Origin of the sequence: Cohnella lubricantis (genome assembly GCF_014212015.1) — a bacterium.
Lineage (GTDB): Bacteria > Bacillota > Bacilli > Paenibacillales > Paenibacillaceae > Cohnella > Cohnella lubricantis.
The window spans coordinates 1-52,590 of record NZ_JACJVN010000031.1 but is presented as its reverse complement, the minus strand read 5'-3'; the positions used below and the strand labels follow the sequence as shown (position 1 = coordinate 52,590).

The following is a 52,590-nucleotide window of genomic DNA, read 5'->3' as shown; positions in this document are numbered from 1 at the left end:
GTGCGGCAGAAGCGGCTGCGCCGTATGCGAGGCGTGCGCCGCGCTCGGCCGCAGCCGCGAATGCGGGCTGCTCGTGCTCGGCCCCGAGCCGAGCGAGCAGCCGATGGCGCTGGCCCCGGGCGCGGCCATGGACCGCTGGGGGCTGAGCCCCGCGCAGCAGGACGCGTCGGCTGCCGCCGTCCGTTTCCTGCGCGAGAACGCGCTTCGCGCCGCCGAAGCCGCAACTGCTGCTGAACGCTCACGCCGTCCGGACGCCAGCCGCCGTCCGCATCGCTATACCGCCGAAGCCGCTATCTACCGTCCGCGCAGCCCCGCCGCCGCCGTCCGCCGCCGGCTTCTGTCGCTTGGCTCAACTGCCGTCCAGCGCATCTCCGGCCTCTCCGGCAACGACGCCTACAGCCATAGCTTCCTGCTCTGGGCCGTCACGGGCGCGGGCAAGACGGAGATGATCTTCCCGCTGCTGGACGCCGTGCTCCGCGGAGGCGGACGCGCGCTCGTGGCGACGCCGCGGCGCGACGTCGTGCTGGAGCTGGCGCCGCGGCTGGCGAAGGCGTTCCCCGACTATTCGCGCGCCGTCCTATACGGCGGCAGCGAGGACCGGTGGGCGAACGCCGACTTGACGCTCGCCACGACACACCAATTGATGCGGTTCCAAGGAGCGTTCGATCTGGTGCTGATCGACGAACTCGACGCTTTCCCCTATCACAACGATCCCTTGCTTCACCACGCCGCCGCCAAATCCCGCAAGCCCGCAGGCGCGGCGGTGCTGCTGAGCGCGACGCCGCCCGCGTCCATGCAGCGCGCGGTGAAGCGGGGGCGGCTCAGCTGCGCGCGAGTGCCCGTCCGCTACCACCGGCATCCGCTTCCGGTGCCTGGCCGCATCCCGCTGCCGCCCCTTCACCGCTGGGCCGGCCAGAGCAAGGGCAAGCTGCCGGCTGCGCTCGGCAAGCAACTTAAGCATTCTGCCGCACGCAATGCGCAGCTGTTCGTCTTCGTGCCCTATATCCGGCACGTCCAACCGCTCGTGGATCTGCTGCGGCGGGAAGCCGGCCGGCTCGGCCTGGATCCGGCTGCGATCGGCGGCACCTCGTCCACGGACCCGGACCGCGCGGCGAAGGTGGGCGCCTTCCGCCGGGCCGGCCTTCGCCTCCTCGTCACGACGACGATCCTGGAACGGGGCGTAACGATTCCTCGCAGCGACGTCTTCATCCTGGACGCTCACCACGCGATGTTCAACGAGGCCGCGCTCGTGCAGATGGCGGGCCGAGCCGGCCGCTCCGGCGACGACCCGAACGGGCGCGTATTCTTCTGCGCGGCCTACCGGACCTCATTCCAACGCGGAGCGGAGCGCCAGATTCGGATGATGAACCGAATCGCCCGCCGCAGAGGTTATCTGTTAACCGAGGGGGCGGCGCAATGACAGGGTGGCTGGAGCGCTTGCACGGCTGGCTGGCGGCGAGCGGCGGGAGCTGCCCGATGTGCGGGAGGGACAAGCGGGGGCCGGCCTCGGCTCCGATTCCCGTTCGGCACGCCGCGCCAAGGGAGGCGCTTCGCGAGCTGTGCGAAGGCTGCCTGCGGCGGATTCCGTGGATTGTCCGGAGCGTCTGCCCCGTCTGCGGCCGGCCGGAGAGATGCGGCGACTGCCTGCGCCGGAGGAGGCGTCACTTCGAGCATTGCCGGGGGGCGGTTCGCTACGACGATGCGATGAAGGAATGGCTCGGCCTCTACAAGTACCGCGGGCTGGAGAAGCTTGAGCCGTTCATGGCCGCGATGCTCGCATCGGCGGTGGAGCGGCTGCTTGAATCGCAGCCGTCTCGAGCGGCCGGAGGCGGCGCCTTCGATCTCGTGACGTCCGTGCCGCTGGCGGAGGGAAGGCTGGAGGACCGGGGGTTTAACCAAGCGGAGCGGATGGCGGTCTGGATCGCCCGCTGGTACGGCATGGCGTATAGGCCCATGCTTAGACGGGTGCGCAATTCCGGCAAGCAGAGTTTGATGGGCAGGCGGGATCGGATGGAGAACATGAAGGGCAACTTCGCAGCCTTGCATGCGGCGGGCGAGGGAGCGGGAAGGCGACCGGATGCGGAAGCCATATTCGCAACACGGCCGCTCCGGATTCTGTTGATCGACGACATCTATACGACGGGGAGTACGATGAACGAGTGCGCCTTCGCGCTGCGCGGTCAATGGCCGGGGTGCGAGGTGTACGGGGCGCTGTGGGCACGCTCCTGATGCCGGGAAATAAAGCTACCGCTCTCGCAGGAAATCTTGTACAATAAGCGGTAAGAGAAATTCATGTCGATAGGTGTCGAGATTGGAGGCTCCGATCATGGAAATAGCTAACTGTTCCCGCTGCGGCAAAGTTTTCGCCCGGAATTTCCGTGATATTTGCCAGAATTGTCATCAGGAGATTGAACAGGAATATACGGCTTGCGCGGATTGCCTGAGAGAGCATAGGGGCATGACGATTACCGAGCTGTCCGAAGCGACGGGCGTGACGGTGAAGCAGATCACCAAGTTCGTGAAGGAAGGGCGCATCTCGATGGTGGACGCTCCGAATTTAACGTATCCTTGCGAAGTGTGCGGCATGCCGATTCGGGAAGGAAGCATGTGCACGGGCTGCCGGGACCGATTGAAGGCGGACTTCAGCAGCGCCAGCGCCGATCTGGAATCGCGCAGTCATATGGCGAATGCCAATCGTACGTACAAGATTACAGATCGTTAATTAAGCGAGTTGCCCGTCTATTAACAAATAACAGCTTCCGGCCGATATTATCTTTATGGATATCGGCCTTTTTTTAATTATGGCGATATAGATGAGGTGAATCCCGGATGAAAATCAACGAGCCCAACCGGATCGGATCGATCTTGGCATACCAGAAGCAGCATGAGACGAAGGTGCAGAAGAGCGGCCAGCAGAAGCAGAGGGACGAAGTGCGGATATCGGCTCAGGCGCAGGAGATGCTGACGAACAGCCAGCAGACGGAAGGCTCTCGCTCGGAGAAGATTGAAGACTTGAAGCAAGCGGTGTCGACAGGCACGTACAAGGTGGATGCAGGGAAGCTTGCGGAGCGAATGCTGCCGTATCTCCTCTAGTTCGCCTTCAGCCATCTATAGGAATGAGGGATTGACTTGACCGTTAATCGGATCATCGAGACGCTTCGAAGCCAAGCCGGTCTGTACGAGCAATTGCTCGCCGCCGAACGGGAGAAGACGGAAGCGCTCATTCATAACAAGGTAGATCAGTTGAACGCCATCGTCCAGAAGGAGCGGAAGCTGGCGAAGCAGGCGGAAGAGCTGGAACAGCTTCGGATCGAAGAGACCCAGGGCTTCTTCGCCGCTCAGGGCTTGCACGGATTCGTCGGGCAAATGTCGGACTTGGCTCGCGCCGTCCATAACCCGGACGACAAGGGGGCGATTCTCTCGCTTCAGGATCGGCTGTCCGAGCTGTTGGGCGAATTGAAGCGGACGAACGAGCAGAATCAGCTGCTCACTCGCCAAGCGCTGGACTTCATCCGCTTCTCGGTTGATCTCATGGTCGAGAACCCGAACGAAGGCCTCGTCTACGAGCATCCGATGAATCAGTCGAACAAGCGCTATGGAAGCGGGCTATTCGATTCACGGATCTGATGCGCAGCAGCGCTTGTAAGGACAATCCAAGGAGGTCGTGCTCGCATGACATCAACTTTTCATAGTATCGAGACGTCCAAACGGAGCCTATTCGCCCAGCAGGCGGCGATGAACACGGCCGGGCACAACATCTCGAACGTCAATACGGAGGGCTACTCGAGACAGCGCGTGAACTTCACCGAGTCCAGGTCCATCGAAGCCTTCGGCATGACGCGGTCCACGGCTCCGGGACAGCTGGGCACCGGCGTTGAGTACTCGTCTATTACCCGGATTCGCACCGCGTTCCTCGACGACCAGTTCCGCGACCAGAACCAGGCGCTTGGCAATGTGGAAGTGCAGCAGGATACGCTTGATAAGCTGCAGCAGATATTCAACGAGCCGTCCGAGACGGGGCTTCGCGAATTGATCGACAACTTCTGGAGCTCCTGGTCGGATCTTAGCAACGATCCTGAGAATTTGTCGGGCCGCACGATCGTCGCTCAGAACGCCATCACCCTGGCGCAGACGATGAACCAGATGAGCGGATTGCTGAGCGGTCTGAGCTCCGATCTGACAACCAGCGTCAGCTTGGGCGCTAACGAGATCAATTCGTTCACATCAGCGATCGCAGAATTGAATTCGCAGATTCGCAAGGTGGAATCGAATGGCGACAATGCGAACGATCTGCGGGATCAGCGGGACTTGTACGTCGACAAGCTGTCCAAATTAGTCAACGTCACGGTGACGGATGGCGAGCAAGGCTACACCGTCATGATGGGCGGCACGGCGCTGGTGGACGGCGCGGCCGGCGGCGCGGCGACGCCGGTGACGGCGGAATCGCTGGAATCGGCTTATCAATCCGGCGATCTGAAGAACGGTTCCATGTATGGTGCGATTTATGCCCGTGACAATTACGTCGCGGATTACACGAAGCAGTTGGACACCATCGCGAATACGCTCGCGAACGGCGAAGTCGTCGTCAAGATTCCGAATGGATCGGTGCTGCCGGAAGGAACGGTGCTGGACGGCGTTACGTATAGCAATGCGAACGGCAACCGTACGATTAATGAAGAGTCGGGTTACCTGGAAGTTACGGTCAAGGGCTTGAATGGCCTGCATCAACTGGGCTACCTGCCGGGTTCATCGGGAACTCCGGCCGGCGAGTTCTTCGTTGCTTCGGACGGCGGTGATATTACGGCGGCGAACATTCAATTGAACCAGGATATCGTAGACAACCCGGGGCTGATCGCGACGTCGATGCGCGTAGAGGGTTCGCCGGAGACCGTCGTAAGCGGCAACAAATCGCTGGCGCTGCTGATGGCGGGGCTGAAGAGCAGCAAGTTCACGATGGCCGGCGATTCGAGCAATGCGGTGACGAGCGGCACGATGGACGATTACTTCCAATCGATGGTCGGCAAGCTCGGCGTTCAAGCGCAAGCGGCTCTTGTACAGACGACGAATCAGCAGCTGCTGGTTGACCAGGCCGATTCCAATCGCCAGTCCGTCAGCGGCGTGTCCCTCGACGAGGAGATGGCTGATCTGCTGAAGTTCCAGCACGCTTACAGCTCGGCTGCCCGCTTCATGACGACGATGGACCAGATCTTGGAGAAGCTGATTAACGGAACGGGCATGGTAGGGCGTTAAGAATAAGCGGCGTTAACTAAATCAAGATGGAGCGGGGTGCACGAGATGGCATTGCGCGTGACGCAAGGAATGATGCAGACCCAGATCTTGCGCAATATTAACAACAACCTGTTGTCGATCGACGAGAACCAGAACATGCTGTCGACGGGGCGCAAGATTAACAAGCCGTCCGATGATCCGATCGGGGCTACATACGCGATGCGTTATCGCAGCCAGTTGAACGTGACGGATCAATATGTCCGCAACATCAGCTCGGCGAAGACGAATCTGGATGCGACGGACTCGGCGCTCGAGTCGATCAACGAACTGCTGCAGCGGGCCAAGGAACTGACGACCCAGGGCGTCAACGGCACGAACCCGCAGACGGCGCTCAATGCAATTGCCGAGGAGCTTGGCCAAATTTATGATCAAGCGGTCAATTTGGGCAACACGCAGATTAACGGCAAATATATTTTCAACGGTCAGATGACGGAGACGCCGCCCTATACGCAAGAAGATGCTGCGACACAGTCGAGCGACGACCAGCACATTGAGATTCAGATCTATGATAACACCTCGGTTCCGGTGAATGTGACGGGGGTTGATGTGTTCGGAGAACCGGTCCCAGCCACTCCGGACTATCTGGATGATCTGGACAACCTGAACGGCGACAATATGTTTGCTGTGTTGAAGGGTCTGCAGAAGTCCTTCGAGGACGGTCAGACGGATACGGCGGCTAAGCTGATGGACAAGCTCACTTCGAGAATGGACGCGATATTGGAGGTCCGGTCGCAAGTCGGCGCGGTGACGAATCGCGTGGATCTGGTCAGCAGCCGCGTGGAAGATCTGAATATGAGCTTCACGAGCATGCTGTCCAGCACCGAGGACGCAGACATTGCGGAGTTAGCTGTCAATCTTCAGAATGGGCAGAATGTCTATCAAGCTTCCCTGTCCGTAGGCGCGAAGCTGATGCAGAAGAGTCTTGTTGATTATTTGGGTTAAGAATGGTGTGACTGATTCGCCGGGAGGGAGGGCTTGATCATGAATCTGCAGCGGCTGTCTATCCATCAGACGTTCGGACAGATCGGCATGAAGGCAGAGCCGGGCAGCCAATCGATCCGTTCGCCGCGAGGCGATCAGTCGATTCGGCAGCAGCCGGCGGATCTGCAGATCAAGTCTCCGCCCGGCCGGCTGGCGATCGATTCGGCGGCCGCGTGGGATGCGCTGGGCAAAGGCGGCAACTTGGCCTGGAGCAGCCGAATCTACAGCCAGAGCAAGAATATACTGCTGCAGGGGATAGCCAAGACGGCTCAGGATGGAGAACGGATGGGGGATCTGCTAAGTCCCGGCAATCCGTTCGCCCAGATTGCGCGAAGCGACGCGCTGGCCGATCGGCCCTCCGTGTCATACACGGGGGCTGCCGGCTATATGAACGTGAAGGTAAGCTATGCGCCGCAGGACGCGTCTGTTCAAGTCACGCCGCATAAGGCCGAGATTAGCTATACGCCGCGCAAGCCGGAAGTTCAATATCATCCGGGCTCCGTCGATATCTATTCGCGGCAGCGCAACTCCATTGATATACACGTCAGCGAGTACGATCTGTACTCGTAATCTTAATCGTTAGCAAGCATCCCAAGCGCCAGCGCCGCATCGGGGTGCTTTTTTCCACCAGAAGGGGGATCTTTGTTTATGTTCGAGAAGTTGCACAACCGCGTGTTCGGCTTCAAGGGAAGCCTGCTTGGATTTGATGCTTACGATGAGTTTCGATTCACGGTGGCGGAGGAGAATCCGTCGTTCGGCTACTTGGAGAGCGTGGAGGATCCGAATACCGGCTTCATCGTGACGTCGCCGTTCCGCTTCTTCCCGGCTTATGAGTTCGCGATTGACGAGAAGGACAAGGCGGAGCTGGAGATCAAGGAGCCGGAGGAAGTGCTGGTGCTGTCCATTATCAACGTTAAGAACCCCTTCTTGGAGTCAACCGTTAATTTGATGGCGCCGTTAATTATTAACGTAACCAATCATCAAGGACGTCAAATTATTCTGACGTCTCCTTACGCTTATGGCACCAAGGAGAGGCTGTTCAAGCCCGCTCCGAAGGAAAGCGGGGAAGACGCATGCTGATTCTGACGCGGAAGATCGGGCAGTCCATCATGCTGGGCAATGACGTCGAGATCGTCGTCTCCGCCATTGACGGCGACCAAGTGAAGATAGGCATTCAAGCGCCGAAGGAACTGAAGATTCTCCGCAAGGAAGTGTATGAGGAAGTGCGGGAGAGCAACCGTGAAGCCGCCGCTCCGAAAGCAAGCCTGCAGCAGTTGAAGGATTTGCCTGAGTGAGAGAGGGAAGCACAACAAACTTTTTTGCCAAAAAATACGAATCCGCTCTAAAGTGCGTTAGCAATCTGCCGATATATTCTTTGAGGACATGCGTCCTTATCCACACGGAAGTGGATATATGACCATTCAGGGAGGAAACAAGCAATGATTATCAATCACAATCTGAACGCAATGAATGCTCACCGCAACCTTGTGTTCAACAACACGCAACAAGGCAAGTCCAGCGAGAAGCTGTCTTCCGGCTACCGCATCAACCGCGCAGCTGACGACGCTGCCGGCCTCTCGATCTCCGAGAAGATGCGCGCGCAGATCAAGTCCCTCAACCAAGCATCGCGCAACGCGCAAGACGGCGTATCGCTCGTGCAAACGGCTGAAGGCGCGATGAACGAAGTATCCGACATGCTGGGCCGCATGAAGGAACTGGCAACGCAAGCTTCCAACGGAACGTACAACGCTTCCGACTTGGTTGCTATGGACAAGGAGTACCAAGCTCTGAAGGGCGCGATCGACAGCATCGCCACCAACACCAAGTTCAACGGCGTTACGCTGCTGAGCGGCGGCAGCGCTGTTACGATCCAAACAGGCGACACGGCTGCGATGACCGTTACCGTAACGCTGGCTGACGCGAACATCTCGACGCTGACGAGCGGCCTTACGACTTCGTTGAGCGCTTCCACCGCTTCCGGCGAGCTTGCTGCGATCGACACCGCGATCAACACGGTCAACAATGCGCGTTCCGCACTGGGCGCAACGCAGAACCGCCTGGAGCATACGTACAACAACTTGGGCACGACGTCCGAGAACCTGCAGGCTGCAGAGTCCCGTATCCGCGATACGGATATGGCTTCCGAGATGATGAGCTACACCAAGTTCAACATCCTGCAGCAAGCTTCGACGGCTATGCTCGCGCAAGCGAACCAAGCGCCTCAAGGCGTACTGCAATTGCTGCAATAATAGTATCGGCCCATATTGGACGAGAGAAGCCCGCAAGGGCTTCTTTCGTTATATCAGGGCGTGTTCGGCACGCCGATATCCGGAGGAACTATGACCATATCCGTCTGTATGATTGTTCGCAATGAATCCGCCCAGCTTCCCCATGCGCTCAGGTCCATCCCTCCCGAGTATGAGAAGATTGTCGTCGATACGGGATCGACGGATGACACGGTTCGGGTAGCCGAATCGCTAGGCGCGAAGGTCCATCATTGGGCATGGCAGGATGACTTCGCCGCCGCCCGCAATGAGTCGATCGCCCATGCGACTGGCGAGTATGTTCTAATTCTGGATGCTGACGAAGAGCTTGCCGAGGATGCTCCGGCACAGATAGAAGCGTTCGTTCGCGAGCATCCGGGCGAGCCGGCGGTCGTATCGATCTGGAATCAGATCGACGGCGAAGTGCATCGGACGCAGATGGTCCGCCTGTTCCCCAATTCGCCTTCGTTCCGTTATCAAGGGATCGTCCATGAACAGCTTTTCGAGAATGCAGAGCCTGTTCATGCTGTGCCGAGCGATATTAGCATTAAGCATATCGGTTATGAGAAGTCGGTGTATGAAGCGCAGAAGAAGGAAGAACGGTATTTGAAGCTGTACGGCAAGCAGTTAACGCTTGAGCCGAATAACGGATATTTGCGGTATCAGATCGGGAAACTGCATTACTCGCTCCAACGCTACGCAGAAGCTTGCGAGTCCTTCCGCTTGTGCGTGGGGCTGCAAGAGGAAGATCGCTTGTATTATGCGCCAATGCTTGTTATGTATGGCTATGCGCTTAAGAATTTGAATCGCAGCGCGGAAGCCGAGGCGCTGTTAACCCCTTACTTGTCGCGATACCCTTCGTTCCCGGACTTGCCCTTCCTATTGGGGCTGCTCGCCATGGATACGATGAAGGTACAGGATATTGAGCGCTACTTCTTACAGGCTCTCGAGATCGGAGAGACATCGAACTATGCGACCGTAGCAGGGGTCGGTTCCTTCAAAGCAGCTTATAACGTCGGCCTATTCTACGAGTTGACGGGACAGATCGAGAAGGCGCGAACCGCCTACGAGATTGCCTCAACCTATCAGTATGAGCCAGCGATAAATAGATTACGGCAATTGCCGAGGTAGCCCTTTAGAAAACGGCGGCCCATGACGATATATATAGTAATAGAATCCTCTTGTTGGGAGGTTGAATAATGGTCACTCGTATTACGGGAATTAACTCCGGCATGGATATCGAAGGATTGGTCACGCAGCTGATGAATGCGGAGAGAATCCCTCTAGATAAGATGAAGCAGAACAAGCAGACGCTTACGTGGAAGTCGGATGCTTATCGAGAGATCAACAAGCAGCTAGCTACCTTTAATACGGCCTTGAATAACTTGCGCTTCTCCTCCAAGTGGCAGACGACGAAGGCTACTTCGTCCGATACGAGCGTTGCGACCGTCACGGCCGGGTCGGGCGCGAGCGCGTCTTCGCATAGCCTCGTCGTGAATAGCCTCGCTACGGGAGCCGCATTAAAGGGCAAGACGGTGTCCGGATCGACGGGGCCAATGACGGGCGCTGCCGCGCCTGCCTCGCTGCAGATCACCAATTCGAACAATGCGTTGGACGTAACGTTTAACGGGTCGCGGAAGACGATCACATTGACGCCGGGTACTTATAGCAATGCCGATGAACTGGCGGCAGAGCTGCAGAGCCAGTTGGATGCTCAATTCGGCAGCGGTCAACTGAAGGCATCGGTCTCGGCGGACGGCAAGATCGGACTCCAGCCGCTGGGGACGACGAGCAGCTTCACGGAATTAAAGGTGAATAGCAACGGAGACGGGCTTGCGAACCTGGGCTTCTCCGATGGACAATCGTTCGCTATTACTCCGCTTACGGCTGCTAATGCGCCTGATTTAAGTATAACAAGTGCAAACAACCAATTCTCGGTGACGCTGGATGGTTCCACGAAGACGATCACGATTCCGGCTAAGGATACTCCGTATACGGCGAACGATTTGAAGGATGCGCTGCAGAGTCAGTTGGATGCCGCATTTGGTTATGGCAAGGTTACGGCAGGCGTTGCAGACGGGAAGCTCACGCTGCGGCCGGAAGGTTCACTGGACAGCCTGCCACAGCTCTCGGTCAACGCGTATGGTTCAAGCAGCGGACTGCAGGCTCTCGGTTTCACGCCGGGCCAATCGTTCAAGGTGAGCACGAGCTCGAAGATCGGCGATATCGCGGGCCAATTCGACATTCCGCTCTCGGCCGGCGGATCGTTCAAGGTGAATGGAATTGACTTCTCCTACACGGCAGAGGACACCTTGACATCGATCATGAGTAAGGTCAACTCATCCGCTGCAGGCGTGAGAATGACGTATGATTCCGTGACCGACAGCTTCGCTATCGCTTCGAAGTCGACAGGCGCAGCGTCTAAGGTGGAAGTATCCGGGGATCTGATGAAGGCATTAGGGTTCGGAAGCTCCAATTCGTCGGCGAGCGGCACGGATGCAGAGGTCGTCATCGACGGCACCGTATCCCATCGAAGCTCCAATTCCTTCACGGTCGACGATATATCCTATACACTATTGGGCGCCGATCCGAACAAGACGGTGACGGTGAACTCGACGCAGGACACGGACGCCATCTACAATTCCATTAAGAGCTTCGTAGATGCTTATAACGCAGCGCAGACTCTTATTAAGAAGCGCTTGAACGAGACGGTGGACAAGAATTATCCTCCGTTGAAGGACGACGAGCGGAAGGAAATGTCGGATGATGAGATTAAACTGTGGGAAGACAAGGCTAAGCTGGGCGTCCTGCATAACGATAGCGTGCTTCGATCGATCAGCAGTACGCTTCGGCAATTGACCAGCGCAACGGTCGACACGCTCCCAACCGATTATAATTCGTTGTTCAAGATCGGAATTACGACAACCGCTTACTCTTCTGCAGGGTATGACGTTACCACATCGAGCAATCTGCAGATCGACGAGGACAAGCTTCGCGCGGCGATCCAGAAGGATCCGGAGAGTGTCATTCGATTGTTCGCCAATCAGCCTGGGGACAGCGCTGCGGCCAAGACGGGTATCGCGCAGCAGATGTATAATCAGGTGAATACCTCGATCACTCAACTGGTTACGAAGGCCGGCGGTTTATCTACAGCTCAGGATGCCGTTACGAGTACGCTTGGCAAGCAATTGCACGATTTGGAGAACGATATCGACGAATTCCAGGATAAGTTGGATACGAAGGAAGACAACTATTACAAGCGGTTCTCGGCTCTGGAGCAAGCGGTCGCGAAGGGCAATAGCACGCTCGGATGGTTGCAATCCGCATTCGGAGGATAAGGAGGATCGGGCATGGATGTGTCGTTCAATACAGCTTCATCCGCTCCCGTGAGGAAGTTAAGCAATGAGGATGCAAGCAATCGAGACAATCACGACACGCCAGCCGTTTCACTAACACAACCAGACCTGCTAGAGAAGAGAAGAAACGAGCTAAGCGTATCCGAGGAAGCGCTGGTCAAGACTCTGCAGAGAGCTCAGAAGATGGTAGAGGGCGCTCCGCGCAAGTTCGATTACGAGATTTACCATGACCGTGTGGTCGTGAAAGTGATTAATTCCGAGACGGATGAAGTCATCCGGGAGATTCCGCCGGAGAAATTCATCGATCTGGTCGATAAGCTAGTGGAGCTCAGCGGAATGATCATTGATGAAAAGAGGTAACAAAAGATGAACGGTCAAGCACAACAAGCGTACCTTCAAATGCAAGTGAAGACCGCATCCCCCGGCGAATTGACGCTCATGCTCTACAACGGATGCATTCGATTCATGAAGCAGGCGCAGCATTGCATTGAGACGAGGGATTATGCAGGGAAGAACCAATATATTCAGAAGGCGCAGAACATCATAGAGGAGCTTCTGATTACGCTTGATCCGCAGTATGAGATCTCGGCTAACCTAGCTGATCTATACCGATTCATGCAGTCGCAGCTCGTTGAAGCTAACATCAGACTTCAGGTCGATAGTTTGCAATCCTGTATTAATCTGATGACCGAATTGAAGGACACTTGGGCGGAAGCGGTGAAGCTCGCGCGTGCCAACGCGCCGGTTCAGGAGCAAGCATGAACCGGGATCAATTGCTAGCCGAGTTCCTAAGCCTGTCCAAGCAGGTGTCGAGCCTGGACTTTACTCTGGACGAGCATCTGGAAGAGCTGGAGCGAATCCAAGATCGTCAGGCCGAGCTTAGAAGGCAATATGAACAATTAGCCGCCCAAGAGCAAGAGCTGATTCCTTCGCAAGTGAGAGCTGTCGTTGAAGAGATCATCAGCTTAGAGTCGTTGAATGTCGATCGCATGATGACGTACAAGAGAGAGCTGGAACAGACCGGACGCGACATCCAGTCTGCGAAGCGCGTCAAGAGCCTCTATGAGAGTACTTATATACAAGGCTCCGGCTACTTCATTGATTCGCACAAATAACGAATAATGCCCCTTTGAGGGCTTATTTCTTTTTATATCCCATTTTCGAAGCAGGCAGGTGAACCGGAATGTTGCTCTCCCTATGCATGATCGTGAAGAACGAAGAGAAGGTGCTTGGACGCTGCCTCGACAGCGTGAAGGGCTTGGTGGATGAGATTATTGTCGTGGATACCGGCTCCGAGGATCGTACGAAGGACATTGCCCGACAATACACCCGGCATGTCTATGACTTTGAGTGGGTGAATGACTTCGCCGCAGCGCGCAACGAATCGCTGCGCCATGCGACGGGCCAGTGGATTCTGGTCATGGATGCGGATGAATATGCTGCTCCGGGCCAGCAGGAGACGCTAAGGAAGAAGCTTAGCGGCATTAAACCGAATCAACCGCTAGGCGTTCTCGTTAAAATCATGAATTTCCACGGCGCCAACGGCGAACACATACATGAGTCGAGCGGACCGCGTCTATTCACGAATCGGCAAGGCATTCGTTACAGGGAACCCATTCATGAACAGTTAACCTCTCCGAAGGGGGAGATTACCTATGTGGCCGATTCCTTCACGCTTGTCCATACGGGATATACAGTACAGGCGGTGGCCGAGAAGAATAAGGGCCAGCGGAACATGGTGATTCTTCAAAGCATGGAATCGGAGAGCAAGCTAAGAGATCCGTACTTCTGCTTTGTTCTTGGCAACGAGTATTACAATACCGGGGACTTGGAGCGAACTTACAGCTACTACAAGAAAGCTATGGAGCAAGTGGACCGGAGCGCGGCAGGCTGGTACGATCATCTCTTGAACAATATCAGTCAGACGGCTTTGAAGACCGGCCGCTTCCGGGAAGCCCATCAATATATCTCCGAAGGCAAGCAGTTATGGCCCGATCGTGTAGACTATCACTGCCTGGAAGGAACGCTGTATGAAGGCTTCGGATTCTACCAACGCGCCGAGCAGGCATTCCAGGAATGTCTGAGGATCGTGGACCGCAGCCAAGCGACCGGGAAGGCTTACTGGCTCATCGAAGAGAGCTATGGACAGCGAGTGCCTCGCGAGAAGCTGGCAGGCATCGCGAAGAAGCGCGGGGATCTGCAGCAGATGGTGTATCATCTGACGGCGCTTCTGAAGCTGGACCGACAGAGCTTCGCTTCGCTGCGCACATTGCTGAGAACATTGGCTGCTCATGATTCAACTGACAGCGTGCAAACCTTTATGAGTCGGATGTATCCGCTCTCCGATCCGAAGAATGCCTATATTATGCTGAGGGTTTCCCTTCTTGAAGGTCTGGGGGAATTAGCCGGCGTCTACTGGAACGCTTGCCAAGAGCATCGAGTGCCGCTTACATACGAGGATGAACTGGCGTTCTGCATATTACAGAAGAAGGAAGCGCAGCTGCTGAGCGATAAGCAGATCGAATCGCCATTAGCGTTGTTGGCCAGCTTCGTATATAGCGATTCTCGCTATGCGGCATTGGCGAGTGACCAGAACGGCTTGTTGGACAAGCTGATCCGACAGTTGTCGGAGTCCGGGGCAGAAGAGCAAGCCGCGTCGCGCTCGTCTGATGAATATGCGCTGCTGACCCAACTGATCGTTCAATTGCTTCAATACGGCTATTCCGGCGAATACGAACAGCTTGTGAATCGATTCGCTGATGAAGAACTGTTGCACCGATTGGCAGAGCAATTGAACGCGCTGGGGTATGAGAACATAGCCGTAGAACTGTACTCCATCCTGCTTGATAACAATTTGTTAAGGGGAGAGGGCTATAAGGAGCTCGGAAGCTATTGCTTCCTGAATGGCAACCCGCAGAAGGGGCTTCAGTTCATGGTAGAGGCTGTCCAATTGGCACCGTCGATCAAGATGCTCGGCCTTGTGCTCGAGAACAGTAAGGGGTTGGATACTTCTGAATTTATGCTTCAATTCTCGAAGTGGGTCAAACTAGATGAGATTCCAATGCACACAGTTGAACTGTTAACAAAATAGTATAGTGAACGAAAACTCCCCCTGTAGATAGGTGTATCGCAACCTGATTATAGCGGGGATTCTTTTATTGAGAAATGCAGGAAGTAAATCCCAAGGTGGAATTGAATATTAAGTTCCTGTCGGTTTAAGTCGATAAAAGTAGTATGATTGAATCATGAGAGACTGCGGATATCGCTATTTAGGAGGCGGACAATATTGTCGCAAGCCTTGCTAGAAGATATTGATCAAATAGTATCTGATAGCGCTATTCCCTGGGGAGAGTTATTCGGTAGATCTGTTCTTGTTACTGGAGCAACCGGGGCGGTAGGGGCTATCCTCGTCCAAGCGCTGTCTGCGGCTAATTTGAAGTATAAGCTGGATCTTCATATTTTGGCATTCGGACGGGATGAAGATAGAGCAAGTAAGGTTTTCGGGAAGGAAAAGTGTGTGAAGTTTATACGGCACGACATACGCACTCCTTTAATGGTGAACGGGCCTGTTGATTACATTTTTCATGCCGCGGCGGTGACGCGTTCTGTCGAGATGGCTGCAAATCCTGTTGGAGTAATAGAAACTGCGCTTAAGGGTACGGAGAATGTATTAGCGCTGGCGAAGGAAAAGAGTTGCAAGAGCGTAGTTTACTTGTCTTCAATGGAGGTTTACGGACTGACCGATCCTTCTCTTGAGAAGGTCACCGAGAATGATCTGGGGTATATCAATCTTCAAAACCCGAGAAGCAGCTACCCAGAGAGCAAGCGGATGTGCGAGTGTTTGTGCAACGGTTATTACTCCCAGTATGGTACGCCAATTAAGGTAGCCCGGCTTGCACAGACCTTCGGAGCGGGATTCCCAAGTAATGACTCTCGAATATTTGCGCAGCTGGCGCGAAGTTCCATAGAGGGTACAAATATTGTACTGCATACGGAAGGGAAATCTCGCGGCAATTACTGCTATATTAGTGACGCGATTCGCGGACTAATTCTCCTATTGCTTAAAGGTGCAGAAGGTGAGACGTACAATATTGTTAATCCAGAGACAAGCATGACCATCCGGGAGATGGCGGAACTGGTCGCTAGAGAAGTCAGCGGGGGAAGAGTGTCCGTTATTGTGGACAAGCCCAACGATTTAATTAAGCGTGGATACGCCCCTGATGTAACGATGAGATTGAGTGCTGAGAAGATCGAACGTCTTGGCTGGAAGCCCAAGTACACACTTGCAGAGATGTATCAGCGTATGATAGCGGATTGGCAAGAAGAGGTTCTAGATATGCAAGCGATTTGATGAGTTGAGGTGAGAAGCAAGGTGAGGAAATATCATCAGGGACAGGTACTGGAACTCATCAAGACGTTGGAGGAAGCGCATCGAGAACTCGTTCGCCTGCACTCTGAACAAGAGACGGGTATGTTCGTAGGGCTGTTGGCTGACTGTCAGGAATGTGCTGTACATATTGGCAACTACATAGAGGGCCTTGAAGGTGAAGGGACATCGACCGTCTCTAAGCTTGAAGAGTACTGCGAACTTCTATACTTCGCCAGCATAGAGGCCAACAACGGCGGCAACCTCGAAGACTTCTTCCTGCAATTGCAGAATCAGCTTGTTCGGATAGAAGACAGCGTTCACGCCGAACTAAGACAGAACAAGATAGAGATTGCCTTCTTTCCCTACAAGGCTAGCATGTGGGACAGTTGTGAATCTGTCTGGAAGGCTGCGATAGAAGATCCGCAATGCGATGCATATGTCGTGCCCATTCCATACTTCGACAGAAAGCAGGACGGTACGCTTGGACAAATGAATTATGAAGGTGATCAATACCCGGACTACGTGCCGGTTGTGGATTGGCGAGAATATAGTTTGGAGGAACGCCGTCCGGACATCATCGTGACGATAAACCCTTATGATGATAGAAATCTAGTGACGGTCGTGCATCCGGATTACTTCAGCCGGCGGCTTAAGGGATATACGGATTTATTGGTCTACATTCCATACTTCGTAAGCGTGGATGATGTGGCCGAACATTTCTGCACCAGTTCAGGGGTATTGCTAGCAGATCGGGTAATTGTGCAATCGGATCGAATTCGAGAGACATATATTCGCACGCTCAAGCAGTTCGAGCGAGAGAATCAATGCGTCGGGCGTTTCGGCAATGTGGAGGACAAGATCGTTGCACTCGGCTCGCCGAAGTTCGATAAGGTTATTCGCACAAAGCGGGAGGATTGCTACGTTCCTGATGCATGGCGACAATTAATTGAGAAGCCGGATGGCACAAGGAAAAAGGTTATTCTTTACAATACAACGATCTCCGCTCTGCTCGATGGGAACGAGAAGGTCTTGGATAAATTGCGTTACGTGTTCGAGAACTTTCGGAAGCGGGATGATGTCGTGCTGCTATGGCGACCGCATCCGCTTAATGAGTCGACATATCGTTCGATGCGCCCGCAATTGTTGGTAGATTATGAGCGAATCGTTGAACAGTACAAATGTGAACGAATCGGCATTTATGATGACACGGCGGATTTGCATCGGGCGATTGCGATTTCCGATGCATACTACGGTGATTGGGGATCACTGGTGGCCCTTTATTCATGTACTGGGAAGCCCGTCATGATTCAGGACTTATCGGTATTGTCGAGCCCCAAAGAGCAATTGCTTCCACACAACGTTCATGACGATGGTCAATATTTGTGGTTTTCTGTTCGCGATATTAACGGAGTGTTTAGAGCCAATAAGGAAACAATGACAGCGGAATATATGGCGGGCCTTAACGAAGCGCACCATGATCATCTTTTTTATGATGTTATCGAGGCTGAAGGTAAGCTTTATTTTGCACCGTTAAATTCGGACAATATCGTAGCCTATGATATGGCTTTGAACACAATAGAGAAGCAGGCTCTCCAGATTCGGGAGAGACCGGAATGGCTCAACCCCATTACGAGAGGTCACTTCAGGAAGGTTATCCAATATAAGCGCCAATTATTTTTTGTGGCGAACACATATCCTGCTATCTTGCGCTACGATCTGGAAAGCAGAGAGATGACGTATTACTCGGACTGGCTCGGCCACTTGGAAAGCACAGCGAAAAAGTCGTCCAATTATCAAAAATGGAATGAGACGGTGGATTTTGACTGTATTTTCGTTGCGGGAAAAAGCAATGTTGGCTCTGAAATTGTCCTAAATGTGGTTATGTCGAATGAGCTTATGTTCTTCGATATGGAAACCTTTACGCATCAGTTTTTCGAGATCGGCAGAGCGGACGAGAGATATTGGGGCGTTTGTTATGATGGCAGGCATTACTGGTTAGCATCAAGAACGGGCCATTATGTTGTGAAGTGGGAGCGGGAGTCCCAAACCTATGAAAGAATCGAGTTGCCCGATTATGTTAAAACCGGGCAATTTCATAATTTTCAAGCATTGGTTTATGCCGATGGTTATGTGTGGATGCTTCCCTTCTTGGCTAGTACTGCCCTTAAGATTGATATTCAAGATCATAGCATTCAGCAAGCCAATGAATTTATCTCTTCTACTCGGCAGGACCCTTATCTCAATGCAACGCAAAGAGAAGATGCGATTTATGCATTGACATTGACCGGCATTCACCAATGGAAGATCGGAGCAGAGCAAGGCGACTTCTTTTCTTTTGATGTGCCTGACCAAGGTCCGGATGAGTTCAAGAGGTTGAAGTCGACTAAGCTTCAAAGACATCCGGCGGAATGGAACAGTGTGATCGATGCCTTTTACTGGGATGTCCATACAGATCTCAATCTTTACCTGGATTATGTCCAACAGTTGGATGGCGTGCCATTCGCTAAGCCTCAGTCCGATAGGCAAATGCAGTTATGCAGTGCATTGTCCAATAATCTGAACGGTGCATCAGGACAAGCAATTCTCGAGTATTGCAAGCGAAGCATACATATTGCTGCCGGAGGTGTGCGATGAATACAGCTCTCATATTCGCGGGAGGCACGGGTCAACGCATGAACTCACGTGCGAAACCAAAACAGTTTCTAGAGCTTCATGGCAAGCCGATCATTATTTATACGCTTGAACATTTCGAAGAGCATCCGGAGATTGACAACATTGTTGTAGTATGTCTTGACGGTTGGATCGGCGAACTTGAGTCTTTGCTTCGTCGCTATGAAATTCGAAAAGTAAGCCAAGTGATACCTGGGGGCGATACGGGCCACGAGTCGATTTACAATGGATTGCAGGCAATGGAGGGGAACAGCCGAGCGGACGATATCGTGCTGATTCATGACGGTGTTCGTCCATTGATCACAGCTGAGTTGATATCCGCCAATATCCTGAAAGTGAAGGAATGCGGTACCGCGATAACAGTCGAGCCGGCCAAAGAGAGCATCTTATATAGCGAGAGCGGGGACTTGATCAATTCAGTCCCGAACCGCAGCCACATGTACGTGGCCAAGGCACCGCAGTCCTTCTATTACGCGATGATTTGGGAATGGTATCAGCGTGCGAGAAAGGAAGGTGTTCTCAGTATCGACTCTGCTCACTTGCTTAGTTTATACGGCGTGGAGATGCACACCGTCAAGAGCCCTTCCAACAATATTAAAATTACGTCCCCTGCCGATTACTATGTTTTAAGAGCACTGTACGAGGCGATGGAGAACCAGCAAATTATAGGGATATAAATATGAAAGTATAAAGCGAGATAGAATAGGAGATGTTGTAATGGCCCTTGAATATATCATCGTTCAAGCAGGCGGCAAAGGAACGCGTTTAGAGCATTTGACGACGAATAAGCCGAAGGCGCTCGTTCCCGTGGAAAATCTGCCGATGCTGTTCCACTTATTCCGTAAGTATCCCGACAAGCGCTTCGTTATTATTGCCGATTATAAAAAGGATGTTCTGCGTGAGTATTTGGAGGGCTTCGCGAATGTGAAATATCAAGTTGTGGACGCGTCTGGCACGGGAACTTGCGCAGGTATTAATCAGGCGCTTAAACTGATTCCGGATAGTCATTCGTTTATGCTGGTATGGTCGGATTTAATCCTCCCTAATGATTTTCAAGTACCCGAGGAAGATGATAACTACATTGGGATTTCGCAGACCTTCTCGTGCCGGTGGAGTTATGTGAATGAGAGCTTTATTGAGGAACGGTCCGTAGAGCACGGAGTAGCCGGTTTGTTCATTTTTCGGGACAAATCCTATCTCTCCGGCCTGCCGGAATCAGGCGAGTTGGTGCGTTGGATGCAGGGGCAAGGGATGCGTTTTGCAGAGCTCGGACTTGCGGGGACGAAAGAGTTCGGTTTGCTGTCGGAATATATGCAGCTCGGACAAGAGAAGTGTCGTCCGTTTAATCGGATGAGCTATGAGGGAGATGTCCTAATTAAGGAAGGTATCGACGATCAAGGGAAAAAATTGGCCAGGCTCGAGAAGAACTGGTATGAAGCAGCCATAACGAAGGGCGTTACCAATATACCGAAGATTTATGGCACCGATCCTCTTCGGATGGAGAAGGTGAAGGGAGCCAATATCTACGAATACGCCGATCTAACCCTTGGCGAGAAACGTGAAATTCTGCGCAAGTTAACGAGCACCTTAAAAAACTTGCATCAACTGGAGCGTGTTCCAGTCGACTCATTCAGCATTAAAGAAGCTTATTATGGCAAGACGATAGATAGACTAAGCAAGATCAGAGACTTGATTCCGTTCTCAGACAGAAGGACCATTATGGTGAATGGCAGAGAGTGCCGTAATGTTTTCTTTTATAAGCGAGAATTGGAACGTAAGTTAGATGAGTTGAAATGTGATCATTACGCCTTTATTCACGGTGATTGTACATTCTCAAATCTAATGCTGCGGGACGGCAAAGAACCGATCCTTATCGATCCGCGTGGATATTTTGGATACACCGAGCTTTATGGAGATCCCAACTATGATTGGGCGAAACTGTATTACTCCGTTGTCGGTAACTATGACCGATTCAATCTAAAGGACTTTCGGTTGAACATTGGAGATGACGGCATTACTCTTTCTATTCGATCGAATCAGTGGGAGGAACTGGAGAACGAGTTCTTTGCTTTGTCTAACACGGATCCGCAGACCATCAAGTTATTGCACGCCGTCATTTGGTTGTCGCTTACGACTTATGCTTGGCAGGACTACGATTCCATTTGCGGTGCGTTTTACAACGGACTCTATTACTTGGAGGAAGTGTTGTAATGGAACATTTCGAGAGAACGCTCAGAATTCTTAGTGATTCGATACGATCGATCCGTGAAGAAGAATTTAACGCATTGAAGCAAGATTGTGTCCGCACACTTAGGGCAGGCAACAAGATTGTCGCATCTGGTCTAGGGAAGAACGTACCTATTTGCGAGAAGTTCGTCGGCACGCTGAACTCTATCGGAATTCAGGCATCTTTCATGCACACCAACTCGGCCGTACACGGAGACCTGGGCATGGTTCGCGATGGCGATCTTGTAATTGTGTTAACGAAGAGCGGAGAAACCTCTGAGTCGGTGCATCTTGTGTCTCTATTAAAAAAGAGGAAATGCAAGATTTGGCTTCTCTCCTTCAATCGGGCCAGCACGTTGTACCATGAACTTCCAAACCATCTGATTGTAGAGCTTGAACATGAAGGCGACCAGTGGAACATTCTTCCTAATAATTCCACAATGCTGAATCTTATCGTATTGCAGGAGTTAGCGATGCAGATTGCCAAGGAGCAGGAAGTACCGCTTGATGCCCTGCGGCAAAATCACCCCGGCGGTGCGATCGGCGTAACATTGGGCAATGGGGTGAAGTAATGGACTCGCTTGTTCTATCCTCGCTTGGTCACACATGGATACTCGATTTGGATGGCACTATTGTAAGACATAACGGGCATAAGTTGGATGGGAATGATACGCCGCTTCCCGGCGCGCTGGAATTCTTAAAAAATATACCAGATGCCGATATGGTCGTGTTCATCACGTCTAGAACGACTGAATACAAGCAAGTAACTGAGCGGTTCTTAACGGAACAAGGAATACGATATGATCACATCATCTACAATGCACCATTTGGAGAACGGATACTGGTGAACGACAGGAAGCCGTCTGGGCTTGTAACTGCGCTTGCCGTCAATGTGCAGCGGGACCGGTTCGAGGGATTACATATTGAGATCGATGAGGGGCTGTAGCTTATGTTCTTAATATTAAATGAGATACGAGTTGCATACACAGGAAAGCGGCTGTGGGTACGATTGAAGAAAAAACACTCGGTTAATAAAGAGGACTGCTTAGTGCTAATGCCGCATGTTGATTCGGAGATCAATCTATCTACTGTAAAGCATTTGAAATCCTATTTGCGACGAAAAGCTATTAATAGAGCTCTTGTTGTTACTAACGACTTTAATGCCATCGCCTCATTAAAACAGCTTGAATCTGAAAATGATGAATTGAAAATTGATATTGTTGAAACAACAATCGATAAAATTCAAAATATATGTAAGTATTATCGAATGATTCATTTTCACAAAGAGATTATCGTCGTTTCCATTGAAGAACCTTTTGGTAGCAAAGGGTTATTGGGTAAAACGGCGATAACTATAGATGACATGGTGAAATACTCCATTCTAGGCTGGTGAGATATTGTGAGCAGGCTAAAAACACTTAACAAAACTATAAGCCAAATGCTAGATAATATCGGTGAATTAGTTGCGTCTGGCAAGCTTGATGGTAAAGAAGTTATCCTGTTCGGAGTTGTAAGAGAACTACACCATATTGTTCATTTTTTAACTTCCAAAGGGATAAAGATAGCTGCCTTTATAGATAATTCTCCACGAAAAATAGGAAAAGCTTATGCGGGGATAGGAGTTTATTCACCTGAAAGTTACCTCAATCCCAAAAAAAGTAACGTTGCTATTCTCATCTGTTCGGCTATGTATCAGCAAGAACAATCCATTCAAATTAGAAGCCTAGGATATGTGAAGAATATTGATTATTTTACAGCGTATAAATTTAAGAAGCCAAAAACCCCATTATTCCTAAGAGAAATCCAGTCTTTAAAACGAATCGTTTCAGGGTATTATATCTATAAGCGGATTATGAATGGCCTTCCTAAGAATGCAACTATGTTGTTGTGCCCTTATGCTGGAAGTGGAGACGCATATTTAATCGGAATGTACTTGAAAAATTATATCAAAAAGGAAAATATTGACCATTACATTATAGTCGCTAATGGAAATCTTGTAAAGAAGGTCGTTAAGCTGTTTTCGTTTGAAAATGTAGTTGTAATTAATCCCTCTCAGAAGGATAAACTTTTGGCGGCTTATCAGTTCCTTAACTCAGAGAAGATGAAGGTGAAGCCGCTATTATTCTGGGATTGGAGAGTTAAACGAAATATTAATGTTAATAGAGATATATTGCCATTATCCTTTAAGGATGATTTTAAATATGGTGTTTTTGAGCTAGATGAATCAGTAGTTGCATCCTCCCCTATTTTTAATGAAAATGAGAGGGAAGTTGATGCCTTTTTTGATAAGTACGGTTTGATTAAAGGCAAAACAGTTATTCTAGCTCCATATATGGGAGCATATAATGGCATGTTGATTTCTTATCAAATGTGGGAACAGATTGTTAATGGTCTAAAAAGTAAAGGGTACAGCGTTTGTACAAATAGCATCGGTGTTGAAGAACCGCCAATTCAAGGCACTCAGGCAGTGTTTTTTCCTCTTGACATGTCAGTCCCCATAATGGATGCTGCGGGTGGCTTTATTGGTATAAGAAGTGGATTCTGCGATGTCATTAGCTCATCTACTTGTAATATGGTTGTCATTTATGAATCAGTAACCAATGTAATCCCTATACATTACTTTGGGTTAAAGCATATGGGGTTGAATGATAATGCGATTGAATTTGAATATGATGGGACAGATGACGAGGCATTTGTTTCGCAAGTTTTGAGTCACTTTTAAGATAATTCAATTGCGGAGGCAGAGGTATGGAATTTAATTTTCGATACGAACTTGGGAAAATAACACCTAAGCTAGCTTTGGGTGCAAAGTTGTATGTCTTTGGTGCAGGACCGCATTGGGAACATATTCTAAGGATGTACGACCACCTTGTACATACTGATTTAAATGATTATATCGATGGTTTTATTGATAACGACCCGACAAAGCAGGGGACTTTATTTCACGGAAAGCCTGTCATTGCTTTGTCTGAAGCGGATACAAACCATTTGGTCGTACTCATTGCTACGGCTACAGGTCGAGCGAACAATGAAATCGCATGGCAGTTGACGAAGCACGGCATGTTTTGCCGACATAACTTCTTTACGGTAGATGTGTTCTGGACAACATTAATGCGGTATGAGTATTTACAGTTAATGCAATTTAAAGATAAGCATCGTGGAGAGCGCTGCTTTATTATTGGGAACGGACCGAGTCTCTCCGTTGCGGATCTGGATAAACTGAACGGAGAGGTCACCTTTGCGACAAATAAAATATATTTATTGTTTGACAAGACGGTTTGGCGGCCTAATTATTACATGATTCATGATGAGGCGATACTTAGACAAAGTCGCGAAGATATCAACAAGAAGATAACATGTGATAAGTTCTTTGCGTATAATGGCGAGTTGACGCTTGACAACGGATATTTTTATGTGTTGGATGGCAAAGTCGATTGGAAACCGTATCCTTACCATAAACCGGAATTTAGCGAGGAACCCTTTGTTATGCAGTGGGGAGCTACCGTAACCTATGACTGTATCCAATTGGCTGCATATATGGGATTTAACGAGATCTACTTGCTGGGGATAGATCACCACTTCTCGACGACAGTTAAGATCAACGGAGAGTTAATTACGGACGACGTTGAAAACCATTTCACTCCAGAGTACAAATTCAGCAGTCCCTATCACAGCCTCATTGACTTTACGAATGCAGCGTATGAAAAAGCAAATGAATACGCTAAGGCACACCGTATTAAACTGATGAATGCTACTCGAGGCGGGGAACTAGAAGCGTTCGAACGTATTAATTTTGACAGCTTATTTGCTTGATAAATAACGGTAGAGAAAGATAGGTTCTATAGAGATCCTGTAAATTATCGGGGAAATCTACTTGTTCGCTTTGTTGAAGGTAATATGTATGCAGATGATAAAGCACATCCTGAATAATGAATACTTGGAGGCCTCTCATGAAAGTAGTTGCGTTTCTTCCTGCGAAGGGATCAAGTGAACGAATTGAATCTAAGAACCTAAAACTATTAAACGGAAAACCTTTATTTCTGTATACACTAGAGAAGTTATTGGAGTGCGATTTTCTTAATGAAGTTTATTTGGATACTGATAGCGATGAAATAATTGATCTTGCGTCCGAGACAGGATGCAAGGTCATGCGACGTGATCCTGCCTATGCCAGTAACAAGACAGATGGACATCAACTATTTTTGAATGAAGTAAAGCATGCAGATGCAGATATTTATGTTCAAATATTATGCACAAGTCCGTTCATTAATAAGAGCACAATAAAGAAAGGTATCGATATTCTTATTGAAAACAACCAATATGATTCAGTTGTGTTAGTTAAAAAAGATAAACAGTACACTTGGAATGGACAAGGCCCGGTATATGATAAGTTTCATATTCCCAATAGCGTAGATTTGCCAGATACAATCATAGAAACAATGGGTATGTATATTGTTCGCAGAGAAACCGCGCTAGCTACTCAAAGAAGGTATGGAGATAACGTGTATTTGCTTGAGGCTTCGCCTATTGAAGCTATTGATGTTAATTACCCTGATGAATTTGAGTTAGCGAACATTATTACGATGGGATTGCATCAGAAGGAAGCTCAGTACTTTAATAACTTAAAGCACATACTGTCAAGTCCGATGCTATCTGACATCTTGGACGATCTAGAGCTTAATGGCGTGATCAGTGGCTACAAATTAAATTTAGAGGACAAAAAAATTCTGGGCCGGGCAAAAACGCTCAAACTTCGTTCTTTAAGAGATGGTGAGGATTTCCGTGGAATATATGATGCCCTGGATTCTTACTCTACAATTGTTGCTAATGATATTATTGCGGTCGAGAATGAATGCGCTACGAATGCTTACTTCGGAGGACTTAATGCTGCTATAGCCGTGCGTTCTGGTGCATCTGGTGCAATTATAGGGGGAGTAACGCGGGATAGCAAAGAAGTAAAGGCGTTAGATTTTCCGGTGTTCTCCAAAGGATATAATTGTCAAGATGTTCGGAAAAGAGCTACAGTCGAGAGTATTAACAAAACTGTTACTATAGAAGATGTCACAATAAAACCTGGCGACCTTATCTTTGGCGACTATGATGGTATCGTAGTCATACCTAAAGAGTACGAAGATGAAATAATAAGAAGGGCAATGGATACAATCCAAAAAGAACGGAGTGTATCCGTAGAGATTATCAAGAATACTAGAGCTAAGGACATCGTTGGAGTAGTAGGGGAGTTTTAGGGGCAGGTCGACATAGGGATAGATGCTCAAGGAGGAGTACGATGGTACAGGTAAGAACAGTTTCCATTAGAGATGGACTCGTTGTTGGTAATGATAGCCGGTTCACGTTCATTGGAGGACCGTGTGTCATAGAGAGCGAACGACTACTTATGGAGACGGCAGAGAAGGTAAAACGAATTACAGAGAAGTTGAATATAAACTTTATTTTCAAGTCGTCATTCGACAAGGCCAATCGCAGCTCCATTGAATCGTTCAGAGGTTTAGGTTTTGAAGAAGGACTAAGAATTCTAGAGAAAATAAAAAAAACATACGATATTCCCATCATTACAGACGTTCACGAGTCATGGCAATGTGCCTCGGTCGCCGAGGTTGTGGATGTGCTGCAAATTCCGGCCTTCTTATGCAGGCAAACGGATTTGTTGATAGCAGCAGCGAAGACAGGGAGAACAGTGAATATTAAGAAGGGACAGTTTTTGTCACCTGGAGAGATGAAAAATGTCATTTATAAGTTGGAGGAAATTGGTCACCGCCAGATACTGTTGACTGAGCGAGGAACAAGTTTCGGGTACAATAATTTGGTTGTGGATATGCGATCCTTAGTTGAGATGAGAAAGTTAGGATACCCGATTGTGTTTGATGCTACCCATTCAGTGCAACGTCCGGGCGGGCTTGGAACAGCAACGGGCGGAGATAGAGAATTTGTGCCGTATCTTATGAACGCAGCTATGGCTGTCGGAATTGATGCTATTTTTGCAGAGACTCATCCGAATCCAGAAAAGGCGTTGTCTGATGGTCCTAATATGATACCGTTGCATGAGCTTGAAGATATTCTATCCCAGGCATTAGAGATCAAGAGTGTTATAAAAAAAAAAATAATCGAGTAGATAAATTTCAAAGGTGTAAGTGGATTATTTGCGATGTTGATGGTGTGTTAACGGATGGAAGAATGATTTATACAGAAAAAGGCGATGAAATTAAGCAATTTCATGTGCGGGATGGTCTTGCCGCGGAACAACTTCGAGCACATGGTTATAGGTTGGGTATCCTTAGTTCAGGACACTCCAAGCAAGCTATAACAAAGAGATTTAGTCAACAAGGATTTGAATTTATTAGTATAGAATCTAGTTCTAAATTGTCGCGGTTTAGAGATTTCTTGGAACGATTCAATGTAGATCCAAGTGAAGTTATTTATATTGGAGACGATATTAACGACATAGAGGTAATGCGTCTTAGCCGAATTTCTATTTGTCCGAAGGATGCACATACCTCAGTAATAGATTCGGTAGATTGGGTTTTGAATTCGAACGGTGGGAATGGATGTCTTCGTGAAGTGTCGGATTTTCTGTTATCGGGAGTCATGAAGGATTGAAACTTCAGTTCAACAATATCCAAGTCTTTGTTGCAAAAGAGTTTCCGTATAAAAAGGAGTTTACTCCATGACCCAGAACGAAATTCAATTGGAGAAGGCTCGTACTTACTGGAACCTCCATTCATTAGACGAGTTTGATTTTGTTTTACTGTTGCCGGATTCTAATGGGGAGTGGAACAACAAGGTTAGAACCGCATTTCAAGCAAAATCCACTGGGAGTAGAACTGTCATTTTAGAAGGAAAATTGGATCTGCTTACCCTCTACTCCCTCTATGAGTTCACCGACAAACTGATTATCGGATCGCTTGATCTTCCGCATGGACGCAAGCTGCGTAATCTGCTGGAGAGCGGAATTGCTACGGAGGAAGAGCTTATTAATGACGTCATCCTGGGGGCGCTGAATGGAGCAAACTTATAAAGCTGAAATGCAGCGCAACATCGAGATGCTCTTATCCGAGAAGAAGCTTTCCAACAAATCGGTGTTAGTGTTCGGGCATGGCAACGGATCGGAGGCCATGATCGACTACCTGGCGAAGTTTGGTGTTCGAACGGTTGCGATATTGGACAACAACGATTCAAAGCTCGGGCAGACCTATCAAATGGCAACAACGCTGTCGCCGACCGCTATTAAGGGGTACACCTCAGAAAATAGCATCGTGTTGATTGCTTCGCGTTTTTTCGACGCCATGTCCATGCAGCTTCGCCGGCTGGGGTACAATGGAGAAGTCGTTAAAGTTGTGGACTACAATTCATTCTCCGAATACTCGCTGTCGGAGGAGACCGTCGTTCGCAAGAAGGCGCGAGTGTTGCGTGGGATAACTACTTTGGGGAAGATCCGAACGAGCTGCCAGGATTCTCATCTCGTAATCTGCCCTTATAATGCGCTTGGCGATGTCTATTGGGCAATGGCTTTTCTTCCGGCGTATCTTGCTAAGCATGGTCTTCAACAAGCTTCGGTAGTAGTCACAGGCAGTGGTTGCCGGCAGGTTGTCGAAATGTTTGGCGTGAACCAGGTGACAGAGCTTGAACGGGTAGAGATGGATGAACTGGTTCAAGCGATTATTTATACCCGCGAAGGTAATTGTATCATCGCTCATCATGATCGTCCCTATACGGATAATATTATTAAATACTTAGATAAGAGGTTTCTCTCATTTGTCGATTATTATCGATATGCTGTCTATGGATTAAGCAAGGATGCTCCGCCCATTCCGCCCTCTATTATTCATGAATTTGAAAATAAAGAGCGTCTCGTTCAGGATAAATCTCTCATATTAGCGCCCTATGCCAAGAGTGTCACGCAAATACCTGATTCCTATTGGGAAGCAGTTGCGAGCGAATACCAGAATAAGGGTTATTTTGTCTATACAAACATAAGCGGAGAGGAGAATGCGATTAGGGGAACCAGACCGTTGTCGGTTCCGCTCACTCAGATCATTTCGGCTGTGGAGTATGCCGGATATTTCATAGGTATCCGAAGCGGCCTGTGCGACATCGTTCATACGGCAAAGTGCAGTAAAAAGATTGTCTTCCCAAACGGGACGTATAGCACGACTCCATTTAAGGTAAAGGATTTCTTCGCCCTTTCCGGTTGGGAGCATTACACACTAGGGCCACAACCATGACACCGCTTTCAAAATTCCCGTTGACACCAAACTTTACCTGATGGTATATTCGGGGTGTGGGCCAGGCTAAATCGCCTATGTCAATTGAAAATGAAGGGAATGTTAGCACATGCAAGGTAAAGTGAAATGGTTCAACGCAGAGAAGGGTTACGGGTTCATTGAGACGGAACAAGGCGGCGACGTGTTCGTTCACTTCTCCGCGATCCAAATGGACGGCTACAAGTCCCTTGAAGAAGGGCAGTCCGTAGAATTTGACATTGTGCAAGGCGCCAGAGGCCCGCAAGCAGCTAACGTCGTTAAAGCGTAATCATTCGGCGCACCGCGCCACGCACTTATACAGAGAACTATCGGTTACCTGGTAACGATTTGCCGGCCACCCCACCTCGGAGCGATCCGAGGTTTTTTAATTGGCCAGCTTCAAGGTTGAGCTGAGCCAAGGGGATAAGCCCATAAGAATGCCCGCGTGACCCCTATCCCTCCACGGCGCCGCTCCTTTTACACAATCCAAGCCAAGTTATCAGAAAGTTCTAAATTGTTAACATATTGTTTTGTAACCGTCATCTCGGCTGTGGTAAAATGGAGTCAGCAAAGGAGGAATGCCCAATGAAATACAACATTCGAGGTCAGCGCATGGAAGTTACGGATGCTCTTCGTGAGTACGTCGAGAAGAAGCTGAGTCGTTTGGAACGGTATTTTGAAGCACCTCCCCAATCCGACGTGCACGTTACCCTCGCGGTAACGAAAGGCCAACATGCCGTCGAGGTCACGATTCCGCTGACGGGCGTCATGCTCCGGGCGGAGGAGAAGCGCGAAGACATGTACGCATCGATTGACTGCGTCGTGGACAAATTGGAGCGCCAGATCCGCAAGCACAAGACGAAGGTGAACCGCAAATTGAGACAAGCCGGAGAGGCCAAAGGGCTCTTCAAGGAGGAGGCAGGCTACGGAGGCGCCGCGACGGCGACTCTGCTGGACGAGGATGAATGGCAGGTCATTCGGACGAAGCGCTTCAATCTGAAGCCGATGGACGTCGAGGAAGCGATCCTCCAGATGAACATGGTCGGCCACAACTTCTATCTGTTCGCCAATTCCGATACGAAGGAAGTGAACGTCGTCTACCGTCGCAACGACGGAAGATACGGGCTGATCGAGTCGGTCGGCTGAGGCCGCCCCGAACATTTAACTACCTATAATATGCAGGCTCCGGATTCCGATCCGGGGCCTTATTTAATGCTATAATCTATTTTGGAGCGGCTGCCGCCTTTCTTGCCCCTCCTTCGCCAAACTGCTAAAATGAAGTGATACAGCCTTACCCGCGGATAGAAGAGAGGGGTAGTCAAATGCTCGGACTTGTCAAGAAAATATTCGGAGACGCCAACGAACGTGAAGTGAAGCGTCTCTTAAAGACTGTTGAACAGATTAATGGGCTCGAATCGTCCATCTCGCCCTTGACGGACGAACAGCTCCGCGCGAAGACGGAGGAGTTCAGATCGCGCCTGGAGAAGGGCGAAGAGCTGGACGACCTGCTGCCGGAAGCGTTCGCCGTCGTGCGCGAAGCGTCCAAGCGCGTGCTGGGCAAGCGTCACTATGACGTGCAGCTGATGGGCGGCATGGTGCTCCATTCCGGCAAGATCTCGGAGATGAAGACCGGCGAGGGCAAGACGCTCGTCGGTACTTTGGCCGTCTATTTGAACGCCTTGCTCGGCAAGGGCGTGCACGTCGTCACCGTCAACGATTACTTGGCGCAGCGCGACAGCCAGGAGATGGGACAGATCTACACGTTCCTGGGCATGACCGTCGGCTGCAACCTGCACGGGCTTAGCCACGAGGAGAAGCAAGCGGCTTATGCGTGCGACATCACGTACGGAACGAACAATGAGTTCGGCTTCGACTACTTGCGCGACAACATGGTGCTGTACAAGGAGCAGATGGTTCAACGTCCGCTCTATTACGCGATCATCGACGAAGTCGACTCCATCCTGATCGACGAAGCGCGGACTCCTCTGATCATCTCCGGTCAAGCGCAGAAGTCGACGCAGCTATATTACGCAGCCGATCGTTTCGTGAGCCATTTGAAGGAGAACGACGACTTCACGATCGATGTCAAAATGCGCAGCATCGCCCTTACCGACCAAGGGGTCAGTAAGGCGGAGAGCTCGTTCGGCATCGACAATCTGTTCTCGAGCGAACATGTCACGATTAACCACCACGTCAGCCAAGCGCTGCGCGCGCGCTTCATTATGAAGCGCGACGTCGACTATGTGGTGCAGGAAGGCGAAGTCGTCATCGTCGACGAGTTCACCGGCCGTCTGATGGCCGGACGCCGCTATAGCGACGGTCTGCACCAAGCGATCGAAGCGAAGGAAGGCCTTGAGGTTCAGAACGAGAGCATGACGCTCGCCACCATCACCTTCCAGAACTACTTCCGGATGTACCGCAAGCTGGCCGGCATGACCGGTACGGCGAAGACCGAGGAAGAAGAGTTCAAGCGCATCTACGGACTCGAAGTCGTGCAGATTCCGACGAACCGTCCGAATATCCGCGCCGACGCGCCGGATGTCGTGTACAAGTCCGAGAACGGCAAGTACCGCGCCGTCGTCGACGAGATCGTGCAGCGCCACCAGACGGGACAACCTGTGCTGGTCGGCACCGTGTCGATCGAGAACTCCGAGCGCGTATCGGAGATGCTGAAGAAGAAGGGCGTCAAGCACCAAGTGCTGAACGCCAAGTACCACGCTGAAGAAGCGGCGATCATTGCGAACGCCGGCCAGCACGGCACCGTCACCATCGCCACCAATATGGCGGGCCGCGGTACCGACATTCTGCTGGGCGAAGGCGTAGCGGAGCTCGGCGGCCTTCACATCATCGGCACCGAGCGTCACGAGAGCCGCCGGATCGACAACCAGCTGCGCGGCCGCGCGGGACGCCAAGGCGACCCGGGTTCTTCGCAGTTCTACCTGTCGATGGAAGACGAATTGATGCGCCGCTTCGGCGCCGACAATATTATGGGCATGATGGAGCGTCTCGGCTTCGACGAGAACTCCCCGATCGAGAGCAAACTGATCTCGCGTGCGATCGAGTCGGCGCAGAAGCGCGTCGAGGGCAGCAACTTCGATGCCCGCCGCATCGTCCTGCAGTACGACGACGTCATCAACCTGCAGCGCGAGAAGATCTACGGCGACCGCCGCCAGATTCTATTCGCCGAGAACATCCGCGATATCGTGATGGGCATGATCAGCTCGTCCGTGACGCGCGCCGTCGACAATCATTGCCCGGGCGAGGACGTGCCGGAGGATTGGGATATCGACGGACTCGTCGCTTACGTGCACAAGAACTTCCTCCCCGAGGACCGCGTCACGAAGGACGACGTCTGGGGCAAAGAGAAGGAAGAGATGGTCGAATGGCTCATGGCGCGCATCGAGGCTTATTACAACGAGCGTGAGGAGTCGATCGGCGCCGATATGATGCGCGAGTTCGAGAAGGTCGTCGTGCTGCGCGCGGTCGACAGCAAGTGGATGGATCACATCGACGCGATGGATCAGCTGCGCCAAGGCATTCACTTGCGCGCCTACGGAGGCAACGACCCGCTGCGCGAATACCAGTTCGAAGGGCATAATATGTTCCTTGCGATGATCGAGCGGATGGAAGACGAGATCGCGCTGTACATCATGAAGGCTCACGTCGAGAGCAACGTGAAGCGCGAAGCGGTCGCGGAAGGGCAAGCGGTTGACACCAAAGCCGGCGAAGGCGCGAAGCGTCCAGCGGCCAAGCGCCCCGAGCAGCGGATCGGGCGTAATGATCCTTGCCCATGCGGCAGCGGCAAGAAATACAAAATGTGCCACGGCCGCATAGACTGATTAATATCTAGAGCAAAGGTGGATTTTCCAACATGTCGAACATCGATGTGACCGTTAAGCAAGACCTTCGCGAAGCCGCGAAGCGACTCCAGCAACTTAGGGGGTCTCTTTGACTTAGATCTCAAGCTGGAGATGATCGCGAACTACGAGGTGAAGATGAGCGCGCCTGACTTCTGGGATGACAACGAGAAGGCGCAGGGCCTCATCGCCGAGCTCAACGCGATCAAGGGCGTCGTCGAGCAGTACGAGAAGCTGACGGGCGAGCAGGATGATCTCGACGCCATGCTGGAGATGCTCGAAGAGGAATCGGAGGCCGATATGGAAGCGGAGTGGGAAGAGAGCGTGAAGGCGTTCGTCCGCAAGGTCGACGAGTTCGAGCTTCAACTGCTCCTCAATCAGCCCTACGATAGGGCCCATGCCATCCTCGAGCTTCATCCAGGCGCAGGCGGCACCGAGTCGCAGGACTGGGCATCTATGCTGTACCGCATGTATACCCGCTGGGCGGAGAAGCGCGGCTTCAAGGTCGAAGTGCTCGACTACTTGCCGGGCGAAGAGGCGGGCATCAAGAGCGTCACCATCATGGTACGCGGCTACAATGCCTACGGCTACCTGAAGGCGGAGAAGGGCGTGCACCGGCTCGTGCGCATCTCTCCTTTCGATGCTTCGGGCCGCCGCCACACGTCATTCGTCTCCTGCGACGTCGTGCCGGAGATTCCGGACGACGTCACGGACATCGAGGTTCGGCCGGAGGATCTGCGGATCGACACGTACCGTTCCAGCGGCGCGGGCGGCCAGCACATCAACAAGACCGAATCCGCCGTCCGGATCACCCACCTGCCGACCGGCATCGTCGTCGCCTGCCAGACGGAGCGCTCGCAGATTCAGAACCGCGACCGCGCGATGAAGATGCTCATGTCGAAGCTGTATGAGCTGCGCATCCAAGAGCAGCAGAAGGAGCTGGCCGCTATCCGCGGCGATCAGATGGAGATCGCTTGGGGCAGCCAGATCCGCTCCTACGTGTTCCACCCGTACAGCATGGTCAAGGATCACCGGACCGGCGTAGAGACGGGCAACGTGCAAGCGGTCATGGACGGCGACCTCGACGCGTTCATCGACGGCTATCTGCGCAGCCAGATTCAGAAGCCGGAAGCGAACGGTTAAGCCGGCGAATAGGCGGACGAACAATAGAACAAGCGAACAACCCGCTGTGCATCCGAGAGGATCGAGCGGGTTTGTTGTATATTTCCAGAATAGATTCGGTTACGATAGGAACAAGAGAATGGTACGGTTTGGTACGGTTTAGGGGGCGTATGACAACTGCTCTGACGCAAGAACAAGAACGGCTTATTATTGATTTTCTGGTCGCAAATGTTCATGCCTATGCGGTCGTTATTTACGGTTCTGGCGGCCAAGGGACAGTTGCGTGCCGACAGCGATGTGGATATCGCTTATCTCTCGAAGAAGAGCCTATCGGCATACGAGCGGTTCATGCTGGCGCAACGACTGGCGGACCAGTTGAAGCGCGAAGTGGACTTGATTGATCTTGCCGAATCCAGTACTGTTCTGCAAGCTCAAATCGTATCCAACGGCGAGCTGCTTCTGGACTCGGAGCCATACCTCAGACAGGTCGCCTACATCGTAGCGTTGAAGTCTTATGCCCGATTGAATGAAGAGAGAGCGGAGATTATTCGGAATCTGGAAGCAAGAACGGGGGGGGTGAGGGTGGCGCGGGAGGATAAGCAAATAGGAGACTTCGAAACGTTCGCGGACAAGATTGGGGAATATATGGCGGACGTGGAGGGTTACAACTTAGCATGAACGATGGGTGCTTCTCTAAGAGGCGGCCATCTTTTTTTTATGCGGACATTTACGAAATTGGTTGTATAAATAATGAATAGACTGTATAATAATACACAATTCCTTTCCTCGGCTCGCCAAATTGTCTTTTTACATCCGCAGCGGGTTTCGGTACAATAAAGGTTGGTTTTGCCAATCTGGACGACTAACTCCGAATCTGCTGTTTTTTTATTTATTAAGGAGAGATTGCCATGACGCACGCGCATATACGCGCCGCGATTGTCGGCTCCACCGGCTACGGCGGTGTCGAGCTGATTCGCTTGCTGGAAGCCCACCCGAACGTGACGGTCACCTCGGTCGTCTCGTCTTCGTCGGCGGGCTCGTATTATTCCGAGACGTTCCCGCACCTGACGGAGATCGTCGCAGGCGTCATGGACGACGTCGACCCGGCGCTCATCCGCGGCAAGGCGGATGTCGTGTTCCTCGCGACGCCTCACGGCGTCAGCGCGCAGCTCGCGCCTCGGTTCCTGGAAGCGGGGCTGAAGGTCATCGACCTGTCCGGCGACTTCCGGCTGAAGGACCCGGCAGCCTACGAAGCGTGGTACAAGAAAGGCGCTGCCGACCAAGCGTACCTCGACCGTGCTGTTTTCGGCATGTGCGAGCTGTTCGGCGATGAAGTGGCAGGCGCGGACTTCGTCTCCAACCCGGGCTGCTTCCCGACGGCGACGACGCTCGGCCTCTACCCGGCGGTGAAGGCGGGCTGGATTGATCCGAACTCGATCATCATCGACTCGAAGACGGGCGTATCCGGCGCGGGCCGCGGACTGAACCTGAGCTCCCACTTCTCCGAAGTGAACGAGAACCTGAAGGCGTACAAAGTCAATCAACATCAGCACACGCCCGAGATCGAGATGGTACTGTCGCGTGCGGCAGGTCGGCCGGTGACGACAACGTTCACGACGCACCTCGTTCCGATGACACGCGGCATCATGAGCACGATGTACGCCGCCGTAACGGACCGCGACCGCACAACCGGCGATTTTCTGCAATTATACCGTGAATTTTACCAAGACAGGCGCTTCATCCGAATTCGCCAAGCGGGCACGTACCCGGCGACGAAGGAAGTATACGGCTCGAACTATTGCGACATCGGCCTGAACGTCGACGCGCGAACGGGGCGGATCACAATCATCTCCGTCATCGACAACCTCGTCAAAGGAGCGGCCGGCCAAGCGATCCAGAACCTGAACCTGATGATGGGCTGGGACGAGACGCTGGGCCTCGGGTTCGCTCCGGTTTACCCTTAACGATTATGCTCACAACGGAGGACGGAACTTCCATGGGGAATAGATATGAGATCGTACCAAGCGGCGGCGTGACGACGCCCAAGGGTTTCCGGGCAGGCGGACTGCATTGCGGGTTGAAAAAAACAGATCGCCACGACCTAGGCGCGATCGTGTGCGAGGTGCCGGCAGCGGCGGCGGCGGTGTATACGACGAATCTGTTCCAGGCGGCTCCGCTGCAAGTGACGCGCGAGAGCCTGGCGGAGGAGGGCAAGCTGCGGGCGATTCTCGTCAACAGCGGCAACGCCAACGCCTGCACGGGCCGGCAAGGCGAAGACGACGCGCGTTCGATGCGATCGCAGATCGCGGAAGCGATCGGCGTGCCGAAGCATCAGGTGGCGGTGGCGTCGACGGGCGTCATCGGCGAATTGCTCAAGATGGACTGCGTCTCCTCCGGCATCGCGGCGCTGCCGGGCCGGCTCCGATCGGATGACCAGGGATCGGAAGACTTCTGCCAGGCCATTCTGACAACCGATCTGGTGAAAAAGACAGCTTGCGTTAAACTCACGATCGACGGACGCGAAGTCTACATCGCCGGCGCAGCCAAAGGCTCGGGCATGATTCACCCGAACATGGCGACGATGCTCGGCTTCGTCACGACGGACGCCGCCATCCCGGCTGCGCTGCTCCAGGAACTGCTGCGCGAGACGACCGACGTCACGTTTAACATGATTACCGTCGACGGCGACACGAGCACGAACGACATGCTCGTCGCCATGGCGAGCGGTCTCGCGGGGGGTGGCGAGCTCTCCCGCGGCCACGCGGACTTCGCGGCGTTCGCGGAAGGCCTCCGCTACGTGTGCGGCGAGCTCGCGAAGGCGATCGCCCGCGACGGTGAGGGCGCGACGAAGCTGATCGAGACGACCGTCACCGGCGCGCGCAGCGATGAAGACGCCCGGGCGATCGCGAAGACGATCATCGGGTCGAGCCTCGTCAAGTCGGCGGCATTCGGCGCCGACGCCAACTGGGGGCGGATCATCGCCGCCGTCGGGCGCGCGGGAGTTCCCGTCGACGTGAATACCGTCGACATCCGGCTCGGCGACATTGTGGTGCTCGAGCAATCCCGGCCCGTCGCGTTCGACGAAGACGCGGCGCTGGCGTATTTGAAGGGCGACACGGTCGCCATTCGTGTCGACCTGCACTACGGCGAAGGCCAGGCGGTCGCCTGGGGCTGCGACCTTACATACGATTACGTGCGGATCAACGCCGCGTATCGGACGTAAGGGGGCGCGCCGGATGAAGCGATTCGTGATGAAATGCGGAGGCAGCACGCTGGCCGCGCTGCCTGACGCTTTTTTTGAAGATTTGACGGAGCTGCAGAACGGCGGCATGCAGCCAGTGATTGTCCATGGCGGCGGGCCGGCGATCAACGAGACGCTCGGCAAGCTCGGCATCGAGAGCCGCTTCGTGAACGGCCTGCGCGTCACCGACGCGGCGACGCTCGACGTCGTCGAGATGGTGCTCGCCGGCCGCATCAACAAGGAGATCGTGCGCCGGCTGCAGCGCAGCGGCGCGAAGGCGCTCGGGCTGTCCGGCTCGGACGCCCGGCTGATCGAGGCGCGGCCTGTCGCGGACGCCGACGAGATCGGCTTCGTCGGCGACGTGACCGGGGTTAACGCCGAGCTGATCGAAGGCATCGCCCGGCTGGGCTGCCTGCCCGTCATCGCGCCGATCGGCATCGACGCAGCCGGCCAGCGGTACAACATCAACGCGGACACCGCCGCCGGCGCGGTCGCTTCGGCGCTCGGCGTTAGCGCGATGATCGTTGTCACCGACGTCCCCGGCATCATGCGGACGGCGGACGGCGAGAAGCGGGTGCTGCCGCAAGTGACCTTCGCCGAGATCGAAGAGATGATCGCGAGCGGCGAGATCTACGGCGGCATGATCCCGAAGGTGCGCGCCGCGATGAGCTGCCTGCACGGCGACGTGCAGGAGGTGCTCATCGTCGACGGCAGCGCCCCTCGCGTCCTAAGCCGCGCCTTCCGCGAAGGCAATATCGGTACCCGCATCGTGCGGGGATAAGTAACAATTGGTTGCCAAATACGAAGGGAGAGATTGGCATGAGCAGTTTGTTTCCTACCTTTGCGCGCTATCCGATCACTATAGTCAAGGGGAAGGGGAGCCGCCTCTGGGACGACCAAGGCAAGGAATATCTCGACTTCATGACCGGCATCGCGGTCACGAGTCTGGGGCACGTCCCGGAGCGGGTCCAGAACGCGCTCGTCAGCCAGCTCGACCAGCTCTGGCACGTATCCAACCTTTTCTACAATCCGGTTCAAGAGAAGGCGGCCAAGCTGCTGACCGACAACAGTTGCGCCGACGCCGTCTTCTTCTGCAACAGCGGCGCCGAAGCGAATGAGGCAGCCATCAAGCTCGCCCGCCGTTACCATCAGAAGGTGCTCGGCAACGGCCGCTACGAGATCGTCACGCTGACGCACTCGTTCCACGGCCGAACGCTGGCTACGCTGACGGCGACCGGCCAAGATAAAGTGAAGGAAGGCTTCCTGCCGCTGCCGCAGGGCTTCGTGCACGTGCCGCTGAACGACTTGGCGGCGCTCGAAGCGGCTATTACCGATCAGACAGCGGCTGTCATGATCGAGCTCGTCCAAGCGGAAGGCGGCGTCCATCTCGCCGATCCGGCCTACGTGAAGGCCGTTCGCGAGCTATGCGACCGCCATGGCATCCTGCTTATTCTGGACGAGGTTCAGACCGGCATGGGCCGCACGGGCAAGCTGTTCGCCTATGAGCATTACGGCATCGAGCCGGACATCTTCACGCTCGCCAAAGGCATTGCCAGCGGCTTCCCGGTCGGCGCCATGCTCGGCAAGGCCGCGCTCGTCCCGGCGTTCACCGCCGGCTCGCACGGCTCCACGTTCAGCGGCACGCCGATCGCCACCGCGGCCATCGCGGCGACGATCGAGACGATGCTGCTCGAGAAGGCGCCCGAGCGCGCCGCCGCATCCGGCGAGCTGCTCGTCAGCAAGCTGAAGCAGGCACTCGCCGGCTTGCCGAACGTCACGGACGTTCGCGGCCTCGGCTTGATCGTCGGCATCGAATGCGCAGGTCCGGTGGCCGACATCGTTGCCGAGCTGCATAAGCGCGGCCTGCTCGTCATTACGGCGGGGCCGAACGTGCTGCGCCTGCTGCCGAACCTGCTCGTCACCGCCGAAGAGATCGACGAGGCGGTCGGCATTATCGCCGCCGTGCTGTCTGAGCAAGCGGCCGCTCTGTCCGCATCTAATTAATCGCATAGCGGCTGCCCGAGCGGCGGCCGACCCCATTTTCGAAGGAGGGATCGCCTTGCTAACGATCGATAACATAGAAGAGATCGCCAGCGGCCTGAAGGGCCGGGACTTTCTCGGACTGGCCGATTATAAGCCGGAGGAGATCCGCTACTTGCTCGATCTCGCGATCGACCTGAAGCGCAAGCAGAAGAACGGAGAGCTGTACCAGCCGCTGAAGGGCAAGACGCTCGGCATGATTTTCGAGAAGTCGTCCACCCGCACCCGCGTATCGTTCGAAGTCGGCATGTACCAGCTCGGCGGACACGCGCTGTTCCTGAGCCGCAATGACATCCAGATGGGCCGCGGCGAGACGATTCGCGATACCGCGATGGTCATGTCGCGTTACCTCGACGGCATGATCATCCGCACCTTCGGCCACCGCAACGTAGTCGAGCTGGCGCGCTCGTCGACCATTCCGGTCATCAACGCCTTGTCCGACCTATCCCATCCGTGCCAAGTGATGGCCGACTACCAGACCGTGCTCGAGAAGAAGGGCAAGCTCGAAGGACTCAAAGTCGCCTACATCGGCGATGGCAACAACATGCTGCATTCGCTTATGATGGGCGCGAGCAAGCTGGGCATGCACTTCGCCAGCGCGTCTCCGGAAGGCTACGATCCGGATTCCGATCAAGTGCGCCTCGCCCGCGAGTACGCAGAGGAGACCGGTGCTAAGATCGACATTCTGCGCGACCCGCGCGAAGCGATCGAGAACGCAGACGTCGTCTACACCGACGTATGGGCGAGCATGGGCTTCGAGGAAGAGCAGAAGGAACGCGAGCGCGCCTTCAGCGGCTATCAAGTGAACGAGGAGCTCGCGCAGCACGCGAAGCCGGACTACCTGTTCCTGCACTGCCTGCCCGCGCACCGCGGCGAGGAAGTGAGCGAAGGCGTCATCGACGGCCCGAACTCCGTTATTTTCGACGAGGCCGAGAACCGGCTGCACGCGCAGAAGGCGATCATGGCTGCGATTATGTAACTCTATTCCCGAATATAGAAGGAGCGGTTCCTACCCATGGCAAAACAAAAAATCGTGCTCGCCTACTCCGGCGGCCTCGACACCTCCGTCATTCTGACGTGGCTCAAGGAAACTTATGACGCCGAGATCATCACCTTCACCGCCGACATCGGCCAGAAGGATGAACTGGACGGCCTCGAAGAGAAAGCCCTCAAGACCGGCGCTTCGAAAGTATACATCGACGACCTGCGCGCCGAGTTCGCCAAGGACTTCATCTATCCGATGTTCCAAGCCGGCGCTCTCTACGAGGGCCAATATCTGCTCGGCACCTCGATCGCGCGTCCGCTGATCGCCAAGCGCATGGTCGAGATCGCCCGCGCCGAAGGCGCCACGGCCATCGCGCACGGCGCGACCGGCAAGGGCAACGACCAAGTCCGCTTCGAGCTGACCGCCGCCGCTCTGGCGCCCGACATTCAAGTGATCGCTCCTTGGCGCGATGAAGCGTTCCGGAGTGCGTTCCCGGGCCGCGCCGAGATGATCGCTTACGCCGAGAAGCACGGCATCAACGTCCAAGCATCGGCCGCGAAGCCGTATTCGATGGACCGCAACCTGCTGCACATCAGCTTCGAGAGCGGCATGCTCGAGGACCCATGGTTCGATTCGAGCGCGGACGACGTGCAGGACATGTACGTGCTGAGCGTCTCGCCGGAGCAAGCACCGGACCAGGCGGAGTATGTGGAGCTGGATTTTGAAGCGGGCAACTGCGTGGCGATCAATGGTGAGAAGCTGTCTCCGCTAGCTGTCATGGAGAAGCTGAATGAGCTCGGCGGCAAACACGGCATCGGGCGCGTCGACATGGTCGAGAACCGCTTCGTCGGCATGAAGAGCCGCGGCGTATACGAGACGCCGGGCGGCACAATCCTGTTCACCGCGCACCGCAAGATGGAGTCGCTGACGATGGACCGCGACGTCATGCACCTGCGCGACTCGCTCATCTCGAAGTATGCGTCGCTCGTGTACAACGGCTTCTGGTTCGCGCCGGAACGTCTCGCCATTCAAGCGCTCGTCGCTGAGAGCCAGAAGAACGTGACGGGCACGGTGCGCCTGAAGCTGTACAAAGGCAACATCATGGCCGCCGGCCTCAAGAGCCCGGTCAGCCTGTACAACCCGCACATCGCGACGATGGAGGCGGACCCGACGCAAGCGTATGACCAAGGCGACGCGACGGGCTTCATCCGACTGAACGCACTGCGTCTGAAGGTATCGTCCGGCGTGACTGGCGCATCCGGTTTAAACTGAAGGGAGTTTGGCTATGAGCAAGCTGTGGGGCGGTCGTTTCACCAAGCAAACCAATCAACTGGTAGAGGAATATACGGCGTCGATCACGTTCGACAAGGAGCTTGCCGAGGAAGACATTCAAGGCAGCCTGGCGCACGTGACAATGCTGGGGCATTGCGGCATTCTTCCCTCGGAGGACGTCGAGACGATCAAGGAAGGGCTGCTCAAAGTCCGCGGCAGGATTCAACGCGGAGAGCTTGAGTTCGCCATCGCCGACGAAGATATCCACATGAATATCGAGAAGGCGCTCATGGAGGAGATCGGACCGGTCGGCGGCAAACTCCATACGGGCCGCAGCCGGAACGACCAAGTCGCGACGGACATGCACCTGTACCTGCGCAAGCGCGTCGTCGAGTTCGCCGAACTTCTGTCCAAGCTGCAGGCTGCGCTGATCGGACAAGCCAAGGCGAACCTGGACACGATCGTCCCGGGCTACACGCATCTGCAGCGTGCGCAGCCGATTCTGTTCGCGCATCATCTGATGGCTTACGTGTCCATGTTCGGCCGCGACATTGAGCGCCTGCAGGACAGCTACAAGCGCATTGACGCGCTTCCGCTGGGAGCAGGGGCGCTGGCGGGCACGACGTTCGCGATCGACCGTCAGTACACGGCCAAGCTGCTGAACTTCGGCCGCGTGTACGAGAACAGTCTCGACGCCGTCAGCGACCGCGACTTCATCGTCGAGTTCCTGGCCGGCGCGTCGCTGATCATGGCGCACCTGTCGCGCCTGAGCGAAGAGCTTATTCTCTGGTCAAGCACCGAATTCCAATTCGTCGAGCTCGACGACGCCTTCTGCACCGGCTCAAGCATCATGCCGCAGAAGAAAAACCCGGACGTCCCCGAGCTAGTACGGGGCAAGACCGGCCGCGTCTACGGCAACCTGGTCGGTCTGTTGACCGTGCTCAAATCGCTGCCGCTGGCCTATAACAAGGACATGCAGGAAGACAAGGAAGGCATGTTCGACACCGTCCGCACGCTCCAAGGCGCGCTCCAGCTGTTCGTGCCGATGATCGAGACGATGAAGGTACGCAAGGACAAGATGCGCCGCGCCGTCGACCAAGACTTCTCGAACGCGACCGACATCGCCGACTTCCTCGTAGGCAAGGGCCTGCCGTTCCGCCAAGCGCACGAAGTTATTGGGAGAACGGTACTCTACTGCATCGAGAACGGCAAATTCTTGCTCGACCTGACGCTGGACGAATTCAAGCAATTCTCCCAGCTCTTCGATGAGCGGATCTACGACGTGCTGCAGCCGCAGAACGTCGTTAATGCCCGCAACGTATACGGCGGTACCGCAGCGCCGCAGGTGGCGGCCGCGATCGAGCGCGCCGAAGCCGAACTCGCCCGCACGCAAGCCTGGGCCGCCGAATACGCCGAGCGCAGCAAATAAGACGAAGCAGCGTCTGCCAAGGCAGACCCTGCGCATAAGCAAGCCAGCCCTCGACGATGGAGCTGGCTTCTTTGCTGCCTTTTCGACGCAACCAGCCCCCGAGCACGCGCCCCTAACCTGCGCTTCCCGTACCCGAATCCGCACCTGCACCAGCACCCGAACCAGCACCAGCACCCGCACCAGCCCCAGCACCCGCACCAGCCCCAGCACCCGCACCAGCACCCGCACCAGCCCCAGCACCCGCGCCCAGCACCTGGGCTGCCAGCTCCCCAACCGCATCCCTTTTTCCAGCGCTATTGAGGGCTTATCCCTATACCTCAGCCCCGCGCTTCGCGATCGAACGATCGGTGGGCACACCCCGCACAATTCTCGAAAATACTTGAAATGGGAACGTATGTTTGATACAATAAAAATAAGAACAAATGTTCGTTATTCGGAGGGGCTGTCATGGAGCCGCAGCTGACAATCGGAGCTTCTTGTAACCTATATACGACGGAGGAGGCGTGCGTCCGCGAGCTCTTCCGAATCAAGTGGCCCGATGGGTATCGCTGCCCGATCTGCCGCCACTCGCAGGCGACGGTCATTCGGACTCGGCGTCTGCCGCTATATCAATGCAAGCGCTGCCGGTACCAGACGTCACTAACCGCGGGAACTGTCATGGAGAAGAGCAAGACGTCTCTTCGCAAGTGGTTCCTGGCAATGTCCTGGCTGGCTCAAGGCATAAGCGCCAGACAGCTCTCGGACGCGATACAGGTCACGTACAAGACGGCTTGGTTGATCGCCCACAAGATTCGGCATGCGATCCATCTGGCAGAGTCCGAGCGGCTAGCGGGCGAGGTGCGGGTCCATGAAGGCCGATACGGCGCGACTTCCTTCGCCTCTATGTTTGATCGGCATGCGAGACGCCATCCATTGATCGCCGCTGCTTCCGTCACCCCGGCCGGCGCGTTAATTCGCGTGAAGCTGCACCAGGTGCCGCCGAGTCATCAGTGGGGCAATACCGTATCGAAGCTGGGATTCGAACATTTCATTGGTGAAAATGTATCCGCCAAGGCAAACGTCCAAACGGCCCCGGGCATCTACAACGCGGCGCGCCATCCATTGTCTATGCTTTGGAGGGCGGCCGCGCGCTGGATGAACGAGACCTACTTCGGTCTCCTCCCTAAGCACCTGCAGGCCTACTTGGACGAGTATGCCTATCGCCATAGCCTTTCTTCGAGTGACACACAGAGAGCCGGGAGCGGCGCTCCTTCCCTTCTTCAAGCATGCGCTTCCCATCCGGCCCTAACCTATCCGCAACTAACCCGCCGTCCCGCGTAAACCTGCACGTACTAACAACCCACATCCGTTTCCAGCAACTAGATCGAACAATTAAACCGCACCATACGAATCGAATAGATGAATGGGTATTTAACGAGGCAACTGCTGAGCCGAAGGGATAAGGCCCTAAAAGGAAAAAAAACAGATGTGCTGGAGACGAGACTCAAGCAAGATAAGCTAAAGGCAAGACAGGCAAGACAGGCAAGACAGGCAAGACAGGCAAGACAGGTACTGGCGGATTCTTCTGCCTCAAGCTGAACAGAGGGGATAAGCCCTCAAAAGCCGCTGAAAGACCATAAGCCTGCCCGAGATTGAGCTCAAGCAGGCCTTGGTAGAGCAAGCCTTGGTAGAGCAGGCTTTCGCAAAGCAAATTTTGGGCGGAGCAGGCTTTGGACAAGCGGATTTAGGTAAGTTTAGATGTTTACACGGGTTCAACCGGGCTGTCGGCGGACGGCTTCGGGGGCTGCTTATCATCGTCGCTAGCCGGGGCGATACGCGGATCGGCCGGATTGACGGCGACAATCTCGTCGTGAGAGCGATAGGTGCTGGTTGCCAGCTTCTCGCGCTCCGCGAATTTGCCGTCGATGAGCTTGACGCGGTACGTCTCGATGACGTAGCCAGTCCCGCCGGACTGCCGCACCGACGATTTGCCCAGCGCTACTTGGTTATCCGCTACATAGACCATTTTAGGAGCGGTGACTTGCTTCTGAACGGTCTCAATATCGTAGGAGACGTGTTCGTCCATCGTGCCGAACAGCTTGACGGTGAGCTCCTTATTGTTGACCTCTGCCTTAATGAGCAGCTGCTTGCCGGTCGAGTTGCGGAACCGGAAGTTAATGTATCCGTCCGCGAAGGTAGCGTCAAGACCGATAGGCAAATAGCTGACCGGAAGCGAATGGTTGCGCCGCTCGACGATGTCGAGGCCTTCGGTTCGAATCACGGCGTTGTAGAGTGTGCTGGACACTTGGCAGATGCCTCCGCCGATGCCAGGCGTCAGCTTGCCGTTCACGATGACCGGCGCTTCCTTATAACCGAATTGCTTCTCCGCCTTGTCGACAATCTTGCCGTAATCGAACTCTTCGCCCGGCATCAGCAAAGTGCCGTCCAACGCCTGCGCCGTCACGGAGACGTTGTACGATCGGCCCTCCGCGCTTGTGGCGAATGAAGTGGTGAATTCGGCAATTTTGCGATCGAGGCCTTCTTCCTTCAGACTGGCTTCCGTCACTTCCGGCGGCACTTGCACGACCGGGAGACCGACGCCGAGCGCTTGAAGTCCAGCGGATGCGACTTCGACCGCATCCGGAGCCAACGACACCGGCGCCAGCTTAACGATGGAGGCCATCAGCGCCTCCGTATCCAGCTCGGTTCCAAGCGTCTCAGGCGTGTAGACGACCTCGTCGGTGTCGTTGATCGTACGCGACGCATTGACGCCCTGCGAGCTCGCGAGCGCTCCCCAAGCATCGGCGGCTTCACGCTGGAATGCCGCCTTGTTCCACGTTACTCTTACACCGTAGTCGGTTGTTAGCATGGCCGTTCGCATGTTCGCCCGCTGCCGCCACGTCGCATCCCGATACGCTTCTAGCATAGCAAGGACATCCGATGCGTCGATGGACATGCCAAGCTGCTTCAAGGTTGGCGCTGGCGAAGAAGTCGACGCGGAGGGCAGGGTCGAGAAGGATAGCGTAGTTAGAGAGGATTGAGGAGAATTCATTGCTGTGACGACGGCATCAGAGCTTGGGGCTGTCGTTGACAGTGCAGGCTGAACCGCGGGGGGGGCGTTCATGACGACTTCCGTCGCCTCCAGCGCTTGAATTCGCGAGCGGACGTCTGCGAGCGCCTCGTCCGCCGTCAGGCCGCCGACCGACAGCCCTCCGACGGTGAGACCGTCCGGCAACGTTGAATACCGCTCCTCGCCGCCGTACAGCGCATAACCTCCCGCCGTACCTGCGCCAAGGCCGATCACCGCTGTGATCGCTGCCGCCCATAACCATCTTTTTCTCACCGGGCATCACTTCCCTCCTGAATCTCGGAACATAAATCGGCTCTCCATCCTCATATACGATGATTAAAAGCATATTGTTGTAGCGGCAGATTAGAAAATTCTCAATTATTTCCTCAAGTCCATGCGGTACAAGCTTCTGGGGCGACAAAACCCGACCTTTGCCAGCGAGAAAACATCGACAAAGAAAGGATTTTAAGGCATGATGTCGAAGTATCTAAAGTCTGAATTTGAACGGGAAGTGATCATGTGATAGAGATGCACGATGTATGGAAGACCTATCCCGACGGCACGACGGCTCTCCGAGGCGTCAGCGTCGTCATCGACCGCAATGATTTCGTCTATGTCGTAGGTCCGTCAGGCGCGGGCAAATCGACATTCATGAAGCTGATCTACCGCGAAGAAGTCCCGACCAAGGGCCAATTGTCCGTCAACGGGTTCAATATAGGCAAGCTTAGGCAGCGCAAAATCCCTTACGTTCGCCGCAACATCGGCGTCGTGTTCCAAGATTATCGTTTGCTTCCCAAATTAACCGCATACGAGAATATCGCATTCGCGATGGAAGTCATCGAGGCTTCGAAGCGCTCGATCCGCCGCCGCACGATGGAAGTGCTGGAGCTGGTCGGCTTGAAGCACAAAGCCTCCAGCTTCCCGTCCCAACTGTCGGGAGGCGAGCAGCAGCGCATCGCCATCGCGAGGGCCATCGTTAACAATCCGTCCGTTATCGTGGCGGACGAGCCGACGGGGAACCTCGACCCCGAGACGTCCTGGGGCATTATGAAGCTGATGGAAGAGATTCACTATCGGGGGACGACTATCGTTATGGCCACCCACAACAAAGAGATCGTCAACTCCATGCGCAAGCGTGTCATCGCGATTGAGAACGGTACGATTGTGCGGGACGAGCAAAGAGGGGAGTATGGCTATGAAGCTTAGCACTCTCTTCCGTCATATCCGTGAAGGGTTTAAGAACGTTACCCGCAACGGCTGGATGTCAATCGCTTCCATGGGGTCCATCATCGTATCGTTGTTTATTCTCGGCGTTTTTATGCTTCTTGCCATGAACGTGAACAAGCTGGCTGACCAGTTTGAGAATCAAGTCGAGATTCGCGTCTACCTGCAGCTCGGCACTGAGCAAGCCAAGATTGACGAAGTGAATCGGCTAATCGGCCGCATTCCGGAAGTGAAGGGCGTTACATTCGTCTCTAAGGATGATGGCCTCAAGCAGCTGACGGAGCGGATGGATGAAGACAACAAAGAGGCGCTGCAAGGCTATGAAGGCGTGAACAACCCGCTGCCGGATGGATTCGACGTGGAGCTGTTCGATCCGCAGAAGGTTGAAGACGTGGCAAGGCAGATCGAGGCGATCAATGCGAGCGACGCCGACAAGCCGATATCCAAAGTGAATTACGGCCAAGGAACGGTCGAGAAGCTGTTCCGCATCACCAATGCGGTTCGCAATTTCGGGCTTGTCATCGTCGCAGGGCTTGCCGTCATGGCCATGTTCCTCATCTCGACAACGATCAAGATGACGATTCTGAACCGCCGCCGCGAGATCGGCATCATGAAGCTCGTCGGCGCGACGAACAGCTTCATCCGCTGGCCTTTCTTCGTTGAAGGGATCTTGATTGGTCTAGGCGGATCCGCTATCTCTGCCGCGGTGCTGCTCTTTGGCTACTCGAGCTTGATTCGATCAGCGCAATACGATCTGGGCCTTATGCTGATCGAGTTCGCGAGCGTCGACGAAGTAGGCGGGTTCGTCGCAGGCACAATGCTTATTCTGGGGACGCTGCTAGGGATCTGGGGAAGCGTCGTCTCCGTTCGCAAATATCTTAAGGTGTAAGATTACCGGGGGAGGATGTTCGTGAGACGCAAGCTAGTGGCCGTAGTTGCTATGTTGATCGCCTTCGCTTGCTTGGTGCGGCCTTATGACAGCCACGCCGAGACACAGCTGGAGAAGATCGAGAAGCAGTTGAAGCAAATCCAGCAGCAGATGAATGAAGCGTCGAAGAGCAAGAAGGAAGCGGAGCAAGAGGCTCAAGCGTTATCCGAACAGAAAGAAGCGACCAAGGAAGAGCTCGAACAATTGATGCAGCAGCTAGCGCAAGCTTCGGATCAGCTCGACGCGACGCAGAAGAAAGTCGATGAGGCGCAGGAGAAGCTGCTGCAGACGACGCAGGAGCTGGAAGATGCGGAAGAACAAAGGCAGAACAAGGATGAGCTGCTGCAGTCGCGCCTTCGGCTGATGTACACGAACGGCGCGGTCTCTTATCTGGACGTGCTGCTCAGCTCAACCAGCTTCAGCGACTTCATCTCCCGCTTCGACGCTCTTCAATCCATCACCGCGCAGGACAAGCTGGTGCTGACCCAAGCGGAGGAATACGAAGCGCTCGTCACCGAGAAGAAGGCGCAGGTCGAGAGCGAGCTCAAGGAAGTCGAAGCGCTGTACAACGAGCTCGCCGATCGCAAGGCGGCGCTGGAAGTCAAAGAGCAATCCAAGGAAGCGATGGTCGCCAAGCTGAGTGAGAAGATCGAGGAGACCGACGACATCAGCGAAGAGGCTGAGAAGGCCATGGTCGATTTGGCCAAGCAATATTCGGAGGCTCTGACGAAGAAGAATCAGCTCAAGACCTATTACACAGGCGGCAAGCTCGGGCTTCCGCTCAAGGCATCGTATCGCATCTCCTCTCCATTCGGCTACCGGACGCACCCGGTAACGGGGGAGAAGGAGAAGCTGCATACGGGCATCGACATGGCCGTTCCGAAGGGGACGCCGATCTACGCGGCTGAGTCTGGCGTCGTCATCACGGCCCAATCGGTCAGCGGCTACGGGAATACGATCATTATCGACCACGGCGGCGGCTTGTGGACGCTATACGGTCATATCATGCCGGGAGGAATTCTCGTCAAGAACGGCGAAACCGTTAAGCGGGGAGAGAAGATCGGACTCGTCGGCATGACGGGCACGGCGACGGGATACCATCTGCACTTCGAAGTCCGCAAAGACGGCAAAGCCGTCGATCCGGCTCCTTATTTGAAATAGGACAAGCATCATACCTGCTGCGTTAAGGCATCAAGACAGCCGATCCGCGTTCCAACGTCCCTCGGATATTCTGGCAAGGGGACGGAGGGATGGGGACGGCTGTTTTTTGAGTGCCGGCATGTTAGCGGAGGGACAGTCATACAAGTAGTGAAGATGTTATTGGTGAAAAGAAGGTGGGTTTCCCTTGCTATATCGCGGCCGAACGGTGCTGGCGATCACTGTGGCGACAGCGCTGCTGGCCAGCGCTGCGACCTTGACGGCATTAAGTCTCGCGGGAAAGGCCGACGGCTTGCTTCGGGATGCCGGCTCGACGGCGAGCGGGGCGGCCGGGGGCTCAAAGCCGGCGGCAGCGGGCGGCCTCGGCGCAGATGAACTGGACAAGTTGAACCGAGCGGCAGGCTTAATCGCGAATGAGTCCTATTACTCGATCGACCGGGATGAGCTGATCGATGGAGCGATCGCCGGCATGCTCGGTTCCCTGGGCGATCCTTATGCGGAATACTATTCGAAGGAAGAAGCGGAGCAGTTGGCCGATTCAGCGGACACGGCCTTCACCGGCATCGGCGCAAGGGCGGAGATGCTAGACGGCGAGCTTGTCGTCGTCAGGGTGCTGGCGGGAACGCCTGCGGAGCGCGCCGGGCTGAAGGCCGGCGATACGCTGCTGTCGGTGAACGGCGATAGCCTTAAAGGGCTGGCCTTTGACGAGGCGGCAAGCAGGATTCGCGGTCCGAAGGGAACCAAAGCGAAGCTGCAGGTGAAGCGGGCGAACGCGGCGGAGCCGATCGAGCTGGAGCTGATCCGCGACCGAATCGCCGCCGAGACAGTGAGCTCCGAGTTGGATGCCGAAGGCGTTGGCATACTTCGGATAACGAAGTTCGCCTTCGGTACCTCAGAGCTGGCCGCGGCGGAGCTGGGCAAGCTGGAGTCCGGCGGCATGAAGGCACTGATCATCGACCTGCGCGACAACCCTGGCGGTGTGCTGGGTTCCGCCGAATCGACGGCGGAGCTGTTCGTTCCAAGCGGAAGAATGATCGTCATCGAAGAGGACAGCCAGGGGCACAGGAAGACGATAACGTCGGCTGGGAATCCGACGGGCAAGACGCGAACGTATCCGATTGTCGTGCTGATCAACGGCGGCAGCGCCAGCTCGGCCGAGATTGTGGCAGGAGCGTTGAAGCAATCGGCAGGAGCGACGCTGGTTGGCTCGCGGACTTACGGCAAGGGAACGGTTCAAATCAGCTTCGAGAACGAGCTGGGCGACGGCAGCCTGATGAAGCTGACGGTGATGAAGTGGCTGCTGCCGGACGGCTCCTGGGTTGAAGGCGGGGGGATCGCCCCGGACATCAGCGTCCCTGGGCTGCCTCAGCAGCCGGAGCCGGATCCGCAGCTGCAGGCCGCACGCGAGACGGCGCTTGGGCTGGTTGGTGAGAGCCGAGCGGAGTGATGAGCGAAGCATCAAGCATAGCATCAAGCAAAGCATCGGGCACAGCGTCTAGCGGGGAATAATTAGGGCGTGGAAGGAATTTGCCGCCTCCTTGTCGAATAGTATACAGACTTGCGAAAGGGGAACGGGTGCATGACTCCTCTGCTTCAATTGTTGGAGGAAGCGGGGCGTGCCTTGCTGGGCATGCTCTCGCTGCCTTATTTTTATATGGCTCTCTTGTTCGTTTGGTGGCACGCGAAGCAAGCTTCGACGCTGCAGCGGCGGCTGTTCCATGTCCGGCTGCACAGCTCGCTTCTCGTCGCCGGGTACCGAATTCTGTCCGGCATTGCGGTCGGCATCGTCATCTCGCTGGTCGGACTGACCGCCGGCGGCCGGCTGGATGAGACGACGCTGCTGTGCGTCTGGATCGCGACAGCCGTTCTGGCGATCTTCCGGCTGCGTTACATCTGTCTCGCATATGCGGCCGGTGCGCTAGGCGTCGTCCAGTCCGTGCTGACGTGGATTGGCGTCAGCGCCGCAGACGGGGAAGCGGTTCAGGCACTGCTGGACATCGACGCGGCGGGCTTGCTCTTCCTCGCGGGCGTGCTGCACGTCGCGGAGGGCCTGCTCGTGCTGTGGCAGGGCTCGAAGCATGCCGTGCCGCTGTTCCTCGAAGGCAAGCGGGGCAAACCGGTCGGCGCTTACTCTATCTCCGGCTTGTGGCCGGTGCCGCTGCTCTGGCTCGTTCCGGCATCCGGCGCGGATGCGATCTCCCTGCCGTGGACGCCGCTCTCGAGCGGGGACAGCTCGGCGATCGGCTGGAGCCTCGCCGCGTTCCCGGTGCTCATCGGCTTCACGACGCGAACGGAGTCGCGCTGGCCGGAGCGCAAGGCGCGCGAGACGGGCGTCGGCCTGATCGTCTATGGCGCGATCGTGGCGGGGCTGGCAGCCGGAACATGGTTCTGGCCGCAGCTCGGCATCGCCGCTTCGATAGCCGCGTTCGCGCTGCACGAAGGGCTCATTCTGTGGGGCCGCTGGCGCGAATCCGGCCGGCAGCCGGTGTATGTGCAGCACGGCCGCGGGCTGACGATTCTCGCCGTGCTGCCGGGAACGCCGGCGGCGGAGATGCAGCTGCAAGCCGGCGAGCGGATCACCAAGGTGAACGGGGCCAAGGTGAACGTGAAGGAGCAGCTGCACGACGCGCTGCAGCTGCAATCCGCGTTCTGCCGGCTCGAGGTCGTCAACCGAGAGGGCGAGATCAAGTTCGTGCAACGCGCGCGCTACGCCGGCGAGCACTACCAGCTGGGGCTCATCTTAGCCCCGGACGAGGATGCGGAATGGGTAGCGGCGCCGCGCTCGGCGTCGCTCTGGCAAGGGCTGCAGCGGGCCGGCGCCCGCAGGCGGCGGAATGCGCCGCTGGCAGTTCGCGCTGCCGAAGCCGAGGCC

At 54.4% G+C, this 52,590-nt stretch carries 50 protein-coding genes; 49 read left to right on the top strand and 1 reads right to left on the bottom strand.

The window, feature by feature from the left end; all coding sequences use genetic code 11:
* From H4Q31_RS08790 to H4Q31_RS08575, 44 genes are all read left to right on the top strand, one after another.
* Positions 1-1,420, top strand: a 1,420-nt coding sequence (locus tag H4Q31_RS08790; RefSeq protein ID WP_185178697.1) for a helicase-related protein, incomplete at its 5' end; no start/stop codon positions are given.
* A complete protein-coding gene (locus H4Q31_RS08785; protein WP_185178696.1) occupies positions 1,417-2,229 on the top strand; it encodes a ComFC family protein in 813 nt (270 codons plus the stop codon). The genes H4Q31_RS08790 and H4Q31_RS08785, both read left to right, overlap by 4 nt.
* 97 nt (positions 2,230-2,326) lie before the next feature.
* Positions 2,327-2,722, top strand: a complete 396-nt coding sequence (locus H4Q31_RS08780; RefSeq protein ID WP_185178695.1) for a helix-turn-helix domain-containing protein — start codon at positions 2,327-2,329, stop codon at positions 2,720-2,722.
* Between the two features lie 107 nt (positions 2,723-2,829).
* Positions 2,830-3,093, top strand: a complete 264-nt coding sequence (gene flgM, locus H4Q31_RS08775) for a flagellar biosynthesis anti-sigma factor FlgM (RefSeq protein ID WP_185178694.1) — start codon at positions 2,830-2,832, stop codon at positions 3,091-3,093.
* Between the two features lie 36 nt (positions 3,094-3,129).
* The gene (locus H4Q31_RS08770; protein WP_185178693.1) at positions 3,130-3,627 is read left to right on the top strand and encodes a flagellar protein FlgN; all 498 of its coding nucleotides are present in this window, start codon (positions 3,130-3,132) and stop codon (positions 3,625-3,627) included.
* 45 nt (positions 3,628-3,672) lie between these two features.
* Positions 3,673-5,250, top strand: a complete 1,578-nt coding sequence (flgK, locus tag H4Q31_RS08765; RefSeq protein WP_185178692.1) for a flagellar hook-associated protein FlgK — start codon at positions 3,673-3,675, stop codon at positions 5,248-5,250.
* A 45-nt stretch (positions 5,251-5,295) separates the two neighbouring features.
* Complete coding sequence (flgL, locus tag H4Q31_RS08760; protein ID WP_185178691.1) at positions 5,296-6,231, top strand: flagellar hook-associated protein FlgL; 936 nt, start codon at positions 5,296-5,298, stop codon at positions 6,229-6,231.
* Between the two features lie 39 nt (positions 6,232-6,270).
* Positions 6,271-6,840, top strand: coding sequence for a DUF6470 family protein (locus tag H4Q31_RS08755; protein WP_185178690.1), 570 nt, complete (start codon positions 6,271-6,273; stop codon positions 6,838-6,840).
* A gap of 78 nt (positions 6,841-6,918) precedes the next feature.
* Positions 6,919-7,350, top strand: a complete 432-nt coding sequence (gene fliW, locus H4Q31_RS08750) for a flagellar assembly protein FliW (protein ID WP_185178689.1) — start codon at positions 6,919-6,921, stop codon at positions 7,348-7,350.
* Complete coding sequence (gene csrA, locus H4Q31_RS08745) at positions 7,344-7,565, top strand: carbon storage regulator CsrA (RefSeq protein WP_185178688.1); 222 nt, start codon at positions 7,344-7,346, stop codon at positions 7,563-7,565. Before fliW ends, csrA begins: the two co-directional genes overlap by 7 nt.
* Before the next feature lie 144 nt (positions 7,566-7,709).
* Complete coding sequence (locus tag H4Q31_RS08740; protein WP_185178687.1) at positions 7,710-8,519, top strand: flagellin N-terminal helical domain-containing protein; 810 nt, start codon at positions 7,710-7,712, stop codon at positions 8,517-8,519.
* A 90-nt stretch (positions 8,520-8,609) separates the two neighbouring features.
* Positions 8,610-9,665, top strand: coding sequence for a glycosyltransferase family 2 protein (locus H4Q31_RS08735; protein WP_185178686.1), 1,056 nt, complete (start codon positions 8,610-8,612; stop codon positions 9,663-9,665).
* Positions 9,666-9,733: 68 nt separating this feature from the next.
* Positions 9,734-11,872 carry a flagellar filament capping protein FliD gene (fliD, locus tag H4Q31_RS08730; RefSeq protein ID WP_185178685.1) on the top strand — a complete coding sequence of 713 codons (2,139 nt, stop codon included), beginning with the start codon at positions 9,734-9,736 and terminating at the stop codon, positions 11,870-11,872.
* Positions 11,873-11,884: 12 nt separating this feature from the next.
* Complete coding sequence (locus H4Q31_RS08725; RefSeq protein WP_185178684.1) at positions 11,885-12,250, top strand: flagellar protein FlaG; 366 nt, start codon at positions 11,885-11,887, stop codon at positions 12,248-12,250.
* Positions 12,251-12,256: 6 nt separating this feature from the next.
* Positions 12,257-12,652: a flagellar export chaperone FliS gene (fliS, locus tag H4Q31_RS08720; protein ID WP_185178683.1), complete on the top strand. Its 396-nt coding sequence runs from the start codon at positions 12,257-12,259 to the stop codon at positions 12,650-12,652.
* Positions 12,649-13,005: a hypothetical protein gene (locus tag H4Q31_RS08715; protein WP_185178682.1), complete on the top strand. Its 357-nt coding sequence runs from the start codon at positions 12,649-12,651 to the stop codon at positions 13,003-13,005. Before fliS ends, H4Q31_RS08715 begins: the two co-directional genes overlap by 4 nt.
* 68 nt (positions 13,006-13,073) lie before the next feature.
* Entirely contained in the window at positions 13,074-14,981 is a 1,908-nt protein-coding gene (locus H4Q31_RS08710) for a TPR domain-containing glycosyltransferase (protein ID WP_185178681.1), read from the top strand.
* Positions 14,982-15,176: 195 nt separating this feature from the next.
* Positions 15,177-16,241: an NAD-dependent epimerase/dehydratase family protein gene (locus tag H4Q31_RS08705; protein ID WP_185178680.1), complete on the top strand. Its 1,065-nt coding sequence runs from the start codon at positions 15,177-15,179 to the stop codon at positions 16,239-16,241.
* A gap of 21 nt (positions 16,242-16,262) precedes the next feature.
* The gene (locus H4Q31_RS08700; RefSeq protein WP_185178679.1) at positions 16,263-18,893 is read left to right on the top strand and encodes a CDP-glycerol glycerophosphotransferase family protein; all 2,631 of its coding nucleotides are present in this window, start codon (positions 16,263-16,265) and stop codon (positions 18,891-18,893) included.
* Positions 18,890-19,606: an IspD/TarI family cytidylyltransferase gene (locus H4Q31_RS08695; protein ID WP_185178678.1), complete on the top strand. Its 717-nt coding sequence runs from the start codon at positions 18,890-18,892 to the stop codon at positions 19,604-19,606. The genes H4Q31_RS08700 and H4Q31_RS08695 overlap by 4 nt, the downstream gene beginning before the upstream one ends.
* A 40-nt stretch (positions 19,607-19,646) precedes the next feature.
* The gene (locus tag H4Q31_RS08690) at positions 19,647-21,140 is read left to right on the top strand and encodes a sugar phosphate nucleotidyltransferase (RefSeq protein ID WP_185178677.1); all 1,494 of its coding nucleotides are present in this window, start codon (positions 19,647-19,649) and stop codon (positions 21,138-21,140) included.
* The gene (locus tag H4Q31_RS08685; RefSeq protein WP_185178676.1) at positions 21,140-21,727 is read left to right on the top strand and encodes an SIS domain-containing protein; all 588 of its coding nucleotides are present in this window, start codon (positions 21,140-21,142) and stop codon (positions 21,725-21,727) included. Before H4Q31_RS08690 ends, H4Q31_RS08685 begins: the two co-directional genes overlap by 1 nt.
* Positions 21,727-22,101, top strand: a complete 375-nt coding sequence (locus tag H4Q31_RS08680; protein WP_185178675.1) for an HAD family hydrolase — start codon at positions 21,727-21,729, stop codon at positions 22,099-22,101. Before H4Q31_RS08685 ends, H4Q31_RS08680 begins: the two co-directional genes overlap by 1 nt.
* A gap of 3 nt (positions 22,102-22,104) precedes the next feature.
* The gene (locus H4Q31_RS08675; protein ID WP_185178674.1) at positions 22,105-22,548 is read left to right on the top strand and encodes a hypothetical protein; all 444 of its coding nucleotides are present in this window, start codon (positions 22,105-22,107) and stop codon (positions 22,546-22,548) included.
* Between the two features lie 6 nt (positions 22,549-22,554).
* Positions 22,555-23,877 (top strand): hypothetical protein, encoded by a 1,323-nt coding sequence (locus H4Q31_RS08670; protein WP_185178673.1) that lies wholly within the window; start codon positions 22,555-22,557, stop codon positions 23,875-23,877.
* A 26-nt stretch (positions 23,878-23,903) separates the two neighbouring features.
* Positions 23,904-24,968 carry a nucleoside-diphosphate sugar epimerase/dehydratase gene (locus tag H4Q31_RS08665; protein WP_185178672.1) on the top strand — a complete coding sequence of 355 codons (1,065 nt, stop codon included), beginning with the start codon at positions 23,904-23,906 and terminating at the stop codon, positions 24,966-24,968.
* A 137-nt stretch (positions 24,969-25,105) separates the two neighbouring features.
* Positions 25,106-26,401 (top strand): RraA family protein, encoded by a 1,296-nt coding sequence (locus tag H4Q31_RS08660; RefSeq protein WP_185178671.1) that lies wholly within the window; start codon positions 25,106-25,108, stop codon positions 26,399-26,401.
* Positions 26,402-26,442: 41 nt separating this feature from the next.
* Positions 26,443-27,285: a 3-deoxy-8-phosphooctulonate synthase gene (kdsA, locus tag H4Q31_RS08655; RefSeq protein WP_185178670.1), complete on the top strand. Its 843-nt coding sequence runs from the start codon at positions 26,443-26,445 to the stop codon at positions 27,283-27,285.
* Positions 27,234-27,770 (top strand): KdsC family phosphatase, encoded by a 537-nt coding sequence (locus H4Q31_RS08650; protein ID WP_311771704.1) that lies wholly within the window; start codon positions 27,234-27,236, stop codon positions 27,768-27,770. Before kdsA ends, H4Q31_RS08650 begins: the two co-directional genes overlap by 52 nt.
* Before the next feature lie 67 nt (positions 27,771-27,837).
* A complete protein-coding gene (locus H4Q31_RS08645; protein WP_185178668.1) occupies positions 27,838-28,188 on the top strand; it encodes a hypothetical protein in 351 nt (116 codons plus the stop codon).
* Positions 28,172-29,395: an MDR/zinc-dependent alcohol dehydrogenase-like family protein gene (locus tag H4Q31_RS08640; protein ID WP_185178667.1), complete on the top strand. Its 1,224-nt coding sequence runs from the start codon at positions 28,172-28,174 to the stop codon at positions 29,393-29,395. The genes H4Q31_RS08645 and H4Q31_RS08640 overlap by 17 nt, the downstream gene beginning before the upstream one ends.
* Before the next feature lie 109 nt (positions 29,396-29,504).
* Positions 29,505-29,702: a cold shock domain-containing protein gene (locus tag H4Q31_RS08635; protein WP_185117802.1), complete on the top strand. Its 198-nt coding sequence runs from the start codon at positions 29,505-29,507 to the stop codon at positions 29,700-29,702.
* Positions 29,703-29,998: 296 nt separating this feature from the next.
* A complete protein-coding gene (gene hpf / locus H4Q31_RS08630; RefSeq protein ID WP_185178666.1) occupies positions 29,999-30,559 on the top strand; it encodes a ribosome hibernation-promoting factor, HPF/YfiA family in 561 nt (186 codons plus the stop codon).
* Between the two features lie 176 nt (positions 30,560-30,735).
* Entirely contained in the window at positions 30,736-33,252 is a 2,517-nt protein-coding gene (gene secA / locus H4Q31_RS08625) for a preprotein translocase subunit SecA (protein WP_185178665.1), read from the top strand.
* Between the two features lie 32 nt (positions 33,253-33,284).
* Positions 33,285-34,413, top strand: a protein-coding gene (gene prfB, locus H4Q31_RS08620; protein WP_185178664.1) for a peptide chain release factor 2 whose coding sequence is annotated in 2 segments (ribosomal slippage) — positions 33,285-33,362 and positions 33,364-34,413 — 1,128 coding nt in all. Because the reading frame shifts where the segments join, the coding sequence is not laid out codon by codon here.
* 258 nt (positions 34,414-34,671) lie between these two features.
* A complete protein-coding gene (gene mntA, locus H4Q31_RS08615) occupies positions 34,672-35,070 on the top strand; it encodes a type VII toxin-antitoxin system MntA family adenylyltransferase antitoxin (RefSeq protein WP_221626786.1) in 399 nt (132 codons plus the stop codon).
* A 230-nt stretch (positions 35,071-35,300) separates the two neighbouring features.
* On the top strand, positions 35,301-36,356 hold the full coding sequence (argC, locus tag H4Q31_RS08610; protein ID WP_221626785.1) for an N-acetyl-gamma-glutamyl-phosphate reductase: 1,056 nt from the start codon (positions 35,301-35,303) through the stop codon (positions 36,354-36,356).
* Between the two features lie 32 nt (positions 36,357-36,388).
* Complete coding sequence (argJ, locus tag H4Q31_RS08605; RefSeq protein WP_185178663.1) at positions 36,389-37,615, top strand: bifunctional glutamate N-acetyltransferase/amino-acid acetyltransferase ArgJ; 1,227 nt, start codon at positions 36,389-36,391, stop codon at positions 37,613-37,615.
* A gap of 13 nt (positions 37,616-37,628) precedes the next feature.
* Positions 37,629-38,414 (top strand): acetylglutamate kinase, encoded by a 786-nt coding sequence (gene argB / locus H4Q31_RS08600; RefSeq protein WP_185178662.1) that lies wholly within the window; start codon positions 37,629-37,631, stop codon positions 38,412-38,414.
* A gap of 38 nt (positions 38,415-38,452) precedes the next feature.
* The gene (gene argD, locus H4Q31_RS08595; protein ID WP_185178661.1) at positions 38,453-39,637 is read left to right on the top strand and encodes an acetylornithine transaminase; all 1,185 of its coding nucleotides are present in this window, start codon (positions 38,453-38,455) and stop codon (positions 39,635-39,637) included.
* Between the two features lie 64 nt (positions 39,638-39,701).
* On the top strand, positions 39,702-40,652 hold the full coding sequence (argF, locus tag H4Q31_RS08590) for an ornithine carbamoyltransferase (RefSeq protein WP_185178698.1): 951 nt from the start codon (positions 39,702-39,704) through the stop codon (positions 40,650-40,652).
* Positions 40,653-40,688: 36 nt separating this feature from the next.
* The gene (locus H4Q31_RS08585; RefSeq protein ID WP_185178660.1) at positions 40,689-41,930 is read left to right on the top strand and encodes an argininosuccinate synthase; all 1,242 of its coding nucleotides are present in this window, start codon (positions 40,689-40,691) and stop codon (positions 41,928-41,930) included.
* Positions 41,931-41,943: 13 nt separating this feature from the next.
* Positions 41,944-43,359: an argininosuccinate lyase gene (gene argH / locus H4Q31_RS08580; RefSeq protein WP_185178659.1), complete on the top strand. Its 1,416-nt coding sequence runs from the start codon at positions 41,944-41,946 to the stop codon at positions 43,357-43,359.
* A gap of 447 nt (positions 43,360-43,806) precedes the next feature.
* Positions 43,807-44,679 carry a transposase gene (locus H4Q31_RS08575; protein WP_185178658.1) on the top strand — a complete coding sequence of 291 codons (873 nt, stop codon included), beginning with the start codon at positions 43,807-43,809 and terminating at the stop codon, positions 44,677-44,679.
* Positions 44,680-45,100: 421 nt separating this feature from the next.
* Here the strand turns inward: H4Q31_RS08575 and H4Q31_RS21765 are convergent, their stop codons facing one another.
* Entirely contained in the window at positions 45,101-46,681 is a 1,581-nt protein-coding gene (locus H4Q31_RS21765; RefSeq protein ID WP_185178657.1) for a VanW family protein, read from the bottom strand.
* A gap of 246 nt (positions 46,682-46,927) precedes the next feature.
* Here H4Q31_RS21765 and ftsE point away from each other — a divergent pair, with 246 nt between their 5' ends.
* The 5 genes from ftsE to H4Q31_RS08545 form a co-directional block, all read left to right on the top strand.
* A complete protein-coding gene (gene ftsE, locus H4Q31_RS08565; protein WP_185178656.1) occupies positions 46,928-47,614 on the top strand; it encodes a cell division ATP-binding protein FtsE in 687 nt (228 codons plus the stop codon).
* A complete protein-coding gene (gene ftsX / locus H4Q31_RS08560; RefSeq protein WP_185178655.1) occupies positions 47,604-48,521 on the top strand; it encodes a permease-like cell division protein FtsX in 918 nt (305 codons plus the stop codon). The genes ftsE and ftsX overlap by 11 nt, the downstream gene beginning before the upstream one ends.
* Positions 48,522-48,536: 15 nt before the next feature.
* A complete protein-coding gene (locus tag H4Q31_RS08555; RefSeq protein ID WP_185178654.1) occupies positions 48,537-49,721 on the top strand; it encodes a murein hydrolase activator EnvC family protein in 1,185 nt (394 codons plus the stop codon).
* Between the two features lie 184 nt (positions 49,722-49,905).
* Positions 49,906-51,165, top strand: coding sequence for a S41 family peptidase (locus tag H4Q31_RS08550; protein ID WP_185178653.1), 1,260 nt, complete (start codon positions 49,906-49,908; stop codon positions 51,163-51,165).
* Positions 51,166-51,297: 132 nt separating this feature from the next.
* A partial coding sequence (locus tag H4Q31_RS08545) for a PDZ domain-containing protein (protein WP_185178652.1) occupies positions 51,298-52,590 on the top strand: 1,293 nt, incomplete at its 3' end.

Excerpts from the sequence above, each read along its gene's own strand:
- H4Q31_RS08785 (WP_185178696.1), top strand. The coding sequence starts at position 1,417 with ATGACAGGGTGGCTGGAGCGCTTGCACGGCTGGCTGGCGGCGAGCGGC.
- H4Q31_RS08780 (WP_185178695.1), top strand. The coding sequence starts at position 2,327 with ATGGAAATAGCTAACTGTTCCCGCTGCGGCAAAGTTTTCGCCCGGAAT.
- flgM (WP_185178694.1), top strand. The coding sequence starts at position 2,830 with ATGAAAATCAACGAGCCCAACCGGATCGGATCGATCTTGGCATACCAG.
- flgK (WP_185178692.1), top strand. The coding sequence starts at position 3,673 with ATGACATCAACTTTTCATAGTATCGAGACGTCCAAACGGAGCCTATTC.
- flgL (WP_185178691.1), top strand. The coding sequence starts at position 5,296 with ATGGCATTGCGCGTGACGCAAGGAATGATGCAGACCCAGATCTTGCGC.
- H4Q31_RS08755 (WP_185178690.1), top strand. The coding sequence starts at position 6,271 with ATGAATCTGCAGCGGCTGTCTATCCATCAGACGTTCGGACAGATCGGC.
- fliW (WP_185178689.1), top strand. The coding sequence starts at position 6,919 with ATGTTCGAGAAGTTGCACAACCGCGTGTTCGGCTTCAAGGGAAGCCTG.
- csrA (WP_185178688.1), top strand. The coding sequence starts at position 7,344 with ATGCTGATTCTGACGCGGAAGATCGGGCAGTCCATCATGCTGGGCAAT.
- H4Q31_RS08740 (WP_185178687.1), top strand. The coding sequence starts at position 7,710 with ATGATTATCAATCACAATCTGAACGCAATGAATGCTCACCGCAACCTT.
- H4Q31_RS08735 (WP_185178686.1), top strand. The coding sequence starts at position 8,610 with ATGACCATATCCGTCTGTATGATTGTTCGCAATGAATCCGCCCAGCTT.
- fliD (WP_185178685.1), top strand. The coding sequence starts at position 9,734 with ATGGTCACTCGTATTACGGGAATTAACTCCGGCATGGATATCGAAGGA.
- H4Q31_RS08725 (WP_185178684.1), top strand. The coding sequence starts at position 11,885 with ATGGATGTGTCGTTCAATACAGCTTCATCCGCTCCCGTGAGGAAGTTA.
- fliS (WP_185178683.1), top strand. The coding sequence starts at position 12,257 with ATGAACGGTCAAGCACAACAAGCGTACCTTCAAATGCAAGTGAAGACC.
- H4Q31_RS08715 (WP_185178682.1), top strand. The coding sequence starts at position 12,649 with ATGAACCGGGATCAATTGCTAGCCGAGTTCCTAAGCCTGTCCAAGCAG.
- H4Q31_RS08710 (WP_185178681.1), top strand. The coding sequence starts at position 13,074 with ATGTTGCTCTCCCTATGCATGATCGTGAAGAACGAAGAGAAGGTGCTT.
- H4Q31_RS08695 (WP_185178678.1), top strand. The coding sequence starts at position 18,890 with ATGAATACAGCTCTCATATTCGCGGGAGGCACGGGTCAACGCATGAAC.
- H4Q31_RS08690 (WP_185178677.1), top strand. The coding sequence starts at position 19,647 with ATGGCCCTTGAATATATCATCGTTCAAGCAGGCGGCAAAGGAACGCGT.
- H4Q31_RS08685 (WP_185178676.1), top strand. The coding sequence starts at position 21,140 with ATGGAACATTTCGAGAGAACGCTCAGAATTCTTAGTGATTCGATACGA.
- H4Q31_RS08680 (WP_185178675.1), top strand. The coding sequence starts at position 21,727 with ATGGACTCGCTTGTTCTATCCTCGCTTGGTCACACATGGATACTCGAT.
- H4Q31_RS08675 (WP_185178674.1), top strand. The coding sequence starts at position 22,105 with ATGTTCTTAATATTAAATGAGATACGAGTTGCATACACAGGAAAGCGG.
- H4Q31_RS08665 (WP_185178672.1), top strand. The coding sequence starts at position 23,904 with ATGGAATTTAATTTTCGATACGAACTTGGGAAAATAACACCTAAGCTA.
- H4Q31_RS08660 (WP_185178671.1), top strand. The coding sequence starts at position 25,106 with ATGAAAGTAGTTGCGTTTCTTCCTGCGAAGGGATCAAGTGAACGAATT.
- kdsA (WP_185178670.1), top strand. The coding sequence starts at position 26,443 with ATGGTACAGGTAAGAACAGTTTCCATTAGAGATGGACTCGTTGTTGGT.
- H4Q31_RS08645 (WP_185178668.1), top strand. The coding sequence starts at position 27,838 with ATGACCCAGAACGAAATTCAATTGGAGAAGGCTCGTACTTACTGGAAC.
- H4Q31_RS08640 (WP_185178667.1), top strand. The coding sequence starts at position 28,172 with ATGGAGCAAACTTATAAAGCTGAAATGCAGCGCAACATCGAGATGCTC.
- H4Q31_RS08635 (WP_185117802.1), top strand. The coding sequence starts at position 29,505 with ATGCAAGGTAAAGTGAAATGGTTCAACGCAGAGAAGGGTTACGGGTTC.
- hpf (WP_185178666.1), top strand. The coding sequence starts at position 29,999 with ATGAAATACAACATTCGAGGTCAGCGCATGGAAGTTACGGATGCTCTT.
- secA (WP_185178665.1), top strand. The coding sequence starts at position 30,736 with ATGCTCGGACTTGTCAAGAAAATATTCGGAGACGCCAACGAACGTGAA.
- argC (WP_221626785.1), top strand. The coding sequence starts at position 35,301 with ATGACGCACGCGCATATACGCGCCGCGATTGTCGGCTCCACCGGCTAC.
- argJ (WP_185178663.1), top strand. The coding sequence starts at position 36,389 with ATGGGGAATAGATATGAGATCGTACCAAGCGGCGGCGTGACGACGCCC.
- argB (WP_185178662.1), top strand. The coding sequence starts at position 37,629 with ATGAAGCGATTCGTGATGAAATGCGGAGGCAGCACGCTGGCCGCGCTG.
- argD (WP_185178661.1), top strand. The coding sequence starts at position 38,453 with ATGAGCAGTTTGTTTCCTACCTTTGCGCGCTATCCGATCACTATAGTC.
- H4Q31_RS08585 (WP_185178660.1), top strand. The coding sequence starts at position 40,689 with ATGGCAAAACAAAAAATCGTGCTCGCCTACTCCGGCGGCCTCGACACC.
- argH (WP_185178659.1), top strand. The coding sequence starts at position 41,944 with ATGAGCAAGCTGTGGGGCGGTCGTTTCACCAAGCAAACCAATCAACTG.
- H4Q31_RS08575 (WP_185178658.1), top strand. The coding sequence starts at position 43,807 with ATGGAGCCGCAGCTGACAATCGGAGCTTCTTGTAACCTATATACGACG.
- ftsX (WP_185178655.1), top strand. The coding sequence starts at position 47,604 with ATGAAGCTTAGCACTCTCTTCCGTCATATCCGTGAAGGGTTTAAGAAC.
- H4Q31_RS08555 (WP_185178654.1), top strand. The coding sequence starts at position 48,537 with ATGTTCGTGAGACGCAAGCTAGTGGCCGTAGTTGCTATGTTGATCGCC.